We start from the raw sequence: 43,884 nt of genomic DNA, 5'->3' as shown, positions 1-43,884 counted from the left end.
GCCACCGCCACCGCCACCGCCACCGCCACCGCCACCGCCACCGCCACCGCCACCGCCACCGCCACCGCCACCGCCACCGCCACCGCCACCGCCACCGCCACCGCCACCGCCACCGCCACCGCCACCGGTGGACAACTCCGCCGCCTGTCGAGCCGGTGCGGGACGACCTTTGACGATTCCGGATTCAGGAAAATCCAAAAAACCACGCTGAGTGATTGCGGCAGCCCATCTCGGCATTATTACTTTCAGTAACCCAAAGAGCGCCACCATCAAGCTCCCCGCGAGGCCAAGATCCGCCACACCCCACTGAGCAGCGTAAATGCAATCACCTCCTCGCCCAGCCCTCACCCTCATGCCAACGCTTTGCTCTGCTGCCCGCTATGCGAAACACACCCACGGTTACCGTCGCGCGGGGGGCAGCAGAGCGAAGCGTGCGAAGGGGAGTGGGGGATGGCTGGTGTTCGATCACAGAATGTAACGGATGAGCGCGGTCAGCCCCGCTATTCCACGCATAGACGGGCAGCATCAGGCTCGACGACAATTCGGAGGCTGACACCACGTCAAGCCCGCAGCTCCCACGCTGACCCCACACCGCACCCACATCGCGCCGGCGCCACCACGTCAAGCCCGCGTCGGCAACCGTGACGTCATCCCCACGCTGGCCCGCACCCCGCACCCCGGTCCGGGGATCCGGGACCCCGGATCCGGGACCCGACTGCGGCACCGCATCAGCCGCGCGGCAGAACGAGGTGCCCGCCGGCACCGCATCAGCCACGCGGGACGACGAGTCGCCTAGCCGGCACCCCGTCAGCTGCGCGGGACGGCCAAGCGGTAGCCGACGCCGCGTACGGTCTGCACCTGGGGGCCGCCGGACACCGTGCGCAGTTTGCGGCGCAGCCGCTTGACGGCCGAGTGCAGGATCGCCGCGTCACCCAGCCATGCACCGCCCCAGACGGAGCCGAACATCCGTTCGTAGCTCCACACCGCCCCCGGGTCACCGGCCAGCCGGGCCAGCAGTTCCCGCTCCAGCCGGGTCAGCGCCAACGGCTCCCCCTGCCAGGTGACCAGGTGACCGGCCGGGTCGACGACCAGGTCGCCGCAGCGCACCGAGGTGGGGGCTACGGCAGCGGGCACCGCGGGGGCGGGGAAGAGCATGGCGCGCAGCTCGGCCAGGTCCGCGCAGATCACCACCGGCCCCAGGTCGTCGAGCCGGCGGACCACCCGTTCCCGGACGGAGACGTCGGCGCTGACACAGACCACGAACGGGATGTCGACACCGGTCACACGTCCTCCCAGGACCGCACCTGCCGCCCGCTCCCGACGCTCCCGTCTGCCCACGACAGGTGCCGGCACGGCTGGTGTCAGCCTAACGGTCAGCGTGGCGCCTGGTTACTGACCGAATACTGACCGACCCGATCCATTGATCAGCTTGGTTCCCCGGCTGAGCATGATGCACAGCGGCCGTGGGGGGCCGGCCTGCCAGCACCACCAGCACCACCCACCGGCCACCTCCTCAGCCGCTGCGCGTGGCCGCGACCCCGGCACACGCGGCCGGACCCGAACCGATCGGGTCCGACGACGTGGGGAGGAACAGTGCTCAGACGACCGACCGGACGACCGTCCCGGTGGAGACTGGTGGCCGCGCTCGCGGCCGGACTTCTGGGTCTCACCGCCCAGCCTGCCCTACCCGCCGGGGCCGCGCCGGCCGCGCCCCGGGCCACCGTGGACCGGCAGGTCCTCGACGGGCTCGCCGACGGCACCGGGACCTTCCTGGTCTACCTGCGTGAGCAGGCACCGCTCGCCGAGGCGGCCCGGCTGCGCAGCCCGGACGCCCGCGCCGGCGAGGTGCACCGGTTGCTCACCACCACCGCCGAGCGGACCCAACGCGGCCTGCGGGCGGTGCTCGACGAGCAGAAAGCGACCTATACCGCGTACTGGATCGCCAACGCGCTGCGGGTGACCGGGGACCGGGCGCTGCTGGACGTCGTCGCCGCCCGGCCGGAGGTCGACCGGATCGCACCGACCCGCAGCTACCCGCTGGTCCGGCCGGTCCGCGGCACGGCCGCCCGCGCCGGCACGAACGCCGCCGAGTGGGGGCTGACCAACATCGGCGCGCCCCGGGTCTGGGACGAGTTCGGCGACCGGGGCGAGGGCCTGGTGGTCGCCAACATCGACAGCGGCGTGCAGTACGACCACCCCGCGCTGGTCGGGTCGTACCGGGGCAACCTCGGTGGCGGCACCTTCGACCACAACTACGACTGGTACGACCCGGCCGGGATCTGCCCGCAGGACGCGCCCTGCGACAACAACGACCACGGCACGCACACCATGGGCACGATGGTCGGCGCGGACGGGGCCGGCAACCAGGTCGGCGTCGCCCCCGGCGCGAAGTGGATCGCCGCCAAGGGTTGCGAGTCCAACAACTGCTCGGACGCCTCGCTGTTGGCCGCCGGTCAGTGGGTGCTCGCCCCGACCGACCTCAACGGCCAGAACCCCCGCCCCGACCTGCGCCCCGACATCGTCAACAACTCCTGGGGCGGCGACGGCGGCGACCCCTGGTACCAGCAGACAGTGGCCGCCTGGCGGGCCGCCGGGATGTTCCCGGTCTTCTCCTCCGGCAACGACGGCCCGGCCTGCGGCAGCGCCGGCTCCCCCGGCGACAACCCCAACGCGTACGCGGTCGGCTCGTACGACGTGAACAACAACATCTCCAGCTTCTCCGGTCGGGGGAACGCCACCGACCCGGCCGGGTTGAAGCCGAACATCGCCGCGCCCGGCAGCAACGTGCGGTCCAGCGTTCCGGGAGGCGGGTACGCGGCGTTCAGCGGCACCTCGATGGCCGCCCCGCACGTGGCCGGCACTGTCGCCCTGGTCTGGTCGGCCGCGCCCAGCCTGCGCGGGAACGTCGCCGCCACCGAGACGCTGCTCGACCGCACCGCGACGGACGTCGACGCGACCGCCTGCGGGGGCACCGCCGCCGACAACAACGTCTTCGGTGAGGGGCGGCTCAACGCGTACGAGGCGGTGCGGCAGGCCCCGCGCGGGCCGGTGGGCCAGGTCAGCGGCCGGGTCACCGACGTGGCCACCGGCGACCCGGTGGCGGGTGCCACCGTCACCGACGGCGACCGCAGCATCGTCACCGGCACTGACGGCCGGTACACGCTGACCGTGCCGGCCGGCGAGACCACGCTGACCGTCTCCGCGTACGGCTTCCGCACGGCGACCGGCACGGTGACCGTGCCGGAGGACGGCACGGTGACCCGGGACTTCGCCCTGACGGCGACGCCGACGGTCACCGTCTCCGGCCGGGTCACCGACGGTTCCGGGCATGGCTGGCCGTTGTACGCCAGGATCGAGGTCGCCGGCCGCCCCGGCGCACCGGTCTTCACCGACCCGGTGACCGGCAGGTACTCGTTCACAGTGGCCGGCAACACCGACTACAAGCTCACCGTCACCGCGAAGTACCCGGGCTACCGGACGGCGACCAAGGACCTGACCGTCGGCGCGACGGGCGTCACGGCGGACGTCCCGGTGCCGGTCGAGGCGGCCTGTGCCGCCGCCGGCTACACCGGCAGTCTGAGCGCGCCACTGCTGACGCAGAGCTTCGACGGCACCACCGCCCCGGAGGGCTGGTCGGTGCGCAACCGCACCGACAAGGGCGGCTGGGTCTTCGACGACCCGGGCGCGCGGGGCAACCTGACAGGCGGTACCGGCGGGTTCGCGATCGTCGACAGCGACAAGTTCGGCACCGGCAACACCCAGGACACCGACCTGGTCACCCCGGCTGTCGACCTGTCCGCCTCGGCCGCGCCGCTGCTGCGCTTCCGCAGTGACTGGCGGGCGGTCGGGATCACCGACACCGCCGACGTGGACGTCTCCACCGACGCCGGGACGAGTTGGACGAACGTCTGGCACCAGACGGCGAGCCGGCGCGGCCCCCGGGTCGAGGAGGTGCCGCTGACCCCGGCGGCCGGCGCGACCGGTGCGCTTGTGCGCTTCCGGTTCAAGGGCACCTACGCCTGGTGGTGGCAGGTGGACGACGTCCAGCTGGTCAACCGGGACTGCACGCCCGTTCCGGGTGGGCTGGTGGTCGGCAACACCACCGACCGCAACACCGGCACACCGGTCAACGGGGTGACGGTGACCAGCGTGGACCGGCCCACCGACACGGCCGTCTCGGCGGCCACCCCGGACGACCCGAACCTGCCGGACGGCTTCTACCACCTGTTCTCCGGGCTGACCGGCACCCACCCGTTCACCGCTGCCCGGCCGCCGTACACGACGGTCACCCAGCAGGTGACGGTGGTGGCGGACAGCACCCGCCGGGCCGACCTGGCCCTGGCCGCGGGGCGGCTCACCGTCAGCACCACCACGATCGAGGCCCACCAGCCGTACGGCAGCACCCGCAACGCCAAGGTGACGGTACGCAACACCGGCTCCGCCCCGGCGACTGTGGAACTGCTGGAACGTGGTGGCGGGTTCGAGGTGCTGGCCACCGGTGGCGCTCCGCTGCGGGAGCAGGTGGTCAAGGGGATCAGCACCGGTCGTACCGGTGTTCGTTACGGCGGCGGGAACGCGGACGCCGCGCCGCAGGCCGACGACGCCTGGACCAAGATCGCCAACCTGCCCGCCGCGATCTACGACAACGCGGCGGCCAACCTGGACGGCAAGGTCTACTCGGTGGGTGGCGGTGGGGACACCGGCAACGAGCGCAAGGCCTGGGTGTTCGAGCCGGCCACCGGCACCTGGACGGCGCTGCCCGACCTGCCGCACGCCCGGTCCAAGCCGTCCGCCGTGCCGATCGGCGGCAAGCTGTACGTGCTCGGCGGCTGGGGCGCGACTGACGGCACGGAACCGTCGGTGGACGTCTTCGACCCGGCCAGCGGCACGTGGAGCACCCTGGCCGGGGCGGTCAACCCGGCCCCCGCCGCCGCAGCCGGCACCGCCGTGGCCGGTGGCAAGGTCTATCTGGTCGGCGGCTGCGTCGACGGCACCTGCACGGAGTCCGACAAGCTGGTGGTCTTCGACCCGCGTACCGGCACGTTCCGGGCCGGGGCGGCCTATCCGCATCCGGTCTCCTGGCTGTCCTGCGGCGGGATCGGCGCACAGGTCTACTGCGCGGGCGGGGTCGCCGCCGACGAGTACACCGACGCCTGGCGGTATGACCCGGCGTCGGACGCGTGGAGCCCGCTGCCGAACCTCCCGGTCGACCTGTGGGGCTCCCAGTACGCCTCGGCCGGCGGCATGCTGGTGCTGGCCGGCGGGGTGACCGGCAACTCGACGTCGGTGACCAACCGGACGGTCGGCTTCGACCCGGTAGCCGGGGCCTGGCGGAACCTGCCCAATGCCCAGTTCGGCAGGTACCGGGGTGCCGCCGCCTGCGGGGCGTACAAGATCGGTGGTTCGCCCAGTTCGTTCGTCGGCTCGGCGGACAGCGAGCGGCTCGGCGGGCTGGAAGGCTGCGCGGACGCCAGTGACCTGCCGTGGCTGTCCACCGCACCGACCAGCTTCACGCTGGCCCCGGGCGCGTCCCAGACGGTCACCGTCACGCTGACCGCCACGGCGGCGGCCGGGGTGGCCCAGCCCGGGGTCTACTCGGGTGAGCTGGGGTTCACCTCGGACACCCCGTACCCGGTGTCGTCGGTCGGGGTCGAGATGAACGTCTCGCCGCCGAACAACTGGGGCAAGATCCAGGGCACGGTGACCGGGGTGACCTGCGGCGGCCAGACCGTCGGCGTCCCGGCCACGGTCCGGCTGAACCTGGTCGGATCGACCACCGGCACCACGCTCACCGCCGACGGCCAGGGCAGGTACGCCTGGTGGCTGCCGAAGGGCCGGTACGAGGTGATCGTGGCGAAGGACAGTTGGGTGCCCCAGGCCCAGCGGACGGTCGTCGAGGCGGGCATCGTCGGCACCCTCGACTTCCGCCTGGCCCCCACGTCGACCTGCGCGGGCGCACGGGTGTCCGGCAGCTAGACCGGTAGGCGCACCACACGGTGGCCGTCGACCCCGCCCGGGTCGGCGGCCACCGCCATGTCCTCAGGTCAGCAGGGCCACCCAGGGTCGTCCTGACCCGGCACCCGCCCTGGGATCCGCGCTCTCCTCGGACCGCCCCCGGGGCCGGGTCGGCCGACCCGGGCCCGGGTGGGCCGGCACCAGCCCGGGGAGCCGTGCACCCCTCGGCTGTCTCGGGTCCCCACACTATGTTCCGAACGGTGTATGCCTGTCCGTCATTTTTATGACGGACAGGCATACACCGTCGCTGAGGAAACAGTCCCCACCGGGTCCGGCCGTTGGCAGCCGACATCGTGTCCATGAGGGCCCAGCGGGCTCGGTGCCCGACGCTCAGCAGGACCCGGCAGTGCCCAACCGCTGGAGCGCGAGGGGCCCAACCGCTGGAGCGCGCTATTTCGTTGATGTGGTGGCATCCGATCGGGCGGATGCCACCACATCAACGAAACTGAGTTGATCATGATGTCTCGGCACACCCCCGGTCGGCACCCGGGCCGGTAGAGAGCCGCCACGCCGGCCGCCGGGCGGCCCATTCACGCCGCCGACGACTCAACGGGTACCCTTCCGCGCCGCCGACGACCTCGGCGGCGCCCGTTCGCGGCAGCTCGCCGCTCGGGCACCACTACTTCATGGTTGTAGTGGCATCAAAGCAAGCGGATGCCACTACAACCATGAAGTTGAGTCGATCATGGAGGAGGGACTTCACCGTCACCGGGGCCGGCCAGCCCCGCAACCCGAGGAAGCGTCGACCGCCGTCAGGGCTTCCGCAGCCAGGTGGCCGGATCAGTGACGTAGATACCCTTGCCCTGGTGACGGCTGATCACCCCAAGCGCCTCCAGCCGCACGTTGACCAGGTTGATCGTTGACGGGCTGACCTTGAATCGGCTGCACTGCTCACTGATCGAGGGCAGCTTGTCCCCTGGTTTGTACTTGCCCGACCTGACGTCGGCAACAATCTCGTCGGAGATCCGGATGTAGTCCGGGGTCGCAGGCATGGCACTCCTCGCGTGGCACCTGCGATTCGATCACGCCCCCATCACGACGTGCAACTACGCGCTGCAACCGGTCGTTTACTCTTTCCAGTTCTTCAAATAAGTTGGTCGGCGAGCACTCCTCGCGTGGCAACGAGCAGGGCTCTCCCCCGGTCGGGGCGGGTGTAGTGGAAGGGAACCCGCCCGCCCCGGCCACCTTCCACGGCAGCACGATCCCCGCTGCCCCTGCGGAGAGGTGGTCCCCATCGTGTGCAGGTTCCTGCGGCTGTTCCGCCGGAAGCGGTCGACAGCACCCGACCGGCCCGAGGCAACAGGCCGGCCCGAGACAACAGGCCGCACCACGGCGGCCGAGCGGCCGCCCGCCCGGCACCGCGACACCAACCGACCCACGAGCTACCAGACCCCGACCGACCGGCCCCGGAACAACCAGGCACCGACCAACCGGCACGCGAGCAGCCGGATCGACAACCGCCCCACCGGGCGGTCCGGGCCGCCGGGGCGGCGGAACACCGGGCACCACTACCGGTCGGCGGCACACCGGCCGCTGTGCGCGAGTCAGGTGCGGCAGCAGTGTTTCGGCCGGTCCCGGAACGGGCTCGACCCGGGCGAGGTGGACAGGTTCCTGCACCGGGTCGCCGACGAGTTGGGCGCGCTGCACGCCGAGCTGGCCCGTACCCGGGAGGAGAACGCGCGGATCAAGGGTGCGCTGCGCGACTGGCAGTCGCGGTTCGGACCCCGGGTGGTGCGGGCGTGACCGGCGTGACCGAGCGCGAGCGGTACGTCGTACACCTGACTGTCGCCGCCGACGACCTGCCGGCGGCGCGGCTGCTGGCCCGCGCGATCGGGCGGTCGCTGGCGTTCCTGCCGGAGTTGGTGCTCGGCAAGACGACGGTCTCCGAGGAGGGCGCGACGGACCCGCAGCATCCGGTCTTCTGCGACCGGCCGCTCGGCGGGCGTCGTCGCTGCATCCGGCGGGTCGACCACCAGGGCGGCTGCACCTCGTGACACCGCCGGCCGGGTGACGGCCCGGTGGGCTGCCGGGCGGCGGGCACCTCGCGTCTGCCGGGCGGCGGACACCCGGGGTTGCCGGGCGCTGGCGGGCGGGCTGCGGAGGGTGCGACGGCCCGGGGCCGGTCACCCCGGGTGGGGTGACCGGCCCCGGGCCGATCGAGAGCGTGGGTCAGGCCACCGTGACGGAGACCTCGTTGATGCCCCGGTTGGCGGTCACGGCGGTGTCGCCGTTGCCGTGCCGGGACAGCGCCCGCAGGGTCCAGTTGCCCGGCGCGGCGAAGAACCGGAACTGCCCGGCCGGGGAGGTGACGACCTCGGCGGTGAACTCGCCCGTCGAGTCGAGCAGCCGGACGTACGCGCCCGCCACGGGCTCGCCCGACTCGGCCAGCACCTGGCCGGTGATGACGGTTTCCTTCTCCAGGTCCAGGCTGGCCGGCAGCGGCGCGGACTGGTCCGGGGCGGCGCAGCCGGCGGCGGTGGAGGCGGTGGGAGCAGTCATGGCTCAGGCCTCCCCGGGCTCGTCGCCGAGCGCCACCGGCACGCCGACCAGCGAGCCGTACTCGGTCCAGGAACCGTCGTAGTTCTTCACGTTGGGGTGGCCGAGCAGCTCCTGGAGCACGAACCAGCTGTGCGAGGAGCGCTCGCCGATCCGGCAGTAGGCGATGGTCTCCTTGCCGTCGTCGAGGCCGGCGTCGGCGTAGATCTTGCGCAGCTCGTCGTCGGACTTGAAGGTGCCGTCCTCGTTGGCCGCCTTGGACCACGGCACGCTGATCGCGGTGGGGATGTGCCCGGCCCGCTGCGCCTGCTCCTGCGGCAGGTGGGCGGGGGCCAGCAGCCGGCCGGCGAACTCGTCGGGGCTGCGCACGTCGACCAGGTTCTTGGTGCCGATCGCGGCGACGACCTCGTCGCGGAAGGCCCGGATCGAGGTGTCCGGCTCGCCCGCGACGTACCGGGTGGCCGGGCGGGTCACCGCGTCGGTGACCAGCGGGCGGGCGTCAAGCTCCCACTTCTTGCGACCGCCGTCGAGCAGCTTGACGTCGCGGTGGCCGTAGAGCTTGAAGTACCAGTACGCGTACGCGGCGAACCAGTTGTTGTTGCCGCCGTAGAGGACCACGACGTCGTCGTTGCCGATGCCCCGCGCGGAGAGCAGCGCCTCGAACTGGGCCTTGTTGACGAAGTCCCGGCGGACCTGGTCCTGGAGGTCGGTCTTCCAGTCGAGCTTGACGGCACCGGCGATGTGGCCGGTGTCATAGGCCGAGGTGTCCTCGTCGACCTCGACGAAGACGACGCCCGGAGCGTCGAGGTTCTTCTCGGCCCATTCGGCCGAGACGAGTGCGGTGTCGCGACTCATCAGATCACTCCCTGGTAAGGATGGGTGGTGAGCCAGCGCGGGTGGAGATCGGTGATGTCGCACCATGCGCGGGACCCATAGAGGAACGGATCACGGGTTTGTGCGACGGCGCCGCTGCCGGGCGTTTCTGGAGGGTGGCACCGGAGGTCAGTGGGCCTCGGGTGCGGTGGCCGCTAGGCGGCCGGAGACAGCCCCGCCGTCAGATGACGGAGCGACACAGGCAGGTGGCCACGCGGCACAGGTCGACCGCGCGCCGTTTGGTGAGGTGCGTCCCCATGGTGTCGGAGCCTACCAGCCGTCCCGGAGAGTGCCAGGGGTCGACCACCATACGGGACACGGCCCGGCCTGCCGGGAAACCCCGGGGCCGGGCCGTGCCCAACACTGAGCGCCGGATCAGCTCGCCGAGTTGATCGGGACGTCCTTCGCGTCGGCGGTCACCGTCAGCCCCTCCGGGCGCGGCTCGACCTTGCGCACGTTGAGCTGGAACGGCAGCTCCGGCAGGGGCACGTCGACCGAGATGCCCCGGGCGTAGTTGTTCAGCAGGGTGCGGGCCAGCGGCACCGCCGGCAGCCCCTGGGCGTTCAGGTCACTGAACTTCAACGCCACCTTGCCGTCGTCCGCCACCGTCACGTCGGCGGTGCCGGTGACGATGAGCTTCTGGCCGAGGATGTCGACGGGCGCGGTCACCGCCAGCTTGCCGTTCTGCTCACCCAGCTTGAGCCCCGGCCGGTCCAGCAGCTTGGCCAGGCTGTCGTAGGTGACCGTGCCGGTGCCGGCCACCGTCTCGGCCACCACGTCACCCTGCCCGGAACGGATGGTGTCCAGCGAGGCGCGCACGTTACGGGCGTCCACGTCGAGCCGGGGCAGGCTGACCGCGTTGCCTTCCACCTTGCCCTGCACGTCGGTCAGCACGATGGAGATCCGCTCGTACCGGCCGTCGACCACCTGGGTGAGGAACGGGAAGCCGCCGACGTCCACCTGGGGCGGCGCGGAGCTGGCGTCCTGCTTGGTGACCTCCTGGGTGACCTGGTCGGCGATCGCCCGCTCGGCCAGGCCGGCCGCCACCCGGTCGGCCACCACCAGCAGCCCGCCCAGGATCAGCACCAGGACGACCAGTACGACGAGCCACCTGCGCCCGCGCCGCCGGGGCCGCTCCTCGTACGTCTGCGCCACACCCGTCTCCGTCCGTCGTCGCCGTCGCCGTCCGCGACGTGCCGTCATCGGTGCCGCCGTCGCGGCGCACCGCTACTACCCGAGCGCCGTCACGCCCAACCGCCTCGCGCCCCACCGCCTCGCGCCCGCAGCCGCGTCAGAGCGGTCGACGGACGCCCGCGTCAGAGGAAGAGCACACACATCGCGTACGCCGCCGGAGCGGCCAACGCGAACCCGCCCAACGGACCCTGCATGTGCCGGGCGATCCACAGGGTGGGTGGTTCCCCGGCCATCAGCCGGCCCGCCTCGGCGTAGCCGACGGCGAGGTCGGCCAGCACGGCGGTGGCAGCGGTGACCAGACCGATCACCGCGGCGCTGGTCGGGGTGAAGCCGACCAGGTAGCTGCCGAGCAGGGCGCTGGTGAGAGTGCCGGCCATCGCACCGACGACCACCCCGGCAGCGCCCCGGGGCACCTGCGGGGCCAGCCGGGGCCAGGCCAGCACGGCGTCGGTGAGCCGGGCCACGGTGAGCGCGACACCGGTGGCGACCAGGCAGACGGTGATCGCCTGGGTGCCGGCCGGAATCCGGCTCAACGTGATCAGGATGGCGAACGCCACCACGCCGACCACGATCAGCAACGTGGTGCCGAGCGAGTCGGTCACCCGGACCCGGTCCACCCGGCGGAAGAGCTGACCGATCACCCCGAGCAGGAAGCCGCCCAGCGCCACGAACCCGAGCGGTGCCAGCCCGGCGACGTCGGTCTGCACGGCGGCCACGTCGGCCGCCGCGGCGACCACGCCGCTGGTCAACGCCACCAGCAGCAGCGCGGGCGGGCGCATGGCCATCGTCCAGGCCAGCACGAAGAGCAGTTGGACGCCGAACACGATCAGGGCGAACGGCAGCCGGTGCCCGGGGCCTGCGGTCTGCGCGCCGAGCACCAGGCCGACGCCGAGCAGCGCGGCGAAACCGGCGATGGTCAGCGAGAGCGGCCGACGGACCTCGACCGGCTCGATCGGCTCCTCGTCCGGCTCGACGTCGTCCTCCTCGCTGCTGCGGCGCGGCGCACCGCCCTTGCGGAACCGGCGCGGGCCGCGCTCGCGTCGGCTTCCGGCGTCGTCGTCCGGGGCCGGGCGCGGCCCGGGTGCGGGACCGCCGGCCGGGCCGTCGGGGGCGTCGTCGACCCACGGGTCACGGCCGGTCTCGGGCGAGGTGGAGGGAAACACGCCCCGATCGTGCCAGACCGAGGGGGTTCGGCGGGGATCACGTCGGCTCCCGACGGGGGCCGTCGGTTTCGGTGACGTTAAAACCTGAGCGGCGATCACGGGCAGATCCGACAAACAGGAAAGGACGCCGAGGTGACAGCGGGGCGATCGGTTACGCTCAAGCCGTTACCCGCCCGTCAGCGACGCCGGGACCCACGCAAGTTCTCAGCGCCCCGCCCGCCAGCGGAGCAGCTGGTCGCGTGCGGCCATAGAGCCGCCGGGACGGAGGTGATCGTGTGGAGCTCCTGCTGCTGGTGACCGCGCGTGCAGGTGAGCCCTCGGCGGTGCTGCCGGCACTCGACCTGTTGCCGCATTCGGTCCGTACCGCACCACGTGACGTCCGCACCCTGGTTTCCGGGCCCAGCCCGGACGCGGTGCTGGTCGACGCCCGTTCGGAGTTGAGCGAGGCCCGTGCCACCTGCCGGATGCTGCACGCCACCGGCCTGGGCGTGCCGCTTGTCGCGGTGGTCACCGAGGCCGGTCTGATCGCCCTGAACGCCGACTGGGGCGTGGACGACGTGATCCTGGCCGGTGCGGGGCCGGCCGAGGTGGAGGCCAGGCTGCGGCTCGCGGTGGGCCGGCTGAACAACGCCACCTCCGGGGCCGGCGGCTCGATCCGGGCCGGCGAGCTGAACATCGACCCGGACACCTACGCGGCGAAGCTCAAGGGTCGGCCGCTCGACCTCACCTACAAGGAGTTCGAGCTGCTGAAGTTCCTGGCCCAGCACCCGGGCCGGGTGTTCACCCGGGACCAGTTGCTCCGCGAGGTCTGGGGCTACGACTACTTCGGCGGCACCCGCACCGTGGACGTGCACGTCCGACGGCTGCGAGCCAAGCTCGGCTCGGAGTACGAGTCGATGATCGGCACGGTCCGCCAGGTGGGCTACAAGTTCGTGGTCCCGCCGTCGTCCCGGTCGCTGCCGGAGTCCGAGCCCGCGCCGCTGCCGGTCTGATCCCGGCGGGAGCACCGCACCACCGTAGGAGTATTTCCGATACGCCCCTTTTGCCCCTGTTGCCGGCTCTATTCTGACTGCCGGAATCAGCAGGGGCGAGAGGGGCGACGGTGCGTGCACTGACCACGGGGGCGACGAGAGGGCCGTCCCGCGATCCGGACCGGCGGTGGCGCTGATGCGCGCCCGGTCGACCGGCGGGACCATCGGCGTCGTCACACTGGTGCTGGCTGCCCTGCTCGGGTCCGCGTACGCGCTCGGCCGCAGCATGGTCCCCGAACCTCCCCGGCAACCCACCGGCGCGTCGGCGCAGGTCGACGGCACCCAGTACGCCGAGCAACCCGCCGACCCGGCCGCCCCGCAGGCTCGCCCGGACGGCACCGGCACCCCCGCCGCCGGGGTCGACCCGGACGCCGCGCAGCCGGCCGGCGGGGGCGACGGCCCGTTCGGCAGCCACGCCAGCACCGGCTCCGGCGAGGTCGCGCTGACCTTCGACGACGGGCCGGACCCGACGTACACGCCGCAGGTGCTGGAGGTGCTCCGCGCGTACGGGGTCAAGGCGACGTTCTGCGTGGTCGGCGAGAACGCCCAGGACCACCCGGACCTGCTGCGGGCGATCGTGGCCGACGGGCACACCCTCTGCAACCACTCGTGGCACCACGACGTGCTGCTCGGCAAGCGCTCCCCCGACCTGATCCGGGCCGACCTGATCCGCACCAACGACGCCATCCACGCCGCCGTTCCGGACGCCCGGATCAGCTACTTCCGCCAGCCCGGCGGGGCCTGGACGTACCCGGTGGTCTCGGTCGCCGAGGGGCTGGGGATGACCCCGCTGCACTGGACCGTCGACCCCAACGACTGGCAGGTCCCCGGGGCCGCGAAGATCACCGCGACGGTCACCGGGGACACCGGGCCGGGCGCGATCGTGCTCATGCACGACGCCGGCGGCGACCGGCAGGGCACAGTGGACGCCCTACGCCGGATCCTGCCCGACCTGACCAGCCGGTTCCGACTGGAGGCCCTGCCGGTCGGCGGGGCCAACTGAACCGGGCGGGCGGAACGACGCTCCGGAGCCGACTACGGTGGCGGGATGAGCAGCGTCGAGGCGACGACCGACCGGGTGGCCCACAGCGACCGACTCGCCCCGGGCGAGGTGGCCGAGGTGCTGGCCCTGGCCCGGCTCGCGGGTGACGCCGACGGCGCCCAGCCCTTCGACGAGCACACCCTGCTGCGGCTACGCGACCCGCAGGCGTCGGCCCGGCACCTGACCGCCCGTGCCGCCGACGGCACCCTGACCGGGTACGCCCACCTGGACACCACCGACCCGACCTCGGGGGTGGGGGTGGAGTTGGCGGTGCACCCCGGTTTCCGGCGGCGGGGCACCGGGCGGGCGCTGGCCCGGGGCGTACTGGCGGTGGCACCCGGCCCGGTGCGGGCCTGGGCGCACGGCGACCACCCGTCCGCCGCGGCGCTCGCGGTCGACCTCGGCGGCACACGGGCCCGGGTGCTCTGGCAGCTCCGTCGGCCGCTGACCGAGGCGGTGTCGCCGCCCCGGCTGCCGGACGGGGTGACGCTGCGGTCCTTCCGCCCCGGCGAGGACGACGACGCCTGGCTCGCGCTCAACGCCCGTGCCTTCGCCGCGCATCCGGAGCAGGGCCGGTGGACCATCGACGACCTGCGGGCCCGGCTGGCCGAGCCGTGGTTCGACCCGGCCGGCTTCCTGCTCGCCGTCGACCCGTCGGACGGGCGGCTACTCGGCTTCCACTGGACCAAGGTGCACGAACGGTCCGGCTCGGCCCGGATCGGCGAGGTCTACGTGGTGGGGGTGGACCCGGACGCGCACGGCGGCGGCCTCGGCCGGGCGCTGACCACCGCCGGGTTGGCCTACCTGCGCGACCGGCGGGGCCTGGACCGGGTGATGCTCTACGTGGACGAGTCGAACACCGCCGCCGTCTCGCTCTACGAACGGCTCGGCTTCGCCCGCTGGTGCGGGCACGTCAACTACCACCTGGGCTGACCTCCCCCTCGGTCTCCGCGCGGTAACGGCGGGGACTCGCCGGGATAACGGCTGCCCGGATATATCGCATTAATGCGGATACCGGGACGGCAGTTCACCTAACGGACAACCCTCCCTCAGGCAGCGGTCATCTTTCCGGCCGGGGCTGTTCATGCTGCGTTCACTTCCGACCGGCGAACCGTCTACCTGGCACTTCTAGCTTTCGTGTCAGCCGGTCAGCGCGCCGGCACTCGGGCCCCATCCGGGCGACCTGACCAAAGACGTGAAGGGAAACCTTTCAGGTGAAGCTCCAGCGGCACGGCGCCATTGCCTGCCTCGCTCTTACTGCGGTCCTCGGCCTCAGCGCCTGCGGCTCGGACAACAACGAGCCGGCCAGCACCTCCGCCTCCGGTTCGGCCAGCGCGGCGGCCGACTGCGGCAAGGGCACCCTGAACGCGCAGGGCTCCTCCGCACAGAAGAACGCCATGGCCGAGTGGATCAAGGCGTACCAGCAGAAGTGCGGCGGCACCACGATCAACTACGAGCCCACCGGCTCCGGCGCGGGCATCCAGGCGTTCATCGCCGGCACCGCCGACTTCGCCGGCTCCGACTCCGCCCTCAAGCCGGAGGAGCAGCCGCAGGCCGACGCCAAGTGCGCCGGCGGCGCGGCGCTCAACCTGCCGATGGTGATCGGCCCGGTCGCGGTCGTCTACAACGTCGGCGGTCTGGACAACCTCCAGCTCAAGCCGACCACCCTGGCGCAGATCTTCGCCGGCAAGGTCACCAAGTGGGACGACCCGGCCATCAAGGCCGACAACCCGGACGCCAAGCTGCCCGCCGCCACGATCCAGACGGTGCACCGCTCCGACGAGTCGGGCACCACCGACAACTTCACCAAGTACCTGTCCAAGACCGCCGCGACGGACTGGACCTTCGGCAACAACAAGGCCTGGAAGGCTCCCGGCGGGCTCGGCGCCCCCAAGTCCGACGGCGTCGCCGCCAAGGTCAAGAGCACCGAGGGCACGATCAGCTACGTCGAGTGGTCGTACGCCGAGAACTCCGGCCTGAAGAAGGCCAAGGTGCAGAACGGGGCCGGCGAGTTCACCGAGCTGACCGCCGAGTCGGCCGGCAAGACCATCGCCGGGGCCAAGATCGAGGGCCAGGGCGACGACCTCAAGATGTCGATCGACTACGCCACCAAGGAGGCCGGGGCGTACCCGATCGTCCTGGTGACCTACGAGATCGTGTGCAGCAAGGGCATCGCCGCCGACAAGCTGCCGCTGGTCAAGGGTCTGCTGGGCCACGCCGCCAGCGCCGAGGGCCAGACCGAACTGGTGGAGCTGGGCTACGCCCCCCTGCCCGACTCGGTCCGGACCAAGGTCGAGGCCGCGGTCAAGAACCTCGGCTGACCGTCCCGAGCGACAACCCCCTCAAGTCGAAGCGAGCGCGCAGATGGGTGAAACCCCTCCCCGCTCGGCATCCGCCGGCACCGGTGGACCTGCCGTGACCCAGGGTCACGAGCGGTCCGCCGGTGCCTCGGCGCGTGTTGCCGAGGCACCAGTCAGCACCCGTACCCCCGATGACGACCAGGGCCTGGGCGGAGGCGGCGGACTGCCCCGGGCGCGGGCGTTCGGCGCGGAACGGGCCTTCCGCGGCCTGACCCTGGCCGCCGGCGTCACCGTACTGGTCATCATCGCGGCCATCGCGGTCTTCCTGATCGCCAAGGCCGTCCCGGCGCTGCGGGCCAACAGCGCCGACTTCTGGACCTTCGAGGGTTGGTTCCCCAACGACGACCCACCCACGTTCGGCATCGGCGCGCTCGCCTTCGGCACCCTGCTCACCGCCCTGCTGGCGCTGCTGATCGCGGTGCCGGTGGCACTCGGCATCGCCCTCTACCTGTCCCACTACGCGCCACGTCGGCTCGGCACCGGGCTGGGCTTCGTGATCGACCTGCTGGCCGCCGTGCCGAGCGTGGTGTTCGGCCTGTGGGGCCGGGACTTCTTCGTCGGGCCGGTCGCCGACCTGTCGGCCTGGCTGAACACGTACTTCGGCTGGATCCCGATCTTCGGCGACGGCCCGTACGGAAACTCGATCCTGCTCGGCTCCCTGGTCCTGGCGATCATGGTGCTGCCGATCATCACCTCGCTCTCCCGCGAGGTGTTCCTGCAGACCCCCACCGCCAACGAGGAGGCCGCCATCGCCCTGGGGGCCACCCGCTGGGAGATGCTGCGCACGGCGGTCCTGCCGTACGGCCGACCGGGCATCATCGCCGCCGTCATGCTCGGCCTCGGCCGGGCGCTCGGCGAGACCATCGCGCTCGCGCTGACCCTCGGCTCGACGTACGCCATCTCGTTCAACATCCTCGCCAACGGCGGCAACAGCATCGCCGCGAACATCGCCAACCGCTTCGCGGAGGCCAACGAGACCGGGCGGGGCGCGCTCATCGCCTCCGGCCTGGTGCTCTTCGCGATCACGCTGATCGTCAACATCACCGCGCGGGCGATCATCTACCGCCGCCGCGAGTTCACGGAGTCGGCCGCATGACCACCACGCTCACCTCCCACCGTCCCCGCCCACCGGCCCAGCCGGACAGCCTGCGGGCCAGGCGGCTGCCCGGGTACGCCACCCCCGCCCTGGCGGTGCTGGCCCTGCTGGTCGCCGCCGGCATCGTCTACGGCGTCGACCTCGGCGGCCCGGTCCTCGTCGTGGTGCTCGGCGCACTGCTCTACCTGGCCGCCCTGTTCACCGCCGCCAACGTGGTGGAGGGTCGACGCTCGGCCCGCAACCGGGTCTGGAGCGCCCTGATCCACTCCGCCCTGGTGCTGGCCGTGCTGCCGCTGGCCTCGGTGGTGTGGACCCTGGTCAGCAAGGGCACCGCCCGGCTCGACGCCGACTTCTTCGGCAGCTCGATGAACAACATCGGGGCCCGGGACGCCAACGGCGGCGCCTACCACGCCATCGTCGGCACGCTGGAGCAGGTAGGCATCGCCACCGCGATCACCGTCCCGCTCGGCGTGCTCTGCGCGATCTACATCGTCGAGTACGGACGCGGCCGGTTCGCCTTCGCCATCCGGTTCTTCGTCGACGTGATGACCGGCATCCCGTCCATCGTCACCGGCCTGTTCGTGCTGGCCTTCTGGGTGTTGATCGTGTCGCCGTGGTTCAACGACGGCCGCCCCAGCTTCTCCGGCTTCGCCGCCGCGCTGGCGTTGAGCGTGCTGATGCTGCCGACGGTGGTCCGCTCCACCGAGGAGATGCTGCGCCTGGTCCCCGCGCCGCTGCGCGAGGGGGCGTACGCCCTGGGCGTACCGAAGTGGAAGACCATCCTGCGGGTGGTGCTGCCCACCGCGCTGCCCGGCATCGTCACCGGCATCATGCTCTCCATCGCGCGGGCCGCCGGGGAGACCGCCCCGGTGCTGCTCGTCGCCGGCGGTGGTGCGGCGATCAACTTCAACCCGTTCGAGAACAACCAGTCGTCGCTGGCCCTCTTCGTCTACCAGCAGGCCGGCGAGGCGTCGAAGTACTCGCCGGCACGGGCCTGGACCGCGGCGCTGACCCTGGTCGTCCTCGTGCTCGCCCTGACCGTCGCCGCGAAGCTGCTGGCCCGCCGCAACCGGCTCGGCCGATGAACCCCGGAGGTACCACCATGGCCAAGCGCATCGACGCCACCGACGTGACCGCCTACTACGGCGGTTTCAAGGCGATCGAGAACATCAACCTGACGGTCGAGCCGAAGACGGTCACCGCCCTGATCGGCCCGTCCGGCTGCGGCAAGTCGACCTTCCTGCGGTCGATCAACCGGATGCACGAGGTGCTGCCGGGCGCCCGGGTCGAGGGCAGCCTGACCATCGACGGCCAGGACGTCTACCACCGCGACGTCGACGTGACCGCCGTCCGCCGCATGATCGGCATGGTGTTCCAGCGCCCCAACCCGTTCCCCACCATGAGCATCTTCGAGAACGTGGTGGCCGGGCTGCGGCTCAACGGAGTGCGCAAGAAGTCCATCCTGGACGAGGCGGCCGAGCGTGCGCTGCGCTCGGCGAACCTGTGGGACGAGGTCAAGGACCGCCTCGGCAAGCCCGGCGCGGGCCTGTCCGGCGGCCAGCAGCAGCGGCTCTGCATCGCCCGTACCATCGCGGTCGAGCCGCAGGTGGTGCTGATGGACGAGCCCTGTTCGGCGCTGGACCCGATCTCGACGCTGGCCATCGAGGACCTGATGTTCCAGCTCAAGGACAAGTTCACCATCATCATCGTCACCCACAACATGCAGCAGGCGGCCCGGGTCTCCGACCGCACCGCCTTCTTCTCCATCGAGAAGACCGGCGACCCCGGCCGCCTCATCGAGTACGACAACACCCAGAAGATCTTCAGTAACCCCAGCCAGAAGAAGACAGAGGACTACATCACCGGCCGCTTCGGCTGACCCCTCCCCGCCCAGCGTGCCCCGGCGGCTCGCGCAACCACGGTGGTTCGGGCGGGTGCGGCAACCGACACGGCCCCTGCCCCGACCGGTGTACGGGCTGGTGCGACGGACTGGTGTGCGCGCGTGCGCGACGGGTGCGCGCGTGCGCGACGGGTGCGCGCGTGCGGTGTGGGTGCTGCCCGGTTGACGGTCAGAGCGGTGGGGACGGCGGGGTGTCGGAAGACTCGTCCGGGTCCTTTCGAGCTGATGACATAAACGATTCAGGCACCCGAGCGGGCCGGTCCGGCACCGGGACGGGTCGTCGCTGGGACCGGGCCGTCGCTGGGACCGGGTCGCTGCCGGGACGGGTCGTCGCTGAGCCCACCGGTGAGTCGCTAGCGTCATCAGCTCGAAAGGACCTGAGACAGACCTGGATGGCGTGGGGCAGAGCCTGGTGGGTGGAGGCGGGTCGGGGCCACGACCGCACCGGACCGACGAACCCGGTCTCCTCTCGCGTCGGCACGTCGGCACGTCGGCACAGCGGCACAGCGGCACAGCGGCACGTCGGCCCACCGACGGCACCGGGCCGATGTGCGCGGTACCCACCGACTGCAGCGGGCCGCCCGCCCGGGGCAGGTGTGGCGGGTCAGGTGAGGATGAAGTGGGGGGTGCCGTTTTCCGGAACGTGGAGGCGGGGGGTCACCGGGGTGGCCGCGTCCCGGGTGGCCGAGGCGCGGGCCACCGCGGCCAGGGCACCGGCACCGGCACCGGCCCCGGCACGGTCGCCACCGGCGGCCGCCAGGTCACCAGCACCAGCACCAGCACCAGCACCAGCACCAGCACGTTCACCGGCGGCGGCCACCTCGGCCAGGGTGACCAGGGTGGGCGGGAGCATGGTCAGCTCACCGGCCTGCGCGCGGGCCAGGGCGTCCGCCGGGCGGATCCACATGGTGTGGTCGGCCTCGCCGGAGACGTCCCGGGTCCGCTGCCCCTCGGGCAGCAGAGCCACGAAGAAGTACGTGTCGAAGCGACGCGGCTCGAACTCCGGCGTGATCCACCGGCTCCACGGCATCAGCAGGTCGGACCGGAGCGTCAACCTACGCTCGGCGAGCAACCCGGCGAAGCCCCGCCTGCGTGCCTCCAGTTCCTGCCGCGCGATCTCCCAGTCGTCACCGCTGACGTCCCCCACCACCGTGCGGCTGCCTACCAGCGGGCCGTCCCCCACCAGCGGGCCGTCCCCCACCAGCGGTCCATCCCCTACCGCTGGGTCACTGCCGGGGCCAGCCAGCAGCACCCCGGCTTCCTCGAACACCTCCCGCGCCGCGGCACACACCACCGCCTGAGCGGCCTGCGGGGCGACCCCCAGCCGATCCGCCCAGGCCGCTGGCCCGGGGCCGACCCAGTCCAGGTGCGCCTGGGAGTCCGACGGGTCGACGCCACCGCCGGGGAAGGCGTACATCCCGCCGAAGGCCATCGCGGCGACCCGGCGGATGACGTACACCTCGAAGTCGGTGCCGGCCGGGCGGAGCAGCAGCACGGTGGCCGCGACCCGGGGCGACGCCGGGACGCCGCCCTCGGCCTGGAACCGACGGGCGTGCTCGACCAGGGCCGGCGGGGCGGGGAAGCCGGAGCTGTCGATCGTCATGCGCCGAGCCTAGTCCCGCCGAACGCCCCGCCCACCCCACCGACCGCCGGGCCGATGCCCCTCGGCGGGCAGCGGGCAGCGGGCAGCGGGCAGCGGGCAGCGGGCAGCGGACAGCGGGCAGCGGGCAGCGGGCAGCGGGTTAGCGTGGGCGCATGACACGTTGGGGGATTTTGTCCACCGGCCACATCGCCGGCCGGTTCGCCGAGGATCTACGACTGGTGTCGGGAGCCGAACTGGTCGCGGTCGGTTCACGGGCGCCGGAGAGCGCCGAGCGGTTCGCCGGCCGGTACGGGGCCAGCCGGGCGTACGGCTCGTGGGCGGAGCTGGCCGCCGACGACGAGTTGGACGCGATCTACGTGGCGACCCCGCACGCCGCCCACCACGAGGCCGCCCGGGTCTGCCTGGAGGCCGGCCGGGCGGTGTTGTTGGAGAAGCCGTTCACCCTCGACCTGGCCACCAGCACGGAGCTGGTCGAGCTGGCGCGGGCCCGTGGGGTCTTCCTGATGGAGGCCATGTGGATGCGGTGCAACCCGCTGATCCTGCGCCTGGTCGAGCTGGTCCGGTCGGGGGCGATCGGCGAGGTGACAGGCGTCCGGGCCGACTTCGGGGTGGCCGGGCCGTTCCCGCCGGAGCACCGGATGCGCAACCCGGCCCTGGGCGGCGGCGCGCTGCTGGACCTTGGCGTCTACCCGGTCAGCCTGGCCCACCTGCTGCTCGGTGTCCCGCAGCACGTACGGGCCTGGGCCAAGCTCAGCCCGGAGGGGGTGGACGAGAACACCGGCATCGTCTTCGGGTACGACTCGGGCGCGGTCGCCACGCTCGGGTGCGGGATGGTCGGGGCGACCCCGCTGACCGCCGCGATCACCGGCACCACCGGCCGGATCGAGCTGCCCGAGCCGTTCTTCCGCCCCGGCTCGGCGGTGCTGCACCGGGCCGACGCAGAGCCGGAGACGCTCACCGACGACCCGGCCGGCGGCGGCTACCAGTACGAGGCCGCAGAGGTGCAGCGCTGCCTGGCGGCCGGGCTGACCGAGAGCCCGCTGGTGCCGCACGCCGTCACGCTGGAGGTGATGGCCCTGCTGGACGACATCCGGGCCCGTATCGGCGTCGACTACGCCTGAGACGCCGGGAAGGGCACCCGCGTCCCGCCCGAGACGGTGACGCGGGTGCCCTTCCCGACCGGGGCGGGGCTGCCCGTCCTGACCGACGGACCGCCCTCCCGGCGGCGCTCAGAACAACGGGCGGACCACCAGGTAGGTCAGGCAGGCGATCAGCGCGGCGGCCGGGAAGGTGATGATCCAGGCGAGCACGATGTTGCCGGCCACGTTCCAGCGGACCGCGGAGAGCCGCTTGGTGGCGCCCACCCCCATGATCGCCGAGGTGATCGTGTGGGTGGTGGAGATCGGGGCCTTCAACACCAGCGCGTTGAAGTAGAGCACCGCGCTGGCCACCGTCTCGGCGGCGAAACCCTCCGGCGGACCCAGGTCGATGATCTTGCGGCCGAGGGTCCGGATGATCCGCCAACCACCGGCGTACGTGCCGAGCGCCAGCATGGTCGCCGAGGTCCAGAAGACCCAGCCCGGGATGTGCGTCTTGTCGTCCTGGAAGCCGCCGGTGTAGAGCGCCAGCACCACGATGCCCATGGTCTTGGCGGCGTCCTGCATGCCGTGGCCGACCGACATGGCCGCCGCCGAGGCGGTCTGCGCCCAGCGGAAACCCCGGTTGAGCTTGCCCGGCTGCCCCTTGCGGAACGCCCAGAGGATGGCCAGCATCAGCAGATAACCGAGGGTGAGGCCGACGATCGGCGACAGGACCATCGGCAGGATGACCTTCTCGCCGATGGTGACCCACTGCACGACGCCACCGGTGGAGAGCAGGGTCGCCCCGACCAGGCCGCCGAAGAGGGCGTGCGAGGACGACGACGGCAGGCCGAAGTACCAGGTGATCAGGTTCCAGGCGATGGCGCCGAGCACCCCGGCAAAGACCACCCCGAGGCTGCCCACCCCGGTGGGGAGGGTGACCAGGCCGTCGCCGACGGTCTTGGCCACCCCGGCACCGAAGTGTGCGCCGATGAAGTTGCCGACCGCGGCGAGGCCGAGGGCGAACCGGGGTGTCAACGCGCGGGTCGAAACGCTTGTCGCAATCGCGTTGGCAGCGTCGTGGAAGCCGTTGGTGTAGTCGAACGCCAGGGCCACCGCGATCACCGCCAGCACGGCGATGAGTTCGGGACTCACAGGCTCAGGACTCCTTGACCGCGATGGTCTCGACTGTGTTCGCCACGTGCTCGAAGGCGTCGCAGGCGGCTTCCAGCTCGTCGGCGACCTCCTTCATCTTCAGCACGGTCAGCGCGTCGTACTCGCCGGAGAAGAGCCGGACCAGCAGCATCCGGTACGCCTGGTCACCGTCGTTCTCCAGCCGGTTGCACTCGATCCAGTAGTCCTCGAGGTCCTTCATCGACTTCAGCCGGGGCATCGCCTCGGCGGTCAGCTTGGCCTGGAGGTCGAGCACGTTGACCAACTCGTGCAGCTCGCGCGGCAGCGACGGGAGCTTGGTGAGCCCGTACAGGTAGAGCAGGTTGCCGACCGCCTCCAGGTGGTCCATCACGTCGTCGAGCAGCGAGCCCAGCCGGTAGATGTCCTCCCGGTCGAACGGGGTGATGAAGGTGGAGTTGATCTTCTTGTAGAGATCGTGGGTGATCTGGTCGCTGTCGTGCTCGACCTCGGTCAACCGCTCGCTGACCGACTGCACGTCGACGCCGGGAAGGGCCAGTTCGTTGAGCAGCTCGGTGCCCTTCACCAGGTTCTGCGCGGCCCTGGTGAAGAGCTCGTAGAAAGCGCCCTCGGTGGGACGGAAGGAAAACTTCACAGCACGGACCTCGTCGTGTCGGTGGAAGGGTGGCCGCCGCCCCAGGGGGCGCCCGCTGAAGCATGCTAGGTACCCCACCGGGGCGGGTCTTCGCCGGCCTACCCCCGGTCAGACCCGATTCACCGCTCGTTCACCTGCTGTTCACCTCAGCCGCCACCGCCGCCACTCGACAACCGCTGGCGCTCCCGTTCCACGTCGAAACCGGCAGCCGGATACCCCAGATCAAGGCCCTCGAACGTCTCCCGCAACAGGTGCGCCACCGCCCAGTCCCGGTACCACTTGCGGTCCGCCGGCACCAGGAACCAGGGCGCGGCGTCCGTGTCACACCGGCCCAGCGCCTCCGCGTACGCCGCCTGGTAGTCGTCCCAGCGGGCCCGGGAGTCGAGGTCGCTCGGCTGGTACTTCCAGTACTTCGTCGGGTCGGTCAGCCGCTCCGACAACCGCCGCGCCTGCTCGTCGGCGGAGATGTGCAGCATCACCTTCACCACTGTCACATCCCCGTCGGCCAACTCCCGCTCGAAGGCGTTGATCTGGTCGTACCGGGCCCGCCAGGTCTCCTCCGGCACCAGGGCGTCGACCCGGGCCACCAGTACGTCCTCGTAGTGCGAGCGGTTGAAGATGCCGACGTACCCCGGCGGGGGCAACGCCCGGCGGATCCGCCACAGGAAGTCGTGCCGCAACTCCTGGCGGGTCGGTGGGCCGAACGACCGGATGTGCAGGCCGAGCGGGTTCATCGCGCCGGCCACCCGCTTCACGGTGCCGTCCTTGCCCCCGCAGTCCATCGCCTGGAGCACCAGCAGCAGCCGCCCCGGCCGTCCTCGGCCCAGCTCCGATCCGCCCCTGGTCGGGGCCGAGGTGTGGGCATCCCGCGCACCGGCCGCCGGCACTGTCGCCGTCGCGGCCGCCGTGGTCGTCGCGGCCGCCTTCGCTTTCGCGCCCGCCGCCGCCTTCGCGCCCGCCGCCTTCGCGCCCGCCGCCGCCTTTGGGCCCGCCGTGGCCTTCGCGGTCGCGGTCGCCGTCGCGAACAGCATCTCCTGCTGCCGGGCCAACCCGGCACCGATCAACTCGACCTGCCGCCGGGCCCAGAGCTTGCGGTCCTTCCCCTCACCCGCCGCAGCCGGTAGGCCCGGGGTGGAGCGGGGATCGACCGCCCCGAGATCGACCGGCCCGCCGTCCGATCGCACCCGCAGCAACTGCCGTACCGTCCCACCCTCGGGTACGACGATCTCCGTCTCCTCGTCTGCACGCATCTCCCGATCCTCGCCCACCCCCGCACCCCCCACCACCCGAGCACCCACCCCACACGCCCCGCAGCCTCCGCACATCCCCGCGCGCCCGCGTCCCACCCGTCGCCGCGACGCCCGGCAAGATCGCGCTACTTCATGGTCGTCAACACCGTTGCGTTAACGCCGTGGGCGGCTGGTCAACCCGGGACAGGAAGTGCCCGATCGGGGAGCGGGGTGGGCCCGCTCGGCGATCATGGAGTGGTGGTGCCGACCTTGGGGGCTTTACGGGCGTTCTGTCACCCACCACAACTCCATGATCGGCGAGGCAGCGGTGGTCGACGAACAGGCGTTCCACCTAACGCAACGGGGTTGTCATGGTTGTAGTGGCATCTTTTTGCGAATGAGACCACTACAACCATGAAGTAGCGCGCGATCTTGACCGGGCCCGCTCGGCCCAGGGCGGACGAGTCGCGTCGGGGAGGGATCATGGGGCGGTGGACCTGGTAGCGGAGTTCGAGGCCGAACGCAGGCGGTTGACCGCGCTGGCTCACCGGATGTTGGGCAGTCGCAGCGAGGCGGAGGACGCCGTCCAGGAGACCTGGCTACGATACGCCGGCGCGCTCGCCGACCCGGTCGGTCGCGCCGAGGTCCGGCACCTGGGTGGCTGGCTCACCACCACCTGCTCCCGGATCTGCCTCGACGTACTGCGCTCGGCCCGGGTCCGGCGGGAGACGTACCCGGGGCAGTGGCTGCCGGAGCCGGTGGTCACGCCGTGGGACGGCGTCGTGCCGGGGCCGGACGGTTTCGCCCCCGACCCGGCCGACCGGGCGGTCCGACGCGACCAGCTCGGCACCGCCCTGCTGGTCGTCCTGGAACGGCTCAGCCCCGAGCAGCGGGTCGCCTTCGTCCTGCACGACGTCTTCGCGGTGCCGTTCGCCCGGGTCGCCGAGGTGCTGGGGAGCACACCCGAGGCGGCCCGCCAGCTCGCCTCCCGGGCCCGTCGGGCGGTCACCGCCACCGACGTGCCCCGGCACACCGCCGACCCGGCCGAGCAGCGAAGGGTGCTGGCCGCGTTCGCCGCCGCGACCGAGTCGGGTGACCTCGACGCGCTGGTCCGGGTCCTCGCCCCGGACGTGGTGCTGACCAGCGACAGCGGAGGGCACTTCCCTGCGGCCCGCCGGCCGATCGTCGGCGTCGACCCGGTGGCCCGCTTCCTGCTCGGCCTCTTCACCCGGGCCGGCCGGTACGGCCAGCGGCTCCGGGCCGAGCCGGTGCTGGTGGACGGGGTGCTCGGCCTGCATCTGGAGACCGTCGCACCCGACGGTCGGCTGCTGCGGATGGTCACCGGGTTCGCCGTGCACGACGGCCGGGTCACCGGCCTGTTCCACCAGCTCAACCCGGACAAGCTCCACCGGCTGCCCGAGCTGGCCCCCGACGCCACCTGGCCACCACGCTGGTGACCCGCCCCGCCGTCGCCACCACGCGGGCCGGGGCCGGGGTCAAGGTCGGAGCCGGACGGACCGCCGGGCCGCCCGTTGGTGGATCAGACCACCAGGGCCAACCACTTGCGGTAGGCCGAGGCGAACGGTTCGGTGCCGTCGCCGAGGGCGGTGAGCAGCCGGGCCGCCGCCGCCTGCGCCTGCGCCACCACCTCGTCCGGATAGCCGAACCGGACCCGGTGCTCGGCGAACTCGTCCTCGTCGCGCAGCTCCACCAGGCCGGTGGTCCGCCGGCGCACCACGTCCAGGTCGAGGTCGATCAGATGGACCGTGTCGTCACCCTCCCAACGGGCCGGGGTGGCGATGTCGCAGTAGACCTCGCTGGTCCGCGGCGGCGGGTTGAACATGCCCGTCCACCAGGCCCGGTGCGGCACCAGCAGGACGAAGGGGATCTGCTCCACCGAGGGCCGGCCGTGGTAGACCGACTCGGTGCCCTCGGTCACCCCGAGCCACACCCCGAGGTCGTCCTCGGTCAGCCGGCGGGCCGGGTAGTCACGGTGGGCGCTGCCGTCGTACTTGCGGTAGATCACACGGACCGTGTCGCTCGGCATGAGTCGCACCCTAGCCGATTCCGCCCACTCGCCGCCGCAGGGAGTTGACCGGTCAGCAGTGGCGACAATCCGGACGGTGACCGCGCCACGCGGGAGGCGGCGGCGCGTCCACTGTCGGCGTCGGCGGGTACCGTCGCACGGTGACTCCGCCCCGTACCGCCGCCGGTTCCAGCACCCCGACGGCCCGCTCCGGTCGGCGGCGCGGTGGCCGGCCGAGCGGCACCGAGCTGCTCGCGGCGGCGGTCGGCGCGGTCCCCGGCGGCGCCACCCGGCCGGGCCAGCAGCAGATGACCGAGGCGATCGAGCGCAGCGTCGCCACCCGGGAGCACCTGCTGGTGCAGGCGGGCACCGGCACCGGCAAGTCGCTTGCCTACCTGGCCCCGGCGTTGACCGTGGACGGCCCGGTGGTGGTCTCCACCGCCACCCTGGCGTTGCAGTCCCAACTGGTCGAACACGACCTGCCCCGGCTCGCCGACGCGGTCGAACCGCTGCTCGGCCGCCGCCCCACCTTCGCCGTACTCAAGGGCCGGCACCACTACCTCTGCCTGGCCCGGCTGGACAACTCCACCGAGGACGAGCCGGAGGACAGCCTCTTCGACGCCCCCGCCGCCCGGCCCGGCGGCGGGACGAAGTGGCTCGGTGAGGCGGGCCGGATGGGCAAGCAGATCCAACGGCTGCGCGACTGGGCCGAGAAGACCGACACCGGCGACCGGGACGAGCTGGACCCGGGCGTCGACGACCAGGCGTGGCGGCTGGTCTCGATGCCCGCCCGGGAGTGCGTGGGGGCGTCCCGCTGCCCGTTCGGCCAGGAGTGCTTCGCCGAGGCGTCCCGGGCCCGCGCCCGGGAGGCCGACGTGGTGGTCACCAACCACAGTCTGCTCGCGGTGGACATGCTGGCCGGTCGGCACATCGTGCCGCCGCACAAGCTGCTGATCGTCGACGAGGCGCACGAGCTGGCCGACCGGGTCTCCTCGGCGGCCCAGGCCGAGCTGGTGCCGGAACTGATCGACAGGTCCGCCCGCCGGGCCCGGCCGCTGCTGCGGCCGGACGTCGCCGACCGGCTCACCGAAGCCGGCGACGCGCTCGCCGCCGGGCTGGGCGAGGCCCCGGCCGGTCGGCTCACCGGCGGGCTGCCCGGCCCGTTGCGCGAGGCGTGCACGCTGCTCGACGCGGCCACCCGGGCCGCCCTCGACGCGATCGGCGACGTCAAGGCCGACGACCCGGACCCGGTCCGCAAGCAGCAGGCAAAGGCGGCACTCGACGAGCTGTCGGCCACCGCGCAACGGCTGCTGGAGGAGGCCGACCACGACGTGGCCTGGGTGGAGAAACCGGACAACGGCAGCCGCCGGGCGCTTGTGGTCGCGCCGCTGTCGGTCGCCGGCACCCTCTCCACCCACCTGTACGACGAGCGCACCGTGGTCGCCACCTCGGCGACGTTGGCGCTGGGCGGTCGGTTCGACACGGTCGCCAGGGCGCTCGGCCTGGACGCGCCACCGCCCGCCCCGCCGTCCCCGGCCGCCGCCGCACTGGCCACCGCCGCCGCGGGCCGGTCGACCGCCGCCGTCCCGGGTGGTTCGCCCACGGGTGCCCCGCCCGCCGAGCCGGGTGCCGGGGGTCGGCCCACCGCAGGCGTCGCCGGCCACGGCGGGGTGGCGACCACACCGGGCAGCCGGCCCGCCACCGGCGTCGTACCGGCCACCTCGGGGCCGGGCTGGTCGTCGCTGGACGTCGGCTCACCGTTCGACTACGCCAGGCAGGGCATCCTGTACGTCGCCGCGCACCTGCCCCGGCCCAGCGTCTCCGGGTTGCCCGAGGCGGCCGGCGAGGAGTTGCTGCGGCTGGTCGGCGCGCTCGGTGGTCGTACCCTCGGGTTGTTCTCCTCGCGACGGGCCGCGCAGCAGGCGGCGGAGCTGCTACGGGCGCGCACCGACCTGCCGGTGCTGCTCCAGGGCGAGGAGGCGTTGCCGCTGCTGGTGCGCCGGTTCCGGGAGGAGCGGTCGAGCTGCCTGTTCGGGGTGATGTCGCTCTGGCAGGGGGTGGACGTGCCGGGCGACTCGTGCCAGCTGGTGGTGATCGACAGGTTGCCCTTCCCCCGCCCCGACGAGCCGCTGGCGGCGGCCCGCGCGGCGGCGGTGGACGCGGGTGGCGGCTCCGGCTTCTCGGCGGTCAGCGTGCCGATCGCCGCAGTCCGGCTGGCCCAGGGGGTGGGCCGGCTGATCCGGGCCACCGGCGACCGGGGGGTGGTGGCGGTCCTCGACTCGCGGCTGGAGACGGCGCGCGGCTACGGCCCCTTCCTGCGCCGCTCGCTGCCCCCGTTCTGGTACACCACCCGGCCCGAGGTGGCCCAGGGTGCGCTGGAGCGCCTCGCCAAGCTCTGACACGCGCAAGCCGCCCGCTCCCGCGAGCGGAACGGGCGGCTTGCGGCGTTCGGTGGCCGGTCCGGTCAGGGGGCCCGGGAGGCGACCACCACGGCGTCCGGCGGGGTGTCCGGCACGCTGCGGGCGGCGAGCCGGCGTACGGCGGTGTTGAGCACCGCGATCAACGGCACCGCGACCAGCGCCCCGGTGATGCCGGCGAGCACCACCCCGGCGGCGATCCCGATGATCACCGCGAGCGGGTGGATGGCCACCGCCCGACCCATGATCAACGGCTGCAGCAGGTGCCCCTCGACCTGCTGCACACCGATCACCACGCCCAGGATGATCAGGGCGGTCACCGGTCCGCTGTCGACAAGCGCCACCAGCACCGCCACCACCCCGGACAGGAACGCGCCGACGATCGGGATGAACGCGCCGAGGAAGACCAACGCGGCCAGCGGGAAGGCGAACGGGACGTCGAAGACGACCAGGAAGATACCGATGCCCACCGCGTCGATGAACGCCACCAGCACGGTGGCCCGCACGTAGGCGCCGAGCGTCGCCCAGGACGCCCGGCCGGCGTCGTCGACCTTCCACCGGGCGGCGACCGGCAGCAGGCGGACCAGGAACCGCCAGATCCGGTTGCCGTCACGCAGGAAGAAGAAGGTGGCGAAGAGCACCAGGATCGCGCCGGTGAGCAGCTCGGCCAGGGTGGTGGCGGTGGCGAGCGCCCCGCTCGTGAACTTCTCGGTGTTGCCGTTGATCCAGCCCTGCGCCTCTTCGATGTAGCGGTTGAGCTGGCTGTCGGACAGGTGCAACGGCCCGGTCTTGAGCCAGTCCTGGATCTGCCGTACGCCCTGCGACGACTTCTCGCTGAGCTCCGGCACCCCCTGGATGAACTCGTTGACCACCAGGGTCAGCGTGCCGAACACCGCGACCAGGCCGCCGACCATCACCACGGCGGTGGCCAGCGAGCGGGGGAACCGGACGCGCAGCAGCCAGCCCACCGCCGGGGCGAGCAGCGCGGAGAGCAGCAGCGCCACCGCCAGCGGGATGATCACGATGCTGATCGTCCCGACGATCTTCAACAGCGCCCAGGTGACGACGCCGATCACGATCAACCGCCACGACCAGGCGGCGGCGATCCGCAGGGCGTGCGGCACGTCGGCGTCATCGCGGCTGGAGGTGGAGTGGTGCAGGGCCGCCGGAGGCTCGGTGCCGACCACCGTCGCCGACGGGGCCGCCTCCGGGCCGGGCGACGCGGGGGTGGCCACTCCGACTCCCTCAGGCGCGTCAGCCGGATCGGCACGCCCCGCGCGGACCGACTCCCGTCCGGACTCGTACGCGCGGCGGAGCCGCCCGCGTACCCGCTCGAAGCGGCTCAAGCGCACCTCCTGGAGAAACGACACCGGGCCGCCCACGACGACGGCCCGGACAGGGTACGTCCGTGCGCCCGCCACCGTAGGACAGTTCCGCCACTCATTGCCCCGCACCACGGCGGCTCAACCTGCCCGGGCCGCATCGGCTCCACCACCGGATGGACGCCACCGGAGCACACGGTAGCGTCTTGGCGTGACCGTCGACCCGAACCTCGACACCGGCCTGCCGATCCGCCTGCTGCACGACCGGGTGTTGGTGAAGGTGGACGGCAGCGAGGGCGAACGCCGCTCCACCGCAGGCATCGTCATCCCGGCCACCGCCGCCGTCGGCAAGAGACTGGCCTGGGCCACCGCCGTGGGAGTCGGCCCGCACGTGCGCGCCGTCGTGGCCGGCGACCGGGTGCTCTTCGACCCCGACGACCGCTCCGAGGTCGAACTGCACGGCCGGGGGTACGTGCTGCTGCGCGAGCGGGACGTGCACGCCGTCGCCGCCGAGCGGGTGGAGACCGAGTCCACCGGCAGCACCGGCCTCTACCTGTAGGCGTACCCGCCGACCCACCCCGCCTCCCGGTTTGTCCGGCCTCCCGGTTTGTCCCGCTTCCCGGCGGGAAGCCACGCACGTCCAGGTGCCCTGGGGAGGGACGATGCCGATTCTCGTGAAGAAGGTGCTGCTCTGGGGCAGCGTCGCCTTCCTGATCTACTTCATGGCGTTCCGCCCGGACGGGGCGGCGCAGTTGTTCAAGGGGATCGGGGCGGCCCTGATGGCGATGGCCCAGGGCCTCGGCGACTTCCTCACCACCCTGATGACCTGACCGGTCCCGGCCGGGCACGACCCGACCGCCAGCGCGGGACGCGGCTGCGCCCCACCCGATGGGTCAGATGTTCAGCAGGCCGCCGTTGCGCAGGGCGTCGTCCTTGATCGCGATGAGGTTCGCCGAGACGTACGGGATGTTGTGCGCCTGGTGCCACTCGCTGGGGAAGTACGTGACCAACCGTGACGCCTGGAACCGGCACCGGATCTCCGGCACGAAACGAGAGTAGTTGGCGTCGGTGAAATACCAGAACGAGTTCTCGTTGTAGAACGCGACATGCGTGGGGTCCTGGTAGGCGCCTCGACCGTCGGTGCTGGGGGTCAGCGACAACAACATCCCGTTCGGAGCGAGCAGTCGGTACAACTCGTTGAAAAGCGCGATCTTGTCCGGAATGTGTTCCAGGAAGTCCACGGCCCGAATGACCCCGACACTGCCGTCCGGCAGATCGACCCCCTTCGTCACGTCGCAGACCAGGTCGACGCCCGGCCCGTCGTGGTAGTCCAGACCGAGATAGCCCTCCGGCTTGTTGTGGGCGGCACCCAGGTCGAGCGCCACAAGTCCCTGCCGCCGCGACCAGGCCAACGCGTTGTGTTGGATGTTCCGGTCGTAGATCTCCACCGTACGCTGCTGGATGCGGGCATTGAGCTCCGGAATACGCTGCGTGTTCTTGGCGTGCATGCGCTGCAGGTACAGGCATTTCTGAATGTGGTGGAACTCGCTCACCTGGTAGATCCGCGCCATGAGATCGGCGTCGTCCGCGACGTCGAGCGACTCGTCGTATCCGCCGACCTTCTCGTAGATGTCCCGGCGGAAGGCCCGCACGTGGTTCGGCGCGTACCAGATGTAGCTCACGTTGTGCGGCGTCGGCGGCAAGGCCCGGCAGACCAGCACCTCGCGGCCGTCCACCTTCTCGTCGTAGTGCCGCCAGCCGAACGAACTCGCGAAACGGTCCTCACAGCGGCCACCGTCCTCCTGGATCTGGGCGGTGTCGCTGTAGACGAACCCCACCTCCGGGTGGGAGTCGAAGGCGTCGACGATCTCCTGCAGGCAGTCGCTGCTGAGCAGATCGTCGTCGTCGAGCTCGACCAGGATGTCCCCGGCGGCCTCGGCGCAGGCGTGCCCCTTCACCGCACCCACACCATTGAGGTCGTCCTGGACGATGAGCCGGATGCGATCGTCGTGAGTCTCGGGCCGCCACCGGGACCCCTGGTTGAGAATGACCACCCACTCCCAGTCGGTGAAGGTCTGCGCCACCAGCGAGCGGAAGCACTCGTCGATGAAACGGGTGCGGTTGCTTCCGGTGAAGACCGTTACGCGCGGTGTGTGCATCGGGTCGGTCACCTGCCCGTCGGGGCGGGCCGGTACTTCGCCGGAACGGAAGAGGTGAGCCCCTTGTCCAGCCGGATGGCCGCCTTGAAGGCGTCCCGCGCTGCCTCCTCGTCACCGGACTTGGACAGCAGCATGCCCAGTCGGAGGTAGGCGGTCGACGACTTGTTGTCGATCGACACGACCTTGCGGTAGATCTCCATCGACGTCGTCGGCTCCCTGCCTTCCAGGGCGATGGCCTTGTTGTAGAGGGCCGGCTTGTAGTCGCCGTCGGCCGCCAACGCCTTGTCGTAGTTGCTGATCGCCTCGTCGGCCTGGTTGCGCGACTGGGCGATGAAGCCCAGGTTGAACCAGGCGAACTTGTTGTCGGCCTCGTCGGCCAGCACCTTCTCGAAGCTGGCCTTCGCCGCGTCGTAGTCACCGGCCTGGCCCTGCTCGACACCGAGTTTCAGGAGATCCGCCGGTGTGGATCCGGTGTGGGAACCGCCGTTCGTGCTGTCGCTGCTGCCGGAACTGCTGGCCTGCGGCTTGTCGGCGGGTTTAGCACTGCATGCCGGGACTCCGACAAGCAGGACCGCACCACAGGCAAGTGAACCGAGTATCTGACGCGTGCTCATTTCTCCTCCTTGACGGTACTGGGGCGGTTCGGCCGGCTGGTACGGCCACTGTTTTTCGCCGTTGCCCGATCCGACCTGTCGGCCGCAGGGGCAAACGCCAACGGCGTGGCGGGCGAGATGCAGGACACCCAGATGTCGGCACCCCCGCCGGTAAAGGTGAACTGGTAGCCGCTGATCGAGAGCGGCTGGATCAGCACCGGATTCACGCCCGCACCCGAGAGCTGGTATCCGGTTCCGACAGCGATGTCCCCGGGCACGCACCCGAAATCAACGGGGGTATCCGCGATGACGGTCAACGGGCCCTGAATGTAGGCCGCCTGGATTCCATTGCCCGCCGTTCCCTGGGCGCCCTGCACGCCCGCGCCGCCCTGCGCGCCCTGAGTGCCCTGTGGGCCCTGTGGGCCCACGTCGCCCTGGGCACCCTGGACGCCCTGGGCACCCTGGATGCCCTGTGGACCGATGTCGCCCTGCGCGCCCTGCGCGCCCTGAGTGCCCTGAGTGCCCTGAGTGCCCTGAGTGCCCTGAGTGCCCTGCGCGCCGACGTCGCCCTGCGCACCCTGGAAACCCTGCGCACCCTGAACCCCTGCCGCACCCTGCGCACCCTGTGTGCCCTGTGTGCCCTGCGCACCCGCGTCGCCCTGCGCACCCTGGAAACCCTGCGCACCCTGAGCACCCGTGTCACCGGCTACACCTTGCGCCCCCTGCGCACCCGCGTCACCCTGAGCACCCTGCGCACCCTGCGCACCCTGCGCACCCTGAACGCCTGCCAGACCCTGCGCACCTTGAGCACCCTGCGCTCCCTGAGCACCTGTCTCACCCGGGACACCTTGCACGCCCTGAGGCCCCTGAACGCCCTGAGCACCGGTCTCACCCTGCGCACCCTGGAAGCCCTGCGCGCCCTGCGCACCGGTCGCACCCTGCGTGCCTTGAGCGCCCTGCGTGCCTACGTCACCTTGCGCACCTTGTGCACCCTGAGGACCCTGGACACCCGACGCACCGGTAGCACCCTGCGCACCCTGGAAGCCCTGCGCGCCCTGCGCACCGGTCCCACCCTGAGATCCCTGAGCACCGGTGGCACCCTGCGCACCTTGCACACCCTGAGCACCCTGAGCACCCTGAGCACCCTGAGCACCCTGCGCACCCTGCGCACCAATGTCACCCTGCGCACCCTGGAAACCCTGCGCGCCCTGGGCGCCAGTACCACCCTGAGGCCCCTGAGCACCGGTGGCACCCTGAGACCCCTGGGCACCGGTGGCACCCTGCGCACCAGTGTCCCCCTGCGCGCCCTGCAAACCCTGCGCGCCCGTCTGGCCCTGCGACCCCTGAACACCCTGCGTGCCCTGAACACCCTGCGTGCCCTGAACACCCTGCGTGCCCTGAACACCCTGCGCGCCGGTCGCACCTTGGGCTCCCTGAGGGCCCTGAACGCCCTGGGCACCCTGCGCCCCGGTCGTACCCTGAGCGCCCTGAGCGCCAGTCACGCCTTGGGCGCCCTGGGCACCCGTATCGCCCTGCGCGCCTTGGGCACCCTGGGGGCCCTGGGGGCCCTTCTTCTTGGGGCCATGCGGGTAGTGGTCCTTGCCACCGTCGTGCCCGCCCCACGGGCCCTGCCAGCCCTGGGGGCCGCAGTCCGATGGCTCGTCCGGGTAGCTGTCCCACGAATCGTCAGGTCCGCCACCGTCCTGGCGGACCGTCGACCAGGACGCCGGCCACCCGCCGTACTGGTCCAGCGGACCGGACGTGCCGGTGCGCACGCCCTGCGCGGACGGCGCGGTTTCCAGGGGTTGCGCTGCGACTGCGGGCCCACCCGTCATCCCGACCACCATTAGGGCAGAACTCAGCCCTGAAGCGGCGCGGCCACGCTTCAGTCCTCGCCGCAGTCGTCGGCCGTTACTCATGAACCCCTCCAGAGAGCCACCCAGATACCCAGAGCTGCCCGTTTGCGACCTAGAGCCGTTTACGGGCGACTTGTAGCGTATTTGACCGGTTCGTCCAGTGAAGGGGTTTTCTGCTACAGCGAGGAGGTATTCAGGAGAGGCGGAATCTCTTCATGAATCCCGACACGCGCCCCGCGCCCATACCTGGTGGGGCAGGCGGCGGGCGCACGCCGACGAGAGCCGCCCGCCTTCGGCGCTCGGGGCGGGTCGGTCTCGGTAGGAGTTCGGCGGTCAGTACCGGCCGGGCGGCCACGGGGCGGCCGGTCGGGGGCCGTACCAGCCGGGTGGGCCGTAGCCGGCCGGGTGGGCTGGGGGCGGTGGCGTGGCGAGCACCACCGGAATCGGCACCACCGGGGAGTCCGGGGCGTCGACGACGCGCTGTGTCCCGTCCGGGAACCGCAGGTGGTAACGCTGTCCGTCCCAGACGCCCACCGGGGTCTGCGGGTCCCGGCCGACGAAGAACGACCGGTAGGCCGCGATCGTCTCCAGCAGTTGCCGCTCCTCCCGCAGGGTGCGCTCCCGCTCCGCCGGCTTGCGGTCCAGGCCGCGCCGCATCCCGTCACGCAGCAACGCCAGCCGGGTGGCGGCGAACTGGTAACCGCGCATCGCGCGCAGCCCGGCGTCCCCACCGACCCGACGTGCCCAGGTCCGGGCGGCGTGCCGGCGGCCCAGGCTGCCCAGGGCGGCCACCTCGGGCGGGCTCAGCCAGCCGGCCCGGACGTAGTCCGGCAGGGTCCGCTCGGTGAGCCGCCCCTCCCAGGCGCGCAGCCACACCGCGAAGCCGACCATGCCGAAGAAGATCGGCACCATCACCGCGACCATGCCGTAGAAGAAGATCACCGCCTGGCCGGTGGCCTGGACCAGCGTCGGGATCAGGTTCCAGGTGCCGTGCAGCATCATCGCCAGCAGCAGGCCGGCGACCGGGGCGAGCACCCGTACCCGCCGGTCGGCGGTGCGGGCGGCGATGCCCAGCCCCACCCCGGTCATCGAGGTGAACAGCGGGTGGGCGAAGCCGAAGAAAAGGATCCGCGAGATGAAGATGACTATGACATTGCGGACGCCGGTCGCCGGCCCCCACTGGTCGACGCCGGAGGCGTACCCGAGGCCGCCCAGGTAGAGGATGTTCTCCACCATGGCGAACCCGACCGCGGAGAGCCCGCAGTAGACCAGGCCGTCGGTGATCCCCGACCACTCGCGGCGACGGAAGATCAGCAGCAGGATCGGGCCGAGCGCCTTGGTCAGCTCCTCGATGAACGGGGCCACCAGCACCCCGGTCAGCGACGACGACACCCCCCAGTCCTTGAACAGGGCGGCGAAGCTGTTGTTGACGGTCAGCGACGCGGCGGTCGAGACGAACGCCCCCCAGGCGAAGCAGAAGATCAGGTATTTCAGCGGTTCGGGCTCGTACCGGTCGAGCCAGAGGAAACAGGCCACCAGCACCGGCACCGGCAGGATCGCCGCGGTCACCCCGACCAGCAGCGCGTCCAGGCCCAGGTTGTCGCCGAGCGTGTAGAGCATGTAGACCGCGCAGGCCGCGATCAGCAGCACCACCCCGGCCAGCGCCAGGACCCGCCGCCAGCCGAGGCGGCGCAGCGGCATCCGGGGCGCGGCGGCCTCCGGCGACGGTACGGGGGCCTCCGGCGACGGTACGGGGGCCTCCGGCGACGGTACGGGGGGCGCGGGCGACGGCGGTGGCCCGCCGGGCGGGGTGTCGGCCATGTGGATCAGCGTAGTCATCCCCGGCCCACCGGGCCGGGCGCTCCGGAGTCGTTGTGCTGCCGGGTAGGTCACGAGCGCCAGCATCAAGCCCCGGCTTGCCGGCCGGCAACCCTCGTCGAGGTTGCCGACACCGACCGGGACGCCCTGCACGCCTCCCTGGGCTGACAGGTGTCGGCAGGTCAGCCGAGCGGTGGCGCGGTCGGGGGCTTCGGGGTGGAGTTCTGCCCGGCCGATCCCCCGGCCGGTACGCCCTCTTCGCCGAACGACTGCCGGACCAGCCGGTTGGCCTCCTCCTGGGAGATGCCGGAGGCGACCATCAGGTCACTGGCGGTGGTACGCACCTGGGCGATCACCACGCTGCCGGAGAACCCGACCCCCTGGTCGTACGCCCGGCCCGCCTCGCTCACCGCGCGCAGTGACCGCTCCCGGGCCTTCTCCGGCTCCTCCCCGACGGCGAACTCGTGCCGCAGCAGACGGACCGCCTCGGCCAGGTGGGCCACCGCGTCCGGCATCGGCTCCGGCACCGCCTCCTCGTCCTCGATCATGGTGACCGACCGGCGGATCAGGGTGCCGCTGTTGCGCATCGCCCGGTCGATCGGCTCGGCCGCCTCGGCGTAGTGGGTCAGTTCGCTGCGCCGGTGCCACCGGGCCGGGGAGAGCGTGCTGGTCTCCTTCGCCCCCTCGATCGCCTCGGTGAAGGTGGCCAGCTCCTCCTTGTTCTCCCGGAGCCGGTCCAGCGCCCGCTGGGCGGCGCCCCGGTCCCGGTCGCGCAGCGCCTGGGCGCAGACGTCGAGCTGGCCGGCGAGCAGGTCCAGCGCCGGCCGGGCCGCCCGGTTGATCACGCGGAGCGGGTTGAGCGGCAGGAGGATCGCGGTGACCAGCAGGGCGATGCCACCCCCGACGAACGCGTCGACGAACCGGGGCAGCTCCAGGTCCGCCGTGGACGGGCTCAGGGTGACGATCAGCACGGCGGTGGCGGCGGCCTGGATCACCACCGCCACGCTCGCCCCGAAGAAGGTGGTGAGCAGGATGGCCGCGGTCACCACCAGCCCGAGCTGCCATCCGCCGGTGCCGAGGAAGTAGATCAGGACGTCGCCGAGGAACACCCCGACCGCCACCCCGACGATCAGCTCCACGGTCCGGCGGAGCCGCTGGCCGACCGAGGCGGCCAGGGTGCCCACCGCCGAGATCGGCGCGAAGACCGGCTGCGGGTTGCCCAGCAGGTGGTGCGACACGATCCAGGCCAGCGCGGCGGCCAGCCCCGCCTGCACCGCCAGGCCCATCGCCATCCGCACCTGGTGCAGGCGGTCGTGCAGGGTCGCCCGGCTCCGGTGGCGCAGGTAGGCCATCGCCTCGGCGATCCGCGCGGAGTCGACGTCGTTCCCGCCGCCGCCGAGCCCGGCGCGACGCATCAGCGACGGTCGTCGGTCCCGGGCCACGGCCATGGCGGGGACTACCCGCGCCGTGCCGGTTCATCCCGTCCGGGTACGGCAGAATCGTCCGGATGACCGAGCTGATCGACCGCTGGCTGGTGTCGGCACGGGCCGCCGGGGCCGACGACGGCCCGGCGGCGACCGCCGTCGGGGCCGAGTTGCTGGCCCGCTGGCGCGAACCGCACCGGCACTACCACACCGAACACCACCTGCGGACGGTGCTGGAGCTGGTCGACCGGCACGCCGACCTCGCCGACCGGCCGGAGCTGGTGGCGCTCGCCGCCTGGACGCACGACGCCGTCTACGATCCGCGCGCCACCGGGAACACCAACGAGCGGGCCAGCGCGGCACTGGCCGGCAGCCTGCTCACCGGCCTCGGGATGCCGGCCGCCCCGGTCGCCGAGGTCCGTCGGCTGGTGCTGCTCACCGCCGGGCACGCCGTCGCCCCCGGCGACCGCGACGGCGCCCTGCTCTGCGACGCCGACCTGGCCATCCTGGCCACACCCCCCGAGGTGTACGACGGGTACGCCGCAGCGATCCGTGCCGAGTACGCGCACGTGCCCGAGGCGGACTTCCGTACCGGCCGGGCCAGGGTCCTCGACGGCCTGCTGGCCCTGCCCGCCCTGTTCCGGCTGCCCTCGCTGGCCGACCGGTGGGAGTCACCCGCCCGCGCCAACCTCCGCCGCGAGCTGGCCACCCTGCGCTGATCCGCCGCCGCCAGCCCCGGTGCGGCGTTCGGGGCCCACGAGCGGTTCGGGGCGGGCGAGGTGTTTGGGGCGGCGCAGGCCGGCGGTGTGCAGCAGACGGACGATCTCCCGGCTGGTCACCACCCGGGCGCCGAGCCAGACCGCCGGGGCGAACCGGTCGGCGGGGATGTCGTAGTGGTCCCGGTCGAAGCCCCGCCGGGGCACCCCGAGCAGCTCGGCGAAGGCGTGCAGTTCGGCCGGGGAAACGTCGCTGATCAGGTGCGACCAGAGCCGACCGCGCCACGGCCAGGCGGGGCGGTCCAGGTAGAGCATGGCGGCCAATCTAGCCGCCGGCTAGCCTCGGCCGCATGGCTGGTTCCCCCCTCCTCGACGACCTGCGGGCGACCCTCGGCGACGGGGCCGTGCTCACCGACCCGGATCTGCTCCGGCTGCACCGACGCGACGAGGCGGACCTCTGCGCCGCCGGTACGCCGCTGGTGGTCGTCCGCCCCCGGGACACGTCGGAGGTGGTCGCGGTGGTCCGGGCGGCGGCCCGGTACGGCGTACCCGTGGTGCCGCAGGGGGCGCGGACCGGGCTGGCCGGCGCGGCGAACGCGGTGGACGGCGCGGTGGTGTTGAGCACGGTCGCGATGACCGAGATCCGGGAGATCGACCCGGTGGCCCGGATCGCCGTGGTGCAGCCGGGTGTGGTGAACGCCACGCTGGCCGGGACGGTCCGGGCCCAGGGGCTCTACTACCCGCCGGACCCGGGTTCCTGGGAGTCCTCCACCATCGGCGGCAACGTCTCCACCAACGCGGGCGGCATGTGCTGCGTCAAGTACGGGGTGACCACCGAGTACGTCCTCGGGCTGGAGGTGGTGCTCGCCTCCGGCGAGGTGCTGCGCACCGGCCGGCGTACCGCCAAGGGGGTGGCCGGGTACGACCTGACCCGGCTCTTCGTCGGCGCGGAGGGCACCCTCGGCGTGATCACCGAGGTGACCGTGTCGTTGCGGCCGGTTCCCGAGGAGTCGCTGACCATGGTGGCGGTCTTCGCCTCGACCGCCGAGGCCGGGACAGCGGTGGCCGGCATCGCCGCGCAGGGGCTCACCCCGAGCCTGCTGGAACTGCTCGACCGGACGCATCTGCGGGCGATCGAGGCGTACCGGCCGATGGGGTTGCGGACCGACGCCCAGGCGCTGCTGCTCGCCGCCGCCGACACCGGTCCCCGGGCGGCGGACGACCTGGCCCGGATCGCCGAGGTCTGCACGGCGGCCGGCGCCGAGGAGGTGTACGCGGCGACCGACGCGGTGGAGGCGGCGGCGCTGCTCCAGGCCCGTCGGCTGGCCCACCCGGCAATGGAGAAGTTCGCCGCCGACACCTACCCGGACGGCAACGGCGGCCTGATCATCGACGACGTGGCGGTGCCCCGGGGGGCGCTCGCCACGCTGCTGGACGGGGTGGCCCGGATCGCCTCCGAGTGCGAGGTGCCGATCGGGGTGGTCGGCCACGCCGGGGACGGCAACCTGCACCCGAACATCGTGGTGGACCGGGCCGACCCGGCCAGTCTGGCGCGGGGCCGACGGGCCTTCGACGAGATCATCCGGCTCGGCCTGGAGCTGGGCGGCACGTGCACCGGAGAGCACGGCGTCGGGCTGCTCAAGCGGGACTGGCTGGCCCGGGAGGTCGGCCCGGTCGGCATGCGGGTGCACCAGGCGATCAAGGCCGCGCTCGACCCGGCCGGGCTGCTCAACCCGGGCAAGGTGCTCTGAACCGACCCGCCGGGCGGCGCGGCGGGGTCGGCTCAGCGGGTGGGTTCGGCGGGGGTGGCCTGGGTGAGCAGGAGCAGGATCTCGCCGGCCACCGCCGGTCGTTCCTCACCCGGGCAGTCCTGCGAGGTGATCAACCCGGCCGTGGTGAGCAGGCTGGACGTCAGCGCGTCGATGCAACTCGCCCGGTACTGGCGCGCCTGGTCGGTCTCCTGGGCAAGCCGTGGGTCGGCGAGCAGCCTGTGCAGGCGTTGCACCTGCTCGGGGTCCAGGGAACCGGTCGAGGTGACCCCGTCCCCGGCACAGTCGTCGCACTCCCACCGGCCGTCCGGTTCGACGGTCAGCGACCGCAGTGGACCGTCCTCGCCGAGCTTCTGCACCAGGCTGACCCGGTTGGCGGTCGCCCCCGGGGATGTCGTTCCGCTCCCGCCCTCCGCTGTGGATCCGCCGTCCCGGTCGAAGATCGCGCAGCCGGCCAGGGCGACCGTCAGGACGGCAACGGCGGGGACGACGAGCGCGCGCGACCACTGAGGGGGAACCACGCGCCGGAACCTATCCCACCCGGGTGTCGTCCGGAACCGGCCGACCGGGCCGGCACCGGCAGGGGGAACGGCCCGGGAGCGGTCAGCGGGAGGAGGTCGGGAGTTCGGCGTGGCCGCCCTCGGCACCGTCGACACCCCGGTCGGCGGCGAAACCCCGGACGTCGGGCGCACCCAGCCGGGCCGCGTCGGCGGTCGCGTCGTCCGGCATGAGCTGGGATTCCCGCTCCGCCTCGACCCGCGCCCGGTAGTGCGCGACCTCCCGTTCCCGGATGGCCCCGTCCCAGCCGAGCACCGCGCCCATCAGCTCCGCCGTGTGCCCGGCCGAGTCGAGGCCCCGGTGGGTCGTCTCGAAGGAGATCCGGGTACGCCGGGTCAGCACGTCCTCCAGGTGCAGCGCCCCCTCGGCCCGGGTGGCGTAGGTCACCTCGGCGGCCAGGTACTCGGGTGCACCGGCCAGCGGTGAGGCGAGCAGTGGGTCGGCGGCGATCAGCGCCAGCAGTTCCAGGGTGAGCGTGCCGTACCGCTCCAGCAGGTGCTCGACCACGCCGACCGGCATCCCGTGCCGGCGGGCCAGGTCGGCCCGGTCCCGCCACATCGAGGCGTACCCGTCGGCGCCGAGCAGTGGCAGGTCGGCGGTACGCGAGGGTCGTACGCCACCGAGCCGGTGGGCGGCCCGGTCGACCACGTCGGCGGCCATCACCCGGTAGGTCGTGTACTTGCCGCCGGCCACCAGCAGCAGCCCGAGCATCGGTTCGAAGACCGCGTGTTCCCGGGAGAGCTTGGAGGTGGAGTCGGCCTCGCCGGCCAGCAGCGGGCGCAGCCCGGCGTAGACGCCCTCGATGTCCGCACCGGACAACGGCCGGTCCAGCACCGTGTTCACCTGGTCGAGCAGGTACCTGATGTCGCGGGCGGAGGCGGCCGGGTGGGACCGGTCGAGCCGCCAGTCGGTGTCGGTGGTCCCGATGATCCAGTGCCCGCCCCACGGGATGACGAAGAGCACGCTTGTCGCGGTACGCACGATCAGCCCGGTCTCCCCGGTGATCGCCGAGCGGGGCACCACCAGGTGCACCCCCTTGGACGCCCGGACCCGGATGCCGGGACGCAGCCCGACGTCGTTGAGCATCCGGGACATGTCGTCGCTCCACACGCCGGTGGCGCCGATGACGGTACGGGCGCGTACCTCGAACTCGGCGTCCGGGGAGTCGGCGGGTGCCTCCAGGTCGCGGACCCGGACCCCGGTGACCTCCCGGGCCTGCCGCACCAACCCGACGGCGCGGGCACTGCTCACCACGGTGGCACCCAGGCTGGCGGCGGTGCGGGCCAACGTCACCACCAGCCGGGCGTCGTCGACCTGGCCGTCGTAGTAACGGATGGCCCCGGCCAGCGCGTCGGCGCGCAGACTGGGGAAGACCCGGCGGGCGCCCTCGCGGCTCAGGTGCCGGTGCAGCGGCATCCCCCGGCCGGTGCCGAAGAGCCCGGCGAAGGCGTCGTAGGCGGCCACCCCGGCGCCGTAGTACGAGCGGCGGAACAGCCGGGCCGGCAGGTCGCGCAGCCCCTTGCCGGCGGGGAGCGGGATCAGGAACGGGACCGGCCGGACCAGGTGCGGGGCGAGCCGGGTGGCGAGCAGGCCCCGCTCGGTCAGCGCTTCGTGGACCAGGTGGAACTCCAACTGCTCCAGGTAACGCAGACCGCCGTGGATCAGTTTGCTGGACCGGCTGGAAGTCCCGGCCGCGAAGTCGCGGGCCTCGACCAGGGCGACCTTGAGCCCCCGGGAGGCGGCGTCCAGCGCGGCACCCGCGCCGGTCGCCCCACCCCCGATGACCAGCACGTCGAACCGTTCGGCCCGGAGCCGACGCAGGTCCGCGACGCGGCGCTCGGGAGAGAGTTGACCAGCGGCGGCTCGGGTCACATTGGGGTCACGCACCCGTCCACCGTAACCCGCCCGACCCCACCCGCAGCAGGCCCGGAGCCGGAGCCCACCGAGATCCGCACCGACCCCCTGACAACACTGAGTAACGGATATCCGAAATCAACCCGGTTACCCTCCGCAGTCGAACCCCTGGCCACCTCCACCCCCACCGCACCCCCTCACCCCAGGAAACCAACACTCTGAACAGCACGATCTCCACCCCCGGCCCACCCTCAGCATTCCGCCCTCACATCCTTTGCTCTGCTGCTCGCTACGCACCACGCACTTTCGGTAACTGTCGCGTTGATGGCAGCAGAGCAAAGGACTCGAAGGGATAGGGTCACGCCTCCTCCCGATATGACTATCCGTAACCGTCAGGGTGAAGCAGGCGGGGCGGGAGATGCGACGAGGGGGTTCAGCGGCCACGCGGCCACCGCCGGCGCCGCCGAACGAGCGGATCGGCGACGCCCGGCTGGCGAGCGGGAGG

The 43,884-nt window shown here is 72.2% G+C and carries 38 protein-coding genes, 2 pseudogenes and 1 riboswitch; of the genes and pseudogenes, 19 read left to right on the top strand and 21 right to left on the bottom strand.

The annotated features are described in order from the left end of the window. Positions 1-807: 807 nt before the first annotated feature. On the bottom strand, positions 808-1,284 hold the full coding sequence (locus AC0AIB_RS23225) for a winged helix-turn-helix domain-containing protein (protein WP_328342546.1): 477 nt from the start codon (positions 1,282-1,284) through the stop codon (positions 808-810). A 309-nt stretch (positions 1,285-1,593) separates the two neighbouring features. Between AC0AIB_RS23225 and AC0AIB_RS23220 the strand changes: the two genes are divergently transcribed. Beyond that, complete coding sequence (locus tag AC0AIB_RS23220; RefSeq protein WP_465097474.1) at positions 1,594-5,976, top strand: S8 family serine peptidase; 4,383 nt, start codon at positions 1,594-1,596, stop codon at positions 5,974-5,976. 791 nt (positions 5,977-6,767) lie between these two features. Here the strand turns inward: AC0AIB_RS23220 and AC0AIB_RS23215 are convergent. Further along, positions 6,768-7,007, bottom strand: coding sequence for a winged helix-turn-helix domain-containing protein (locus AC0AIB_RS23215; RefSeq protein ID WP_328342542.1), 240 nt, complete (start codon positions 7,005-7,007; stop codon positions 6,768-6,770). A gap of 244 nt (positions 7,008-7,251) precedes the next feature. On the opposite strand from AC0AIB_RS23215, the gene AC0AIB_RS23210 reads away from it, so the two are divergent. Beyond that, positions 7,252-7,758 (top strand): DivIVA domain-containing protein, encoded by a 507-nt coding sequence (locus AC0AIB_RS23210; RefSeq protein ID WP_465097473.1) that lies wholly within the window; start codon positions 7,252-7,254, stop codon positions 7,756-7,758. Beyond that, entirely contained in the window at positions 7,755-8,009 is a 255-nt protein-coding gene (locus tag AC0AIB_RS23205; RefSeq protein ID WP_465097472.1) for a hypothetical protein, read from the top strand. Before AC0AIB_RS23210 ends, AC0AIB_RS23205 begins: the two co-directional genes overlap by 4 nt. A 175-nt stretch (positions 8,010-8,184) precedes the next feature. On the opposite strand, the gene AC0AIB_RS23200 is transcribed toward AC0AIB_RS23205, so the two are convergent. From AC0AIB_RS23200 to AC0AIB_RS23180, 5 genes are all read right to left on the bottom strand, one after another. After that, positions 8,185-8,514, bottom strand: a complete 330-nt coding sequence (locus AC0AIB_RS23200; protein ID WP_328342537.1) for a DUF1416 domain-containing protein — start codon at positions 8,512-8,514, stop codon at positions 8,185-8,187. A 3-nt stretch (positions 8,515-8,517) separates the two neighbouring features. Then, positions 8,518-9,366, bottom strand: coding sequence for a sulfurtransferase (locus tag AC0AIB_RS23195; protein WP_328342535.1), 849 nt, complete (start codon positions 9,364-9,366; stop codon positions 8,518-8,520). 199 nt (positions 9,367-9,565) lie between these two features. Continuing rightward, a complete protein-coding gene (locus AC0AIB_RS23190; protein WP_323135737.1) occupies positions 9,566-9,643 on the bottom strand; it encodes an Ms5788A family Cys-rich leader peptide in 78 nt (25 codons plus the stop codon). Positions 9,644-9,759: 116 nt separating this feature from the next. Beyond that, positions 9,760-10,539 (bottom strand): LmeA family phospholipid-binding protein, encoded by a 780-nt coding sequence (locus AC0AIB_RS23185; protein WP_465097471.1) that lies wholly within the window; start codon positions 10,537-10,539, stop codon positions 9,760-9,762. Positions 10,540-10,700: 161 nt separating this feature from the next. Beyond that, positions 10,701-11,741, bottom strand: a complete 1,041-nt coding sequence (locus tag AC0AIB_RS23180; protein WP_328342531.1) for a hypothetical protein — start codon at positions 11,739-11,741, stop codon at positions 10,701-10,703. Between the two features lie 275 nt (positions 11,742-12,016). On the opposite strand from AC0AIB_RS23180, the gene AC0AIB_RS23175 reads away from it, so the two are divergent. The 7 genes from AC0AIB_RS23175 to pstB all read left to right on the top strand — a co-directional run bounded on the left by AC0AIB_RS23175 (position 12,017) and on the right by pstB (position 19,149). Further along, positions 12,017-12,733 (top strand): winged helix-turn-helix transcriptional regulator, encoded by a 717-nt coding sequence (locus AC0AIB_RS23175; RefSeq protein WP_328342529.1) that lies wholly within the window; start codon positions 12,017-12,019, stop codon positions 12,731-12,733. Between the two features lie 175 nt (positions 12,734-12,908). Continuing rightward, positions 12,909-13,775, top strand: coding sequence for a polysaccharide deacetylase family protein (locus tag AC0AIB_RS23170; protein WP_465097470.1), 867 nt, complete (start codon positions 12,909-12,911; stop codon positions 13,773-13,775). Between the two features lie 45 nt (positions 13,776-13,820). Further along, positions 13,821-14,747 carry a mycothiol synthase gene (gene mshD / locus AC0AIB_RS23165; RefSeq protein ID WP_465097469.1) on the top strand — a complete coding sequence of 309 codons (927 nt, stop codon included), beginning with the start codon at positions 13,821-13,823 and terminating at the stop codon, positions 14,745-14,747. Between the two features lie 281 nt (positions 14,748-15,028). After that, the gene (gene pstS / locus AC0AIB_RS23160; protein ID WP_328342523.1) at positions 15,029-16,135 is read left to right on the top strand and encodes a phosphate ABC transporter substrate-binding protein PstS; all 1,107 of its coding nucleotides are present in this window, start codon (positions 15,029-15,031) and stop codon (positions 16,133-16,135) included. Positions 16,136-16,178: 43 nt separating this feature from the next. After that, positions 16,179-17,270 carry a phosphate ABC transporter permease subunit PstC gene (pstC, locus tag AC0AIB_RS23155; protein WP_328342521.1) on the top strand — a complete coding sequence of 364 codons (1,092 nt, stop codon included), beginning with the start codon at positions 16,179-16,181 and terminating at the stop codon, positions 17,268-17,270. Further along, positions 17,267-18,355 (top strand): phosphate ABC transporter permease PstA, encoded by a 1,089-nt coding sequence (gene pstA, locus AC0AIB_RS23150; RefSeq protein ID WP_328342519.1) that lies wholly within the window; start codon positions 17,267-17,269, stop codon positions 18,353-18,355. The genes pstC and pstA overlap by 4 nt, the downstream gene beginning before the upstream one ends. Positions 18,356-18,372: 17 nt before the next feature. Beyond that, positions 18,373-19,149, top strand: coding sequence for a phosphate ABC transporter ATP-binding protein PstB (gene pstB / locus AC0AIB_RS23145; protein ID WP_091242519.1), 777 nt, complete (start codon positions 18,373-18,375; stop codon positions 19,147-19,149). Positions 19,150-19,774: 625 nt separating this feature from the next. On the opposite strand, the gene AC0AIB_RS23140 is transcribed toward pstB, so the two are convergent. Continuing rightward, positions 19,775-20,773, bottom strand: a complete 999-nt coding sequence (locus AC0AIB_RS23140; RefSeq protein WP_465097468.1) for an NUDIX hydrolase — start codon at positions 20,771-20,773, stop codon at positions 19,775-19,777. A 152-nt stretch (positions 20,774-20,925) separates the two neighbouring features. Between AC0AIB_RS23140 and AC0AIB_RS23135 the strand changes: the two genes are divergently transcribed. Further along, the gene (locus AC0AIB_RS23135) at positions 20,926-21,894 is read left to right on the top strand and encodes a Gfo/Idh/MocA family protein (RefSeq protein ID WP_328342513.1); all 969 of its coding nucleotides are present in this window, start codon (positions 20,926-20,928) and stop codon (positions 21,892-21,894) included. A 108-nt stretch (positions 21,895-22,002) separates the two neighbouring features. On the opposite strand, the gene AC0AIB_RS23130 is transcribed toward AC0AIB_RS23135, so the two are convergent. The 3 genes from AC0AIB_RS23130 to AC0AIB_RS23120 all read right to left on the bottom strand — a co-directional run bounded on the left by AC0AIB_RS23130 (position 22,003) and on the right by AC0AIB_RS23120 (position 24,888). After that, on the bottom strand, positions 22,003-23,007 hold the full coding sequence (locus AC0AIB_RS23130) for an inorganic phosphate transporter (protein ID WP_328342511.1): 1,005 nt from the start codon (positions 23,005-23,007) through the stop codon (positions 22,003-22,005). A 4-nt stretch (positions 23,008-23,011) separates the two neighbouring features. After that, on the bottom strand, positions 23,012-23,638 hold the full coding sequence (locus AC0AIB_RS23125; protein ID WP_067311399.1) for a DUF47 domain-containing protein: 627 nt from the start codon (positions 23,636-23,638) through the stop codon (positions 23,012-23,014). Positions 23,639-23,784: 146 nt separating this feature from the next. Beyond that, positions 23,785-24,888, bottom strand: coding sequence for a PPK2 family polyphosphate kinase (locus tag AC0AIB_RS23120; RefSeq protein ID WP_328342508.1), 1,104 nt, complete (start codon positions 24,886-24,888; stop codon positions 23,785-23,787). 470 nt (positions 24,889-25,358) lie between these two features. Here AC0AIB_RS23120 and sigJ point away from each other — a divergent pair, with 470 nt between their 5' ends. Further along, positions 25,359-26,324 carry an RNA polymerase sigma factor SigJ gene (gene sigJ / locus AC0AIB_RS23115; RefSeq protein ID WP_328342505.1) on the top strand — a complete coding sequence of 322 codons (966 nt, stop codon included), beginning with the start codon at positions 25,359-25,361 and terminating at the stop codon, positions 26,322-26,324. Positions 26,325-26,407: 83 nt separating this feature from the next. On the opposite strand, the gene AC0AIB_RS23110 is transcribed toward sigJ, so the two are convergent. Further along, positions 26,408-26,914, bottom strand: coding sequence for a DUF402 domain-containing protein (locus AC0AIB_RS23110; protein WP_328342503.1), 507 nt, complete (start codon positions 26,912-26,914; stop codon positions 26,408-26,410). 140 nt (positions 26,915-27,054) lie between these two features. On the opposite strand from AC0AIB_RS23110, the pseudogene AC0AIB_RS23105 reads away from it, so the two are divergent. Together AC0AIB_RS23105 and AC0AIB_RS23100 are read left to right on the top strand one after the other, a co-directional pair. Then, positions 27,055-28,416: pseudogene (locus AC0AIB_RS23105) on the top strand (ATP-dependent DNA helicase); the annotation flags it as partial. Between the two features lie 189 nt (positions 28,417-28,605). Then, a pseudogene (locus AC0AIB_RS23100) lies at positions 28,606-29,292 on the top strand (ATP-dependent DNA helicase); the annotation flags it as partial. A 65-nt stretch (positions 29,293-29,357) separates the two neighbouring features. Here the strand turns inward: AC0AIB_RS23100 and AC0AIB_RS23095 are convergent. Next, positions 29,358-30,692, bottom strand: a complete 1,335-nt coding sequence (locus tag AC0AIB_RS23095; protein WP_328349020.1) for an AI-2E family transporter — start codon at positions 30,690-30,692, stop codon at positions 29,358-29,360. A 151-nt stretch (positions 30,693-30,843) separates the two neighbouring features. Here AC0AIB_RS23095 and AC0AIB_RS23090 point away from each other — a divergent pair, with 151 nt between their 5' ends. Continuing rightward, positions 30,844-31,191 (top strand): GroES family chaperonin, encoded by a 348-nt coding sequence (locus tag AC0AIB_RS23090; RefSeq protein ID WP_328342501.1) that lies wholly within the window; start codon positions 30,844-30,846, stop codon positions 31,189-31,191. A 103-nt stretch (positions 31,192-31,294) separates the two neighbouring features. Then, positions 31,295-31,462: a hypothetical protein gene (locus tag AC0AIB_RS23085; protein ID WP_176738891.1), complete on the top strand. Its 168-nt coding sequence runs from the start codon at positions 31,295-31,297 to the stop codon at positions 31,460-31,462. 63 nt (positions 31,463-31,525) lie between these two features. On the opposite strand, the gene AC0AIB_RS23080 is transcribed toward AC0AIB_RS23085, so the two are convergent. Genes AC0AIB_RS23080 through AC0AIB_RS23070 form a run of 3 tightly spaced genes read right to left on the bottom strand, consistent with a single transcriptional unit; the run spans position 31,526 to position 33,761 of the window. Then, positions 31,526-32,791 carry a glycosyltransferase gene (locus AC0AIB_RS23080; protein WP_328342496.1) on the bottom strand — a complete coding sequence of 422 codons (1,266 nt, stop codon included), beginning with the start codon at positions 32,789-32,791 and terminating at the stop codon, positions 31,526-31,528. Positions 32,792-32,799: 8 nt separating this feature from the next. Next, positions 32,800-33,405, bottom strand: a complete 606-nt coding sequence (locus AC0AIB_RS23075; protein ID WP_328342494.1) for a tetratricopeptide repeat protein — start codon at positions 33,403-33,405, stop codon at positions 32,800-32,802. After that, positions 33,402-33,761 (bottom strand): hypothetical protein, encoded by a 360-nt coding sequence (locus AC0AIB_RS23070; RefSeq protein ID WP_328342492.1) that lies wholly within the window; start codon positions 33,759-33,761, stop codon positions 33,402-33,404. The genes AC0AIB_RS23075 and AC0AIB_RS23070 overlap by 4 nt, the downstream gene beginning before the upstream one ends. Positions 33,762-34,097: 336 nt before the next feature. On the opposite strand from AC0AIB_RS23070, the gene AC0AIB_RS23065 reads away from it, so the two are divergent. Next, positions 34,098-35,234: a hypothetical protein gene (locus AC0AIB_RS23065; RefSeq protein WP_465097467.1), complete on the top strand. Its 1,137-nt coding sequence runs from the start codon at positions 34,098-34,100 to the stop codon at positions 35,232-35,234. Between the two features lie 339 nt (positions 35,235-35,573). On the opposite strand, the gene AC0AIB_RS23060 is transcribed toward AC0AIB_RS23065, so the two are convergent. Together AC0AIB_RS23060 and AC0AIB_RS23055 are read right to left on the bottom strand one after the other, a co-directional pair. After that, positions 35,574-37,061, bottom strand: coding sequence for a PrsW family intramembrane metalloprotease (locus AC0AIB_RS23060; RefSeq protein WP_465097466.1), 1,488 nt, complete (start codon positions 37,059-37,061; stop codon positions 35,574-35,576). A gap of 66 nt (positions 37,062-37,127) precedes the next feature. Further along, a riboswitch (SAM riboswitch) is annotated at positions 37,128-37,238 on the top strand. 2 nt (positions 37,239-37,240) lie between these two features. Then, positions 37,241-38,473, bottom strand: a complete 1,233-nt coding sequence (locus AC0AIB_RS23055; RefSeq protein WP_465097475.1) for an FUSC family protein — start codon at positions 38,471-38,473, stop codon at positions 37,241-37,243. Between the two features lie 92 nt (positions 38,474-38,565). Between AC0AIB_RS23055 and AC0AIB_RS23050 the strand changes: the two genes are divergently transcribed. Continuing rightward, positions 38,566-39,201 (top strand): HD domain-containing protein, encoded by a 636-nt coding sequence (locus AC0AIB_RS23050; RefSeq protein ID WP_328342488.1) that lies wholly within the window; start codon positions 38,566-38,568, stop codon positions 39,199-39,201. Here the strand turns inward: AC0AIB_RS23050 and AC0AIB_RS23045 are convergent. Next, on the bottom strand, positions 39,154-39,513 hold the full coding sequence (locus AC0AIB_RS23045) for a DUF4031 domain-containing protein (protein WP_465097465.1): 360 nt from the start codon (positions 39,511-39,513) through the stop codon (positions 39,154-39,156). The genes AC0AIB_RS23050 and AC0AIB_RS23045 overlap by 48 nt on opposite strands. 35 nt (positions 39,514-39,548) lie before the next feature. Between AC0AIB_RS23045 and AC0AIB_RS23040 the strand changes: the two genes are divergently transcribed. Beyond that, on the top strand, positions 39,549-40,949 hold the full coding sequence (locus AC0AIB_RS23040) for an FAD-binding oxidoreductase (protein ID WP_465097464.1): 1,401 nt from the start codon (positions 39,549-39,551) through the stop codon (positions 40,947-40,949). Positions 40,950-40,981: 32 nt separating this feature from the next. Here AC0AIB_RS23040 and AC0AIB_RS23035 read toward each other — a convergent pair whose 3' ends face one another. Further along, entirely contained in the window at positions 40,982-41,488 is a 507-nt protein-coding gene (locus AC0AIB_RS23035; RefSeq protein ID WP_328342482.1) for a hypothetical protein, read from the bottom strand. An 82-nt stretch (positions 41,489-41,570) separates the two neighbouring features. Continuing rightward, positions 41,571-43,397, bottom strand: a complete 1,827-nt coding sequence (locus tag AC0AIB_RS23030; RefSeq protein ID WP_328349018.1) for a glycerol-3-phosphate dehydrogenase/oxidase — start codon at positions 43,395-43,397, stop codon at positions 41,571-41,573. Positions 43,398-43,884 lie beyond the last annotated feature (487 nt).

Source organism: Micromonospora sp. DSM 43699, assembly GCF_055517075.1.
Note: the sequence above shows the minus strand (reverse complement) of the source record. Positions and strands in the feature narration are given on the sequence as shown.

What these genes read in the sequence shown, in the direction of transcription:
- AC0AIB_RS23215 (WP_328342542.1), bottom strand. Translation starts at nt 7,007, where the DNA reads ATGCCTGCGACCCCGGACTACATCCGGATCTCCGACGAGATTGTTGCC.
- AC0AIB_RS23200 (WP_328342537.1), bottom strand. Translation starts at nt 8,514, where the DNA reads ATGACTGCTCCCACCGCCTCCACCGCCGCCGGCTGCGCCGCCCCGGAC.
- AC0AIB_RS23195 (WP_328342535.1), bottom strand. Translation starts at nt 9,366, where the DNA reads ATGAGTCGCGACACCGCACTCGTCTCGGCCGAATGGGCCGAGAAGAAC.
- AC0AIB_RS23190 (WP_323135737.1), bottom strand. Translation starts at nt 9,643, where the DNA reads ATGGGGACGCACCTCACCAAACGGCGCGCGGTCGACCTGTGCCGCGTG.
- AC0AIB_RS23170 (WP_465097470.1), top strand. Translation starts at nt 12,909, where the DNA reads ATGCGCGCCCGGTCGACCGGCGGGACCATCGGCGTCGTCACACTGGTG.
- mshD (WP_465097469.1), top strand. Translation starts at nt 13,821, where the DNA reads ATGAGCAGCGTCGAGGCGACGACCGACCGGGTGGCCCACAGCGACCGA.
- pstC (WP_328342521.1), top strand. Translation starts at nt 16,179, where the DNA reads ATGGGTGAAACCCCTCCCCGCTCGGCATCCGCCGGCACCGGTGGACCT.
- pstA (WP_328342519.1), top strand. Translation starts at nt 17,267, where the DNA reads ATGACCACCACGCTCACCTCCCACCGTCCCCGCCCACCGGCCCAGCCG.
- pstB (WP_091242519.1), top strand. Translation starts at nt 18,373, where the DNA reads ATGGCCAAGCGCATCGACGCCACCGACGTGACCGCCTACTACGGCGGT.
- AC0AIB_RS23140 (WP_465097468.1), bottom strand. Translation starts at nt 20,773, where the DNA reads ATGACGATCGACAGCTCCGGCTTCCCCGCCCCGCCGGCCCTGGTCGAG.
- AC0AIB_RS23135 (WP_328342513.1), top strand. Translation starts at nt 20,926, where the DNA reads ATGACACGTTGGGGGATTTTGTCCACCGGCCACATCGCCGGCCGGTTC.
- AC0AIB_RS23120 (WP_328342508.1), bottom strand. Translation starts at nt 24,888, where the DNA reads ATGCGTGCAGACGAGGAGACGGAGATCGTCGTACCCGAGGGTGGGACG.
- AC0AIB_RS23110 (WP_328342503.1), bottom strand. Translation starts at nt 26,914, where the DNA reads ATGCCGAGCGACACGGTCCGTGTGATCTACCGCAAGTACGACGGCAGC.
- AC0AIB_RS23085 (WP_176738891.1), top strand. Translation starts at nt 31,295, where the DNA reads ATGCCGATTCTCGTGAAGAAGGTGCTGCTCTGGGGCAGCGTCGCCTTC.
- AC0AIB_RS23080 (WP_328342496.1), bottom strand. Translation starts at nt 32,791, where the DNA reads ATGCACACACCGCGCGTAACGGTCTTCACCGGAAGCAACCGCACCCGT.
- AC0AIB_RS23075 (WP_328342494.1), bottom strand. Translation starts at nt 33,405, where the DNA reads ATGAGCACGCGTCAGATACTCGGTTCACTTGCCTGTGGTGCGGTCCTG.
- AC0AIB_RS23060 (WP_465097466.1), bottom strand. Translation starts at nt 37,061, where the DNA reads ATGGCCGACACCCCGCCCGGCGGGCCACCGCCGTCGCCCGCGCCCCCC.
- AC0AIB_RS23055 (WP_465097475.1), bottom strand. Translation starts at nt 38,473, where the DNA reads ATGCGTCGCGCCGGGCTCGGCGGCGGCGGGAACGACGTCGACTCCGCG.
- AC0AIB_RS23050 (WP_328342488.1), top strand. Translation starts at nt 38,566, where the DNA reads ATGACCGAGCTGATCGACCGCTGGCTGGTGTCGGCACGGGCCGCCGGG.
- AC0AIB_RS23045 (WP_465097465.1), bottom strand. Translation starts at nt 39,513, where the DNA reads ATGCTCTACCTGGACCGCCCCGCCTGGCCGTGGCGCGGTCGGCTCTGG.
- AC0AIB_RS23040 (WP_465097464.1), top strand. Translation starts at nt 39,549, where the DNA reads ATGGCTGGTTCCCCCCTCCTCGACGACCTGCGGGCGACCCTCGGCGAC.